The sequence below is a fragment of the Paenibacillus sp. FSL R5-0519 genome (genome assembly GCF_037974275.1).
GTDB lineage: Bacteria > Bacillota > Bacilli > Paenibacillales > Paenibacillaceae > Paenibacillus.
In genome coordinates this window covers 2132088-2189758 of sequence record NZ_CP150234.1, presented here as the reverse complement: position 1 = coordinate 2189758, position 57671 = coordinate 2132088, and the positions used below count along the sequence as shown (strand labels likewise).

General features: G+C 46.9%; 53 protein-coding genes (1 of these 53 only partly in view). 4 read left to right on the top strand and 49 right to left on the bottom strand.

Translation table 11 applies throughout. The annotated features are described in order from the left end of the window. Nucleotides 1–88: 88 nt before the first annotated feature. From spoIVB to spoIIIAA, 24 genes are all read right to left on the bottom strand, one after another. A complete protein-coding gene (gene spoIVB, locus MKY73_RS09995; RefSeq protein WP_339307197.1) occupies nt 89–1417 on the bottom strand; it encodes a SpoIVB peptidase in 1329 nt (442 codons plus the stop codon). Nucleotides 1418–1537: 120 nt separating this feature from the next. Then, entirely contained in the window at nt 1538–3256 is a 1719-nt protein-coding gene (gene recN / locus MKY73_RS09990; RefSeq protein ID WP_339307196.1) for a DNA repair protein RecN, read from the bottom strand. Between the two features lie 239 nt (nt 3257–3495). Then, nucleotides 3496–3945 (bottom strand): transcriptional regulator ArgR, encoded by a 450-nt coding sequence (gene argR, locus MKY73_RS09985; RefSeq protein ID WP_017687604.1) that lies wholly within the window; start codon nt 3943–3945, stop codon nt 3496–3498. 84 nt (nt 3946–4029) lie between these two features. Further along, on the bottom strand, nt 4030–4515 hold the full coding sequence (locus tag MKY73_RS09980; protein ID WP_339235455.1) for a hypothetical protein: 486 nt from the start codon (nt 4513–4515) through the stop codon (nt 4030–4032). Nucleotides 4516–4599: 84 nt separating this feature from the next. Further along, the gene (locus tag MKY73_RS09975) at nt 4600–5445 is read right to left on the bottom strand and encodes a TlyA family RNA methyltransferase (RefSeq protein WP_339307195.1); all 846 of its coding nucleotides are present in this window, start codon (nt 5443–5445) and stop codon (nt 4600–4602) included. Nucleotides 5446–5467: 22 nt separating this feature from the next. Continuing rightward, complete coding sequence (gene dxs, locus MKY73_RS09970; protein ID WP_339307194.1) at nt 5468–7375, bottom strand: 1-deoxy-D-xylulose-5-phosphate synthase; 1908 nt, start codon at nt 7373–7375, stop codon at nt 5468–5470. Nucleotides 7376–7658: 283 nt separating this feature from the next. Continuing rightward, nucleotides 7659–8582: a polyprenyl synthetase family protein gene (locus MKY73_RS09965; protein ID WP_339307193.1), complete on the bottom strand. Its 924-nt coding sequence runs from the start codon at nt 8580–8582 to the stop codon at nt 7659–7661. Continuing rightward, nucleotides 8557–8814, bottom strand: coding sequence for an exodeoxyribonuclease VII small subunit (gene xseB / locus MKY73_RS09960; protein WP_017687599.1), 258 nt, complete (start codon nt 8812–8814; stop codon nt 8557–8559). The genes MKY73_RS09965 and xseB overlap by 26 nt, the downstream gene beginning before the upstream one ends. Beyond that, the gene (gene xseA / locus MKY73_RS09955) at nt 8804–10168 is read right to left on the bottom strand and encodes an exodeoxyribonuclease VII large subunit (protein WP_339307191.1); all 1365 of its coding nucleotides are present in this window, start codon (nt 10166–10168) and stop codon (nt 8804–8806) included. The genes xseB and xseA overlap by 11 nt, the downstream gene beginning before the upstream one ends. 10 nt (nt 10169–10178) lie before the next feature. Continuing rightward, a complete protein-coding gene (gene folD / locus MKY73_RS09950; protein WP_339235469.1) occupies nt 10179–11036 on the bottom strand; it encodes a bifunctional methylenetetrahydrofolate dehydrogenase/methenyltetrahydrofolate cyclohydrolase FolD in 858 nt (285 codons plus the stop codon). Between the two features lie 117 nt (nt 11037–11153). Then, a complete protein-coding gene (gene nusB, locus MKY73_RS09945) occupies nt 11154–11606 on the bottom strand; it encodes a transcription antitermination factor NusB (RefSeq protein ID WP_339307189.1) in 453 nt (150 codons plus the stop codon). 221 nt (nt 11607–11827) lie between these two features. After that, nucleotides 11828–12061 (bottom strand): DUF2273 domain-containing protein, encoded by a 234-nt coding sequence (locus MKY73_RS09940; RefSeq protein WP_339307188.1) that lies wholly within the window; start codon nt 12059–12061, stop codon nt 11828–11830. Between the two features lie 14 nt (nt 12062–12075). After that, on the bottom strand, nt 12076–12615 hold the full coding sequence (gene amaP, locus MKY73_RS09935; RefSeq protein WP_339235472.1) for an alkaline shock response membrane anchor protein AmaP: 540 nt from the start codon (nt 12613–12615) through the stop codon (nt 12076–12078). A 146-nt stretch (nt 12616–12761) separates the two neighbouring features. Continuing rightward, nucleotides 12762–13172, bottom strand: coding sequence for an Asp23/Gls24 family envelope stress response protein (locus MKY73_RS09930; protein WP_017687593.1), 411 nt, complete (start codon nt 13170–13172; stop codon nt 12762–12764). Between the two features lie 218 nt (nt 13173–13390). Beyond that, the gene (gene accC, locus MKY73_RS09925; protein ID WP_339307187.1) at nt 13391–14734 is read right to left on the bottom strand and encodes an acetyl-CoA carboxylase biotin carboxylase subunit; all 1344 of its coding nucleotides are present in this window, start codon (nt 14732–14734) and stop codon (nt 13391–13393) included. Between the two features lie 55 nt (nt 14735–14789). Next, nucleotides 14790–15254 (bottom strand): acetyl-CoA carboxylase biotin carboxyl carrier protein, encoded by a 465-nt coding sequence (accB, locus tag MKY73_RS09920; RefSeq protein WP_036614903.1) that lies wholly within the window; start codon nt 15252–15254, stop codon nt 14790–14792. 139 nt (nt 15255–15393) lie between these two features. Then, on the bottom strand, nt 15394–16212 hold the full coding sequence (locus MKY73_RS09915) for a SpoIIIAH-like family protein (RefSeq protein WP_339307185.1): 819 nt from the start codon (nt 16210–16212) through the stop codon (nt 15394–15396). 66 nt (nt 16213–16278) lie between these two features. Then, nucleotides 16279–16917, bottom strand: coding sequence for a stage III sporulation protein AG (spoIIIAG, locus tag MKY73_RS09910; protein ID WP_017687589.1), 639 nt, complete (start codon nt 16915–16917; stop codon nt 16279–16281). A 15-nt stretch (nt 16918–16932) separates the two neighbouring features. Continuing rightward, nucleotides 16933–17763 carry a stage III sporulation protein AF gene (gene spoIIIAF / locus MKY73_RS09905; protein ID WP_339307182.1) on the bottom strand — a complete coding sequence of 277 codons (831 nt, stop codon included), beginning with the start codon at nt 17761–17763 and terminating at the stop codon, nt 16933–16935. Between the two features lie 31 nt (nt 17764–17794). Then, the gene (spoIIIAE, locus tag MKY73_RS09900; protein WP_339307180.1) at nt 17795–18985 is read right to left on the bottom strand and encodes a stage III sporulation protein AE; all 1191 of its coding nucleotides are present in this window, start codon (nt 18983–18985) and stop codon (nt 17795–17797) included. 19 nt (nt 18986–19004) lie between these two features. Continuing rightward, nucleotides 19005–19394, bottom strand: a complete 390-nt coding sequence (spoIIIAD, locus tag MKY73_RS09895) for a stage III sporulation protein AD (protein WP_017687586.1) — start codon at nt 19392–19394, stop codon at nt 19005–19007. Between the two features lie 32 nt (nt 19395–19426). Next, on the bottom strand, nt 19427–19630 hold the full coding sequence (spoIIIAC, locus tag MKY73_RS09890; RefSeq protein WP_017687585.1) for a stage III sporulation protein AC: 204 nt from the start codon (nt 19628–19630) through the stop codon (nt 19427–19429). Between the two features lie 29 nt (nt 19631–19659). Continuing rightward, complete coding sequence (spoIIIAB, locus tag MKY73_RS09885) at nt 19660–20178, bottom strand: stage III sporulation protein SpoIIIAB (RefSeq protein WP_339256208.1); 519 nt, start codon at nt 20176–20178, stop codon at nt 19660–19662. Further along, nucleotides 20171–21175 (bottom strand): stage III sporulation protein AA, encoded by a 1005-nt coding sequence (gene spoIIIAA, locus MKY73_RS09880; protein WP_339307178.1) that lies wholly within the window; start codon nt 21173–21175, stop codon nt 20171–20173. The genes spoIIIAB and spoIIIAA overlap by 8 nt, the downstream gene beginning before the upstream one ends. 263 nt (nt 21176–21438) lie before the next feature. Between spoIIIAA and MKY73_RS09875 the strand changes: the two genes are divergently transcribed. Next, nucleotides 21439–22188 carry a 2-phosphosulfolactate phosphatase gene (locus tag MKY73_RS09875; RefSeq protein ID WP_339307176.1) on the top strand — a complete coding sequence of 250 codons (750 nt, stop codon included), beginning with the start codon at nt 21439–21441 and terminating at the stop codon, nt 22186–22188. Nucleotides 22189–22274: 86 nt separating this feature from the next. Here the strand turns inward: MKY73_RS09875 and MKY73_RS09870 are convergent, their stop codons facing one another. From MKY73_RS09870 to MKY73_RS09850, 5 genes are all read right to left on the bottom strand, one after another. Then, nucleotides 22275–23528, bottom strand: a complete 1254-nt coding sequence (locus MKY73_RS09870) for an aspartate kinase (protein ID WP_339235492.1) — start codon at nt 23526–23528, stop codon at nt 22275–22277. A 191-nt stretch (nt 23529–23719) separates the two neighbouring features. After that, complete coding sequence (gene efp / locus MKY73_RS09865; protein WP_017687580.1) at nt 23720–24277, bottom strand: elongation factor P; 558 nt, start codon at nt 24275–24277, stop codon at nt 23720–23722. Nucleotides 24278–24587: 310 nt separating this feature from the next. Next, nucleotides 24588–25661, bottom strand: coding sequence for a Xaa-Pro peptidase family protein (locus MKY73_RS09860; RefSeq protein WP_339307174.1), 1074 nt, complete (start codon nt 25659–25661; stop codon nt 24588–24590). Nucleotides 25662–25700: 39 nt separating this feature from the next. Continuing rightward, nucleotides 25701–26144, bottom strand: coding sequence for a type II 3-dehydroquinate dehydratase (gene aroQ, locus MKY73_RS09855; RefSeq protein ID WP_339235497.1), 444 nt, complete (start codon nt 26142–26144; stop codon nt 25701–25703). Between the two features lie 76 nt (nt 26145–26220). Continuing rightward, nucleotides 26221–26799 carry a YqhR family membrane protein gene (locus tag MKY73_RS09850; protein ID WP_339307172.1) on the bottom strand — a complete coding sequence of 193 codons (579 nt, stop codon included), beginning with the start codon at nt 26797–26799 and terminating at the stop codon, nt 26221–26223. A gap of 213 nt (nt 26800–27012) precedes the next feature. On the opposite strand from MKY73_RS09850, the gene MKY73_RS09845 reads away from it, so the two are divergent. Continuing rightward, complete coding sequence (locus MKY73_RS09845) at nt 27013–28005, top strand: DUF1385 domain-containing protein (RefSeq protein WP_062835280.1); 993 nt, start codon at nt 27013–27015, stop codon at nt 28003–28005. Nucleotides 28006–28010: 5 nt separating this feature from the next. Beyond that, nucleotides 28011–28343 (top strand): hypothetical protein, encoded by a 333-nt coding sequence (locus MKY73_RS09840; RefSeq protein ID WP_339307170.1) that lies wholly within the window; start codon nt 28011–28013, stop codon nt 28341–28343. A gap of 58 nt (nt 28344–28401) precedes the next feature. Here MKY73_RS09840 and MKY73_RS09835 read toward each other — a convergent pair whose 3' ends face one another. The 3 genes from MKY73_RS09835 to mntR all read right to left on the bottom strand — a co-directional run bounded on the left by MKY73_RS09835 (nt 28402) and on the right by mntR (nt 31742). Next, a complete protein-coding gene (locus MKY73_RS09835) occupies nt 28402–29403 on the bottom strand; it encodes a patatin-like phospholipase family protein (protein WP_339307168.1) in 1002 nt (333 codons plus the stop codon). 89 nt (nt 29404–29492) lie between these two features. Further along, a complete protein-coding gene (locus MKY73_RS09830) occupies nt 29493–31103 on the bottom strand; it encodes a family 10 glycosylhydrolase (RefSeq protein WP_339307166.1) in 1611 nt (536 codons plus the stop codon). 210 nt (nt 31104–31313) lie between these two features. Beyond that, the gene (gene mntR, locus MKY73_RS09825) at nt 31314–31742 is read right to left on the bottom strand and encodes a transcriptional regulator MntR (protein WP_062835284.1); all 429 of its coding nucleotides are present in this window, start codon (nt 31740–31742) and stop codon (nt 31314–31316) included. Between the two features lie 191 nt (nt 31743–31933). Between mntR and splB the strand changes: the two genes are divergently transcribed. Further along, the gene (gene splB / locus MKY73_RS09820; RefSeq protein ID WP_339235508.1) at nt 31934–33004 is read left to right on the top strand and encodes a spore photoproduct lyase; all 1071 of its coding nucleotides are present in this window, start codon (nt 31934–31936) and stop codon (nt 33002–33004) included. 154 nt (nt 33005–33158) lie between these two features. On the opposite strand, the gene MKY73_RS09815 is transcribed toward splB, so the two are convergent. The 17 genes from MKY73_RS09815 to adhE all read right to left on the bottom strand — a co-directional run. Continuing rightward, the gene (locus tag MKY73_RS09815) at nt 33159–33872 is read right to left on the bottom strand and encodes a cytochrome c biogenesis protein CcdA (RefSeq protein ID WP_339307164.1); all 714 of its coding nucleotides are present in this window, start codon (nt 33870–33872) and stop codon (nt 33159–33161) included. A gap of 49 nt (nt 33873–33921) precedes the next feature. Further along, nucleotides 33922–34725, bottom strand: coding sequence for a metal ABC transporter permease (locus MKY73_RS09810; protein ID WP_017687569.1), 804 nt, complete (start codon nt 34723–34725; stop codon nt 33922–33924). A gap of 56 nt (nt 34726–34781) precedes the next feature. After that, nucleotides 34782–35540: a metal ABC transporter ATP-binding protein gene (locus MKY73_RS09805; protein ID WP_339235515.1), complete on the bottom strand. Its 759-nt coding sequence runs from the start codon at nt 35538–35540 to the stop codon at nt 34782–34784. 98 nt (nt 35541–35638) lie between these two features. Further along, nucleotides 35639–36619 carry a metal ABC transporter substrate-binding protein gene (locus MKY73_RS09800; protein WP_339308545.1) on the bottom strand — a complete coding sequence of 327 codons (981 nt, stop codon included), beginning with the start codon at nt 36617–36619 and terminating at the stop codon, nt 35639–35641. A 335-nt stretch (nt 36620–36954) separates the two neighbouring features. Continuing rightward, complete coding sequence (metG, locus tag MKY73_RS09795; protein ID WP_339307162.1) at nt 36955–39015, bottom strand: methionine--tRNA ligase; 2061 nt, start codon at nt 39013–39015, stop codon at nt 36955–36957. A 465-nt stretch (nt 39016–39480) separates the two neighbouring features. Continuing rightward, complete coding sequence (gene yidD / locus MKY73_RS09790; protein WP_091018158.1) at nt 39481–39732, bottom strand: membrane protein insertion efficiency factor YidD; 252 nt, start codon at nt 39730–39732, stop codon at nt 39481–39483. Beyond that, entirely contained in the window at nt 39729–40196 is a 468-nt protein-coding gene (locus tag MKY73_RS09785) for a Fur family transcriptional regulator (protein WP_339307160.1), read from the bottom strand. Before MKY73_RS09785 ends, yidD begins: the two co-directional genes overlap by 4 nt. 294 nt (nt 40197–40490) lie before the next feature. After that, entirely contained in the window at nt 40491–42743 is a 2253-nt protein-coding gene (locus MKY73_RS09780; RefSeq protein ID WP_339307158.1) for a stalk domain-containing protein, read from the bottom strand. A 275-nt stretch (nt 42744–43018) separates the two neighbouring features. Then, the gene (gene nagZ, locus MKY73_RS09775; RefSeq protein WP_339307156.1) at nt 43019–44674 is read right to left on the bottom strand and encodes a beta-N-acetylhexosaminidase; all 1656 of its coding nucleotides are present in this window, start codon (nt 44672–44674) and stop codon (nt 43019–43021) included. A gap of 28 nt (nt 44675–44702) precedes the next feature. Further along, nucleotides 44703–46334, bottom strand: coding sequence for a response regulator (locus MKY73_RS09770; protein ID WP_339307154.1), 1632 nt, complete (start codon nt 46332–46334; stop codon nt 44703–44705). Further along, the gene (locus MKY73_RS09765; protein ID WP_339307152.1) at nt 46331–48166 is read right to left on the bottom strand and encodes a sensor histidine kinase; all 1836 of its coding nucleotides are present in this window, start codon (nt 48164–48166) and stop codon (nt 46331–46333) included. The genes MKY73_RS09770 and MKY73_RS09765 overlap by 4 nt, the downstream gene beginning before the upstream one ends. A 32-nt stretch (nt 48167–48198) precedes the next feature. Further along, nucleotides 48199–49029: a carbohydrate ABC transporter permease gene (locus MKY73_RS09760; RefSeq protein WP_339307150.1), complete on the bottom strand. Its 831-nt coding sequence runs from the start codon at nt 49027–49029 to the stop codon at nt 48199–48201. After that, nucleotides 49029–49913, bottom strand: coding sequence for a sugar ABC transporter permease (locus MKY73_RS09755; protein ID WP_339307148.1), 885 nt, complete (start codon nt 49911–49913; stop codon nt 49029–49031). Before MKY73_RS09755 ends, MKY73_RS09760 begins: the two co-directional genes overlap by 1 nt. A gap of 51 nt (nt 49914–49964) precedes the next feature. Further along, nucleotides 49965–51332, bottom strand: a complete 1368-nt coding sequence (locus MKY73_RS09750; protein WP_339307146.1) for an extracellular solute-binding protein — start codon at nt 51330–51332, stop codon at nt 49965–49967. Between the two features lie 220 nt (nt 51333–51552). Beyond that, a complete protein-coding gene (gene pflA, locus MKY73_RS09745; protein ID WP_339307144.1) occupies nt 51553–52305 on the bottom strand; it encodes a pyruvate formate-lyase-activating protein in 753 nt (250 codons plus the stop codon). Nucleotides 52306–52394: 89 nt separating this feature from the next. After that, entirely contained in the window at nt 52395–54653 is a 2259-nt protein-coding gene (gene pflB / locus MKY73_RS09740) for a formate C-acetyltransferase (RefSeq protein ID WP_339235542.1), read from the bottom strand. A 695-nt stretch (nt 54654–55348) separates the two neighbouring features. Continuing rightward, a protein-coding gene (adhE, locus tag MKY73_RS09735) for a bifunctional acetaldehyde-CoA/alcohol dehydrogenase (protein ID WP_339307142.1) crosses the window boundary here: on the bottom strand, nt 55349–57671 show its 3' portion. Its footprint extends 290 nt past the window's final position; 2323 of the gene's 2613 nt are visible here — the last part of the coding sequence; its start codon lies beyond the right edge, outside the window; it ends in the stop codon at nt 55349–55351.

Here is a 57671-nt window from a genome sequence, read left to right as displayed (position 1 = left end):
TTTTTTTCTCGATCCTATATAATAAATAATTTATTTCATTATCCGATATATTATGTTTCCTTTCGACAAAAAAGAACCTCAGGGCTGTTTATTCAGCCTTGAGGTTCTTTGTGTTTTCCTTTTTCATCATCACACCAGCATCTTGTAACATCCATTCAATGAAGCAACCGTAACCCGATTTCGGATCATTCACGAATACATGAGTAACTGCACCGATCAACTTACCATTTTGTACGATGGGGCTGCCGCTCATACCTTGAACGATGCCTCCGGTCTTATCCAGCAGTTTCGGGTCCGTAATTCGTAGTACCAGACCTTTCGTTGCTGGCTCCGTTTGATCTGCCACATGCACAATGTCAATGGAGAAGCGTTCAACTTGTTGACCGTCAACCACGGTAAGTATTTCGGCCGGTCCTTCTTTGACTTCATGTGAGAAAGCGACGGGAATACCTTTTGAATACAAACTGTGCTCAGGATTTCCGGACATTTTACCAAAGATGCCAAAAGCCGTATTGCGTTCAATATTGCCCAAAATTTTGCTTTCCTTGAGGAAATGAGCACGTTTTTCACCCGGATCACCGGTCTCACTTTTCGAAATGGACGTCACATTGGACTGAACAATCTGACCACTACCCACAACAATAGATGTTTGTGTATTCATATCTGTAATGACATGGCCCAGTGCGCCGTATACGCCCTGATCGGGAGCATAGAAGGTAAGTGTGCCAACGCCGGCTGCAGAATCACGAATGTATAAACCAAGCCTCCACGCTTGATCCTCGGAGTCATAAGCCGGAGTCAATCGAGTCTTGACCGTTTCATTACCACGTTTCAACACAACATCAATACCTTTTTTACTTTTCCCTGCAAGCTCAACGGCTTCAGAGACACCTGCCACGCCATCCAGACGTTTACCATCCATATGCGTGATCAGATCTCCGAGCTTAATGCCTGCGTTTTCTCCTGGCGATACACGCTCATCCTGCCCGGAATGGACTAGATGATGGCCAACCACCAGAATGCCTGCCGATTTCACTTTGACGCCAATCGTTTGACCCCCGGGTACAACACGCAAATCCGGTATCACATTCACATGCACTGTTTTGACCGGAATTTTCCCCCACAACTTCAACGTTAATTTGGCATGTCCCGTCTGTTGTGGGTTAAGATGCAAAGGTTGTTGACTCGTAACATGCATCGCGGCCTGATCATCCAAGCCAACAATATCCGGACGATCTACAACGGCGCTTGAAGCAGCAGGTACAGCGAGCCGGACATCTGCTTGCCTGCCAGCAAACACCTGCAATTCATCCGGCAGTGAAGCATAACTTTGCACAGGCTGAATGGCCTGGCTAATCACACAAAGAAAGAAGGCAAATAAAAGACCTAGCAATTTCTTCCTGAGGGGGGAATTCAATGGCTGTCACACTCCCTTTGCTTCTTTCGCTTGACGAAAGGTGGTCGCCAATTGCGTACCTTTAAGATAACCTTGCCCCCAGGCTTTTATTACTGTCAATCATTACGCCAGCCGTTCGTTTCACCCTTTTTTGGCTTCCGCCAAATTCAGCATTTCCTGTGCGTGATGCAGTGTTTTTTCTGTAATTTCCACACCACCTAGCATACGTGCCAATTCCTTCACTCTGCCTTCGTCTGACAGCGATTCCACTTGCGTCATCGTCCGTCCATCGTAAACATGTTTCTCAATGAGATACTGATGATCTGCCATACAAGCCACTTGTGGCAAGTGAGTTATTGAGAAAACCTGACAAGTCGAAGAGAGACGGAACAATTTTTCAGCAATGGATTGAGCCGCTCTACCGCTAACTCCAGTATCAACTTCATCAAAAATCAACACAGGTATCCGGTCATGTCGTGCAAAGATACTCTTCATCGCCAGCATCATTCGCGACAACTCGCCACCTGAAGCAATTTTGCCCAGTGGTCGTAATGGCTCGCCCGGATTCGGTGAGATCAGGAATTCAGCATTGTCAGCACCCTGACGATTCAGACGAATACGGCGTCCATTCCATTCTATACCCTTCGGATCTTCAAATGGGGTAATCTGAACACGCAGTGTTGTGCGTTCCATCTGCAGATCTTTGAGCTCACTTTCCACCTGTGCAGCAAGTTCTTCCGCGCATTGTTTGCGAACCTTGCTGAGTTCTTCAGCAGACTCCATCACAAGGTTAAGCATTTTGTCACGTTCAGCTCGCAATTTCTCCAGCCGTTCGTCCTTGTTCTCCAGTTGATCGGTTTCATGGCTAATCTGATCATAATAACTCAGAATAAGTTCAACACTGTCCCCGTATTTCCGTCTGAGGCCAGAAATCAGATTCAGCCGTTGCTCCACTTCTTCCAGTCTTGCCGGATTGAATTCAATCTTCTCCCGATAATCCCTTAACTGGAATGTCGCGTCTTCCAATTGATAAAATGCGGATTGCAGCTGCTCCACAATGGGTTGTAATCCTTTGCTGTCATATCCAGAAATGTCTTCAATTCTTGAAAGAGCAATGCTCACAGCTTCAAGCCCGCGTTGACCACTGAGCAGATCATATGCACCAGCGACACTGTCCATCATTTTCTCACTATGGGATAGTTTGACCCGTTCTTCCCCGAGTAATTCATCCTCGCCACGTGTAAGGCTTGCCGCTGCGATCTCCTCAAGCTGGAAGCGATACATGTCCAAGAGTTGATATGCCCGCTGACTCGACTCCTGAAGCGCACGAAGTTCTTTTTCCGCCGTGATAAACTTGCTGTAGCGCTCTTGGTACTTCGCTTTGACGGGTCCGATTACTTCCGAGCCATAGGTATCAAGAAGCCCCAGATGGCTCTCTGCACGCAGCAAACTCTGATGTTCATGTTGTCCATGGATATTGATTAACTTCTCGCCTACTTCACGCAGCATGGTCAGATTGACCAATTGTCCATTAATGCGGGACGTACTTTTCCCCTGAGAATTTAACTCACGTCGAATAACCAAATGCTCTTCCGGCTCACAATGGATACCAAGCTTCTCTAATGTCTGCCATACCGGATGACTTTGTTCCATCTCAAACAGAGCTTCCATCTCTGCCTTCTCGCATCCGTACCTAATCAAATCAGCCGAACTGCGTCCACCTGCAATTAAGCCAAGAGCATCTATAATGATCGACTTCCCTGCACCCGTTTCCCCTGAAAGTACATGGAATCCCGGATGGAATACAACGTCCACTTCTTCCACCACAGCCAGATTGCGAATCGATAACGTAACTAACATCTGCAAAAACACCTCCGGATGACTAACTCAGAAATTATGTTTTTGAACCATTAATTTAAGAGGTTGTTCAAAAAGTCCGCTTTTGATTACGAAGGATGCCTGATGGCATCATCAGCATCGAATATGGAATTTAGCCGAAATGTCCGTTGCTCACGTAGTTTTCCCTACGCTCCGCTACTCCATTTCTATCTGCATCCCATCTTCTCGGTACTGAAAACCGATCTTTTTGAACACGCACTTTAAGCAATATAACCCATGATCCGCTCAATAACGGTCACGCTGTTTCCTTCAGTCCTGCAAATAATCAGGATAGTGTCATCTCCACAGATCGTGCCCATGACTTCATTCCACTCAATATTATCAAGCAGCGCTGCAATGGAGTTGGCTGTTCCTGGCAGACATTTCATCACAACCAGGTTGTTCGTGTGATCAATGTGCAGGAAGTTGTCAACAAGTGCTCGCTTCAATTTTTGAATCGGATTATACCGTTGATCTGTCGGCAAAGAATATTTATACCGTCCGTCATCCATCGGGATCTTGATTAACAGTAGTTCCTTGATATCCCGGGATACCGTCGCTTGAGTCACCTGAAAACCTGATTTCCGCAGTGCTTCAACCAAATCATCCTGAGTCTCGATTTCATTTTGACTAATGATTTCACGAATCTTGATGTGCCTTTGTCCTTTCATACATGCCTCCAGTTAAATGTATTGCAATAAAGCAGCAATTGTAACCCGCCGCAGACTTTGCCCTGCAATGTTTATTCTTTTATATTAGTCCAGATCATCCCCATCATAAACATCTTCCTGATAGTCCATGAGCCTGATTAACTTAATATCGGAATCCTCCAAGTCAACATACAGCAATCCTTCACAGCCAGGATATAACAACAGATAATTGAGAAAGCGATCCCTGAGCGCAGGGCCGGTCATTTCAAGTGGCTGTCTGCGACGTGATGTTTTCACCAGGTATCTGAGATCCTCACGTTCTGCAACATAATCGATAAATAATCTGCTGTAATAAACGGATTCATTGGCTTCAAAAGCCAGAGGGACTTTCATTTTGCCACCGATAACTTCGTAACCCTGTGCTTCAAGCAAATCCAATGCAGGAGAATCCTGAATCTTCACGTTCAGTTGCATTCCAGACAAGCTTACCGGTATCGGTCGGTTTACCCAATTACGCAAGCCGAAGAACAACCACAAGATCAAACAGACAGCAAGTACACCTATAACGATTGTGTCATATTGACCATCCATTATCGCTCACCTCGAAGACATATTCGAGGTTCATTCTCGATTTCCCTTTACACCAATCATCTTTCCAGCGAAAAGAAACCCATCTTATGATGAGTTTCCCGTAAATGTATGAGCTGCTTCCTTGGCAACTTGCTCCGCAAGTGCATCAAGTGAAGCTGGATCGTTCTCTGGTTGTGATGCATCTGGTTCTTCCAGACGCCAATGTGCGAGAAATTCTATGTTCCCTTCTCCACCGGTTATCGGGGAAAAAGTTAAACTCTTCAGATGCAAACCAAGTTGACTGGCAAAATGAAGCATCGTCTGCAATACATCCTTGTGCACCTTCGTATCACGTACCACCCCGGACTTGCCTACTTTTTCACGCCCTGCCTCAAATTGAGGTTTGATCAATGCAACGATATCTGCAGGTTGTCTCAGCAGAGCCAGAAGTGGCGGTAATATGATTCGCAGTGAAATGAACGACACATCAATGCTCGCAAAGTTCGGCACTGGTCCCGTCAGATCTTCAGGAGTGACATAGCGAAAGTTGGTTCGTTCCATAACCGTCACCCGCTCATCATTACGCAAAGACCAGTCAAGCTGATTATAACCCACATCAATAGCGTAAACGTGAGACGCACCATGCTGTAGTGCACAATCCGTAAATCCACCGGTGGATGAACCAATGTCGAGCATGACAAGTCCATTCATATCAAGGCCGAAATGACGGATCGCTTTTTCCAGCTTCAATCCGCCTCTGCCGACATAGGGATGTACCGAGCCTTTAACTTTCAGCTCGGCTTCCCTTGGAATTTTCATGCCCGCCTTTTCGATCGGCTCATTATTGGCATACACCAGTCCAGCCATGATGGCAGCTTTTGCCTTCTCACGGCTTTCATAATAGCCCTGCTCAACCAGCAGAACATCAATTCGTTCTTTCGGGAGTGACATGTATTTCTCCTATCATGTAGATTTACGAAGGAAAACGTGTTTTGGGGATGCCGTAGGATGATTGAACGGCCATCTTGCGCAGCTCAGCACATACATTCTCCACGGTAAGACCCACTTCCTCACGTTGTTCCTTAATACTGCCATGCTCAATGAAGCGATCCGGAATCCCCATTAATTGAACATGAACATCATGCAGTCCCTGTTCTGCATAGAACTCCAGCACTGCACTACCCATGCTACCTGCTTGGGATGCTTCTTCAAGTACAATCAATTTGGTTCCGCGAACAGCCAGATCACGCAGCATCTGCTCGTCAAGAGGTTTGAGGAAGCGTGCGTTGATTACGCCTGCTGTGATACCTTCCCGCTTCACCATCTCCGCTGCTTCTTCAGCAAGCTGTACCATCGATCCGGAAGCGATGACAGCATATCCCTCCGATGGACGCAGTTGCTCCCATGATCCGATTGGAATCGGAACAAGTACATCATCCAGAGGTACACCGACCACATTGTTTCGTGGATAACGGTATGCGATTGGACCTTCATTATAATCAAGCGCTGTTTTCATCATATGGCGCAATTCATTTTCGTCTTTTGGCATCATAAGCACAATATTCGGAATATGACGCATGAATGCCACATCGTATACCCCTTGATGTGTTTCCCCATCCGGTCCAACAAATCCGGCACGGTCAATGGCAAACATCACGTTAGCGTTATGTCGGCATATATCATGTACAATCTGATCATACGCACGTTGCATAAATGTGGAATAGACCGCGAAGACGGGCTTCAAACCTTCCATAGCGAGTGCAGCACACATGGTCGCCGCATGCTGTTCTGCGATCCCTACGTCAATCATGCGATCAGGGAATTCCTTACTAAAAGGAATGAGACCAGATCCCGTAGGCATTGCCGGAGTTACTGCTACAATCCGCTTATCCTGCTTCGCAAGATCAATCAGCGTTTGACCGAATACTTCTGTGTACATCGGTTTTCCGACTGCTTTCAGCACTTGTCCCGATTCAATTTTGTACGGAGAAATCCCGTGCCACTTGTGCGAATCGGCTTCTGCTGGCTGATAACCCTTACCTTTGGTTGTAAGTACATGGACCATGACTGGACCATCCACATTATCCGCCTGTTTAAAGGTTTCAATCAATTTTGGAATATCGTGCCCATCAATTGGTCCCAAATATGTGAAGCCCAGTTCTTCAAAAAGAACACCTGGTACCATCATATATTTGACACTGTCTTTGATCCAGCTTGCCGATTTGGCCAAACGATCTCCAATAGCAGGAATTTTTTTAAGCATCCCCTCGACATCATCTTTTGCTTTCAGATAATGACGATCCGAACGAATTTTGCTCAAATATTTATGCATGGCCCCAACGTTTGGAGCAATGGACATTTCATTATCATTTAGAATAACCATCAGTTTTCTCTGCTCATGACCGATATGATTGAGAGCCTCAAAAGCCATACCACCTGTAAGCGCTCCATCACCAATCATCGCGATAACTTGGTTGTCCTCACCCTTCAGATCACGTGCAAGCGCCATCCCCATCGCAGCAGACAAGGACGTACTGCTGTGCCCGGCTTCCCATACATCATGTTCACTTTCGTTGCGTTTGACAAACCCGCACAGTCCGTTATGTTGACGCAATGTATCAAAGCGGTCCATACGTCCTGTCAGAACTTTGTGCACATAAGCCTGATGCCCTACATCAAAAATCATTTTGTCTGCCGGACTGTTATAGCAGTAATGCAGGGCTACCGTGAGCTCAACCACGCCTAAGTTAGGTGCGAGATGCCCCCCTGTAACGGACAGCTTCTCAATCAGAAACTGCCGGATCTCTGCCGACAAAAGGGCAAGATCATCCTGAGACATCGACTTTAGATCACTGGGTTGTTTAATTTGTGGAAGCAGCACGAGAATCTCCCCGCTTTCCTAGATTGTTTAGTTTATTGTTGTAAATCGATATATACATTATGAATCAAATGACATTAAATCATTATAACATAAAAGAATAAGAATCATAATTTCCTGCACTATACTCCCGATAACGAGCATTCTCGCCAGCAAGTTATTTAGAATTCTTCTCCATATGTATTCCCGCATCCACTCGGGACAGACTTATTCCCTCCACTCGGAAAAAGGACATTACATTTATTACACGGTTATACAGGGTTTGAAACAGCGCATTTGTCAGAATCTAATGGTCTCGACTCATCAAATAATCTGCAATCTCCAGCAATCTCGATGCATCAGGTAACTTGGCTCTTTCAAGTGCATCTTTAGCAGATTGGGTAAGGGATTTTACTTCGTCTACAGAAGCCTCCATACCAATAAAATAAGGGTACGTTACCTTCTGCTGATTCACATCGCTTTGTGTTTTCTTGCCCATCTTCTGCTCGTCGCCCGTCAGGTCGAGAATATCATCCTGAATCTGGAACGCCAGGCCAAGATCACGGCCAAATACACGCAAGGCTTCCAATTGTCCTTCCGTTGCTCCACCAATACGTGCTCCGGCAATGAGGGCAAAAACAATCAGATCACCCGTTTTGTGCAGATGAATATATTGAAGCTGTGCAAGATCAGTCATGCCTTGTTCGCCTTCCATATCCGCAACCTGGCCGCCGACCATGCCTCTTGCTCCAGCGAGTTCGGCCATGTCCTCCACGATAGACAGCAACGCATCTGCTGCCACACCACTACGGCGTCCAGCTTGAACAATGCTATAAAAAGCATGAGTCAGCAGTGCATCGCCTGCCAATATGGCTGTTGCTTCACCATAAACCTTATGATTCGTTAATTTTCCCCTGCGGTAATCATCATTATCCATAGCGGGCAGGTCGTCGTGGATCAGTGAATAGGTATGAACCATCTCCACGGCGCAGGCTACCGGCATTGCAGCTGTACGCTGTGCACCGAAGGCTTCCGCCGCAGCAACGACCAGAAGAGGACGAAGGCGTTTGCCTCCGGCCATAAGTGAATACTGCATCGCATCAGTCAGCGATTGGGGTACATCCCAGTGATCAGGAAGCGTCTGTTTCAACGCTTCTGTCACCTCAGCTGTGACCTCTTCGAGGTATGCTGGAAAAGAAGGACGATTACTCATGGACTTCACCGCTCTCATCGTCAGCAGTTCCGAAAGGCTTCTTGCGAAGCTCTCCATCTTCTTCTACGATCATCTCGATCTTACGTTCCACTTGTTCCAGCTTCAGACCGCAAAGTTGCGAAAGTTTCATCCCGCGCTGAAACAGATCGATGGCCTGCTCCAACGGAACATCACCATGTTCAAGCTGACCTACGATGTCTTCCAATGCCGCCATTGCTTCTTCAAAATTCAATTCCGGTTCATTCGCCATGGGTATTGTCGTCCTCCTTCATTCCCCAAACCTGACAGTCCAGCTGTCCGTCTGTTAATTTAATCTTAATTGAATCTCCAGGCTGTACATCCTTCGTCGACTTGATCAACTGCTCTTCCTGCTCGTCATAGACAAGGCTATATCCTCTAGACATGACTTTAAGCGGGCTAAGCGCATCGAGATGCCGCACAGATGATTTCCATTGTTGCTGCTTTGATCTGGTTATGGATCTGATCGCAAGTTCCAGCTGTCTGCGTGCTGCCACATTCTCACGGCGTGCTGCATTGACCTGATCACGAGGATTGAATCGTTGCAGTGCCGCCCGAAGACGCTCCTGCTTCTCTCCAGTCCATTTCATACGCGTATCCACTGTTCTCAACAGCCGTTGATGCATCATATCCAGTCGTTCCGTGTGCTGCATCAAGGTACGTCTTGGATGAACAAGCACCGGCGAACGCTGTAATCTTGCGAGCCGTTCACGATTGTGGATAGCACGCTGACGCAAGCTGTGTTGTAACTGGCGCTGACGTTGTGCAATCTGATCCAGCAACTCAGCTCGATTAGGTACAGCCAGCTCCGCAGCAGCTGTTGGCGTCGCCGCACGCAGATCAGCCGCAAAATCCGCAATCGTAAAGTCCGTTTCGTGCCCAACTGCAGAAATAACAGGTATATCCGAAGCGACGATTGCTCTTGCCACTATCTCCTCGTTAAAAGCCCACAATTCCTCCAGTGAGCCGCCTCCACGTCCAACGATGAGTACGTCGGCTTCTCCCATCCGGTTCAAGTTGCCAATCGCCTTAACAATGGAAGGCGCAGCACCTTTGCCTTGAACCAGCACAGGATATAAAACCACTTTGGCAGATGGATACCTGCGCTGAAGTGTAATCATGATGTCCCGTACCGCTGCTCCCGTCGGTGAAGTAACAACACCAATGGTCTGTGGATAACGTGGGATCTCTCTTTTGCGCGAAGGTGAAAATAAGCCTTCATCCTCCAGCTTTTTCTTCAGCTGTTCGTAAGCCAGATACAGACTGCCGATCCCGTCCGGCTGCATGTGAGTAGCGTAGAATTGATACTGCCCATCCCGTTCATACACCGAGACATTACCACGGGCAATAACCCTTGCACCCTCCTTCGGTACAAAGGGTAATCGCTGGTTATGGGAGGCAAACATAATCGACTTAATCCGGCTGTCCTTGTCCTTCAATGTAAAATACATATGGCCGCTGGAGTGATGTGTGAAATTGGATATCTCTCCGCGTAACCAAACGTCCGACAGGACCTGATCCGATTCCAGTTTCATCCGAATGTATCGGTTCAGGTCTTTGATGGAGTAGATCTTTTGTTCTGCCACAGACAGAGCCCTAGGCCAATCCGTGAGCGCGCTTGGCAGCGATCAGTGTATTTTGCATCAGCATTGTGATTGTCATTGGACCAACACCACCAGGAACCGGTGTAATTGGACCAGATACTGCCTTCACGCTCTCAAAGTCTACATCTCCTGCCAGTTTGCCGTTCTCCAAACGGTTCATGCCGACATCGATAACCACAGCACCCGGTTTAACAAAATCAGCATCCACAAAGTTAGCACGACCGATAGCTACCACCAAAATATCAGCCTGACGCGTGATTTCTTTCATGTTGGCTGTACGGGAGTGACACATGGTTACCGTTGCATTCTCGCGTTGGAGCAACAGCGATACCGGTTTACCAACGATGTTGCTTCTTCCGATAACCACTGCATGTTTACCAGACATTTCGAGTCCAGTACGCTTGATCAGTTCAATGACACCTGCTGGGGTACATGGAAGCAGACTATCGTCTCCAATCACGAGATTACCAACATTAACTGGATGGAATCCATCTACGTCTTTATCCACAGCAATCGCATCAATGACCGCTTTCTCTTCGATATGTTTCGGCAGTGGGAGTTGAACCAAAATTCCGTTAATGGATTGTTGATTGTTCAGCTTGTCCACCAGCGCGAGCAGATCTTCTTGGGATGTGTCTGCATCCAAACGATGCACTTCGGAGTAGAATCCGAGGTCATGGCATGCTTTTTCTTTATTACGCACATATACTTGGGATGCCGGATCTTCCCCGACGAGCACAACAGCCAGACCAGGTACTACCCCCTGTTCGCTAAGCTGTTTTACTTCTGCTGTCATGCTTGCGCGGATCTCCTGGGATACTTCTTTACCGTTAATAATAGATGCTGTCATTGTACTCTCTCTCCCTTATGTGAATATAAAATTAGAGGTTGTTCAAAAAAACCGCTTTTGATTACGAGGAGCACTGAAAACCGGTCCTTTTGAACACGCACTATGGTTAATCATAACTTAAGACAATTTTGCTTTAATGGCATCAACTTCCTGAATCATGCGTCCAAGCACGCCATTGACAAACTTGCCGGATTCTTCTGTACCAAAATATTTGGACAGTTCAATCGCTTCATTGACAGATACCTTTGCCGGAATGTCATCACGGAACACCATTTCATACGTAGACAGTCGTAAAATCTGGCGATCTACACGCGAAAGACGGCTAATCTGCCAACCTTTCAAATAATCCACGAGCAATCCGTCGATGGCTTCCTTATTGTTCCAAGCTCCTTGTACAATCTCAGTAACATAAGCACGCATTACATCTGCATCGCGAATAACCACTTCGGTTTCATTATCTTCAGCAGCTTCATTGATCAACATGTTTACAGCTTCTGCTGCACCCACCTCATTCATTTCCATCTGATACAGACTTTGCACTGCAATTTCCCTTGCCAAACGTCTTTTCATGTCCTGCCTCCTGCAGCGCTCCTTCTGGAGCGTCATCATGCTTATTTTATAATCCATGCAACCATCTCATCAAGTCCTCAAGGGATTAGTCGATGGCTTCCACGGTATTGTTATTGTTATCTCTTTTCACAAAAAAACCTGCAATACGTCTCCTCCAAAAAACGGGCAACCTAAACTACAGCTCTATTTTCGGAAGAAACATATTGCAGGGTTCAGGTAGGTCATTTAAACGGACGCCAGCGATCGCCCAGCCATTGTCCCCACTCCCTCCAGGGAATGGACGAACCCAGCTTCGAATCGCTTCGTCTGCCTAACGTATAACCGATGAACACCAAGAGTGCAAAGAACAACATATCCCAAAAACCGATCCATACATAAAGAAATCCAAAAAAGATGCCGCCGATAATTCCGGTAATTCGGCCTTTATGACTATCCCAAATCTCTTTCCACAGCATCAGTGAAACTCACCTCATTCCACTCGACTCTTGTAGTTAGGCGACTGGGTTACATTCGCGATATACACCGTGACAAAAGAAACCGGGATGCCCGTGATCTCTTGTACATGATCATGTATCGCCTTTTGCAGATCAGAAGTCAGCGCAGGAATAGGTGTCTCACCATCCACTACCGCACGAATCATAATCTCCAGTCCTGACTCAACCACGCGTATGCGTGCCTTGACATCACGTACTCCCCGGAAACGGGAGGTTGCCTTCAAACAGAGATTCTCAATCGTCTCCATCGAAATCTGTACATCACCAAACTCCGTACGTTGATCTACAGACGGCAACGATGCACGCTCACGCCGAACCGAGATGTAGAAAAACCGCAAACTCAGGACAAACAAAATGGCTGCTGCAATAACCGATGCAACAATAACGTTTTGTTCCTGCTGATAATTCAATTCGTAAGGCAGCACACCACTTATCAAAAGAATGACGGCTGCCGATATTGCTCCAACGCTTATGCTGTATATAAACAACAGAAGCCGATCCAGTATTTTAGCCACGAACTGCACAGCCTCCCTTGCTCACTAACATGACTTAACCTGTTCACTAGCAAAAATGAGATCGTCATCTAGCTTTCACTATCATGAAGACCTGTCCAAGACGGGGATAACCCCCGGCAGAATATGCCGGGGGAATCTGTCTTCTTTTATTTTACGCGCTGACTGTTCAGGTCGATCTCTTCCACTTTCTCGGTGCTCTTGAACTGAACGTCATGAATGTGCACATTCACTTCATTCACATTCAATCCTGTCATGTTCTCAATGGAACGTTTCACGTTCTGTTGAATCTCCGTAGCTACCTGTGGCAGACGGTATCCGTACTCGATAATTACGGAAACATCAACTGCAGCTTCACGTTGACCCACTTCAACTTTAACACCTTTGGAAAGATTTTTGCGGCCAAGCAATTCAGCAAATCCGCCAGCGAATCCGCCACTCATGCCTGCAACACCCTTTACTTCAAGGGTTGCCAATCCAGCAATCACTTCAATAACTTCAGGTGCGATTTGGATTTCACCGATATCCGTTCGTTCAAATTCAGTCGGTAGTGTACTCATAACTGTTCAACACACCTTTCGCGAGATAAGTTTGCGGCCATCCGTCAGGGCGCTGGACTCAGGTTAGATAACCTTCAGAACCCTTCCGGTCCGGCTTTACCGGAACTCCTGCAAACATCCGCGAGGTGCGGGCTTATCCTTTGCAGGAGACATGCGCTCTTATTATTACATACTATATCATTTGGGCTACATTATGACAAACAAGCCCAATATACCTATTAAATCTCGTTTTCCTCAAGAAATTTGATATCAAAGTCACCACGAATGAACGTTGGGTGCTCCAGCAATTTCTGATGGAAAGGAATGGTTGTAGATATGCCCTCAATCGCAAATTCCCCAAGTGCACGCTTCATCTTGGCAATCGCCTCTTCACGATTCGCTCCCCACACAATCAATTTTGCGATCATGGAGTCGTAGAAAGGTGAAATGGTATAACCAGGATACGCAGCACTATCTACACGAACGCCAGGTCCTCCCGGTGCAAGGTAGAATCCGATTTTGCCTGGTGATGGCATAAAGTTACGTTCCGGATCTTCTGCATTGATACGACATTCGATGGACCAGCCATTGATAACCACGTCTTCCTGACGGAATGAAAGTGGGTTGCCTTCCGCTACAGAGATCATCTCACGGATCAGATCCACGCCAGTAACCATCTCAGTTACCGGGTGCTCTACCTGAATACGCGTATTCATCTCCATGAAATAGAACTCGCCATTCGGGCTGAGCAGAAACTCCAATGTACCTGCTCCAGAGTAATCCACAGCAAGGGCAGCCCGTACCGCAGCTTCGCCCATAAGTGTACGCACATCTTCGGAGAGAATCGGACATGGAGCTTCTTCTACCAATTTCTGGCGGCGACGCTGAACCGAGCAATCACGCTCTCCCAAATGTGCTGCATTTCCGTGTTTATCAGCAATAATCTGAATTTCCACGTGTTTCATGCCTGTCAGGAATTTCTCCAGATACACACCTGCATTACCAAATGCCTTTTGTGCTTCCTGCTGAGCAGCCGTAATCTGCTTAATCAGCGTCTCTTCATCTTCGGCAATACGAATCCCCTTACCTCCGCCACCGGCAGTAGCTTTGATAATGATAGGATATCCGATATCTCTAGCAATCATGATGGCTTCTTCCATACTTTCAACGAGACCGTCTGATCCAGGAATAACAGGTACTCCTGCATCTTTCATCGTCTGTTTGGCAACAGCCTTGTCCCCCATTTTGGTAATGGCTTCGGGTGAAGGGCCGATGAATGTAATGTTGCAGGAACCACAGATTTCTGCAAAGTCAGCATTCTCCGCCAAAAAACCATAACCAGGGTGGATTGCATCACATTCCGTCAGGGTTGCTACACTCATCAGGTTGGTGAAGTTCAGATAACTGTCCTTAGACAGTGTCGGTCCGATACAGTAAGCCTCATCTGCAAGACGAACATGCAGAGAATCCTTGTCCGCTTCCGAATAGACGGCTACCGTTGAGATGCCGATTTCGCGGCAGGCACGAATAATACGTACCGCAATCTCTCCACGGTTCGCAATCAATATTTTTTGAAATTTCATTTCGTTTTGTCCTCCTTCGAAGCTCATGCGGTTAGCTGTTAACCAGCTATAACGGTTATTCCGGTTTCACCAGGAAAAGGGGCTGCCCATACTCGACCAGCTGTCCGTTCTCAACCAGCACTTCAACGATTTCTCCCTTGATGTCCGCATCAAGCTCGTTCATCAGCTTCATGGCTTCGATGATACATACCGTTGTTTTCTCAACAACTTTATCACCTGCGCTCACAAAAGGACCCGCTTCCGGCGAGGAAGCTCTGTAAAAAGTACCTACCATCGGAGATACAATTTTATGTAAATGACTTGTAGTATCGACCTGCGGTGCAGCTTCACTTACCACTGCGGCCGGCTGTACTTGCGGAGCAGCAATCATTTGCGGTTGCACAGCAGCTGCTTGAACATACTCCGTTTTGCCCGGTTTGCGGATCGATAACCGTGATCCTTCATTTTCAATTTCCAACTCTTGAACGGAACTTTCATCTACCAGTTTGATCAGTTCTTTAATCTCACTCAATTTAAACATTTCCATTATTCACTCCTTCGGCATCATGCCAGTCTCACTAGGACGGTCATATGGCTTTATGTATTATATCATAATCATTAAAAATGGAAAGAGCCCGAGAGTGGAACCAGCTCCCGGGACTGCTCTTCCATGATTTGGATTACTGTTCTGTGACGTATTGCACGCTGATTTTGTTCTGTGAAACCGCCAATTCTTTCATCACCAGATCCACAATGGATACCGCCTGTTTTACATCCAGTTTGTCACTGAGGACCACCACTTTATACTTGTCGGAATCTTCTTGAACAATTGCATTGGCGAACTGTTGGGAGAGGGTCTCCTCAATGCCTGTGATTTTGGCTTCTTTTTCTTCCAAGGTACGGAGCTGCTCCGTTGCCTTCGCATTCTCTTCTGGTGTTTTACTCAAGTCGCCTGCCACAGTCATCAGTTCTTCATACTTGCGATTGTTGCTCTCTTCACGCTGCCATTGATAGTTCTGGAACTGGCTACTCGCAGATGCTGCCGTATTCTGCTCTTCCATTTCCTTGAGGACTTCCTCATCAGTCTTGGTTGCAGTGCCCCCCGCCTGACCGTCTGTCTCCGGTGTAGTTGTTGCCCCTTTATCGGTCTCTTTGCCCGCTTCACCATTATTCTCTCCCGGTTCGGCAGCAGGTGTTTTCTCTGTATTTCCAGCTTCTTTACCTTCCGTAGCCGCCGGTTCTTGCACAGCGCCAGCCGCACTTGGATCACTTTCAACTTCGCCGCTACTTACTACCTCATTCACAACCAATCCTTCTGTAGGATCAAGAATGCCTGCCGTCTCCTTCGCTTCCCCTTGCTTGATTCCATCGACTTGCTGACTGTCAGCCACCGGCGCGTTGATTGGACCGGAATCTTCAGTGAACAGATAATACGCGGACAAAATGACCATCAGACTCAGCATGGAAACGAGCCATACCGTTTGACGTTTGTTATTCATTAGAACTTCCTCCTCAAATTGGCTTCAATCTTATGAGAATTGAATCTTGTGATTCAACAAACCAAATTAGTCTTGTTTGCGCGGTACAACCGAGATTCGGTAGGCTGCCACATTCAGTCCTTTTTCTACAGCATCGGTTATCAGGTCCTTCACAACCTTATTCTCTGCACCCCTCGCAACCACAAGCACACCACGGATCTGCGGTTTGAGCTTTTTGGTCACTATGGGTGTCTGATCCCCTGATATTTCGTACGTAATAATCTCACCATCACGGGTGTATTGCGTCATATGTCGTTTGCCCCCGCTGGCATCCGTTTCTTCGGTAAGTTGCTGAGAATCCTTAACGTTCCGCTGAACGACCAGTTCTTCTGTGGAGTCCACGGTAACCATCACATCAACCGTCCCCACACCAACGATGTTTTCCAACACACCTTTGATTTTGTCTTCAAATGCAATTTCGATCGCCTGAAAAGGATTCTGTTCCGACGGATCACTCTGTATGGATGCCATGGATGTTGCCGGGTCCGGTGGTTCCCGACCGATATTTTCGGAATCAATTTTTTTGACATTGACGAAAGAATTGAACAGCATGATTCCCACGCCGATCAAACCAAGGATAATCAGCCAGCGGAAGGTTTGACTCCGCCTTGCCCCACCCTCTCCGCCACCCATCCAGGTTTCCATCTTTTTGAACCATTGTTTCATCGGATACCCTCCTTCTCAGAGCACTTCAGCACTTTTCGGTTCTTTCACTTGAACTTTATTTGCATCAACATCCCACTTTTCAGTCAACAAGGTAATAATCTGCACTGCATGTTCAGACCTTGTGGATGTCTCACCTTGCTGCTTCGTTTCATCTGCTTGATCACGTATAACAGGCTCGGAAGACGTTCCATTTCCATCACGCTGCCCTTTACTCACATCAATCTGTACCTCAGGCACTTCAATCTGACTGATCTGGATGGGCTGCTGCATTTGAGATGACTCATCCTTGTCGGTTGCAGTGTCTGTACCGAATATGGGTTGTGTATTTACAGCGACTTCTTGCTGCGTAGCTTTCACTTCACTTCCTGCGTCCTCTCCTGCCATCTCAACCAACACACGCTGGATCACAGGCAGTTCGACGGATGAGGCAGCTTCCATCTCGGTTTCATATTTACTCATGGCCAGCTGTACCTCTACGGATCGAACCCTCGCTCCTGTGGTTTCTTCAATCTGGCCTTTCATGACATTAGCCAGTTCTTTTGCTGTCCATTGCAGGGATTGTTCCTGTTCACCCGCTTGCAGCCGTTTTCCCTGAGCCAAAATCTGTTCAAGTGTTGCATTCCCATCCGATGGAGCATCCATTGCCGACATTGCCCGTTTCAGTTCGCCAACCGGATCACTTTTGAGCAGCTTGGTTATGGGTGATAAAAGGGTCAGCAGGATGAGAAGGCTCAGCACAAGCTTGACGTAACGTTCCATGGACCGATTCGGCAATAGCATATCCACGAAGGTCGCCAGCAGAACGATCATAATCAATTCCTGGAGCCAGTTGCTCAGCCACCCCATCCTTTCCATCCCCTTTCTTGCCAACATACATTCAGCGCATCATGACAGTCAGATTGCCCGCGGTCAGCAGGATGGTAATTGCCAGGAAAAACATCAGTCCGACGGCTGCGAGCGCCGCAAATACATAAATCATGCTCTTGCCGATGGCCTGCAGGCATCCTACAATCGGGGTGTCTCCTAGCGGTTGCATGATGGCTCCCGTTACGTTGTATATCAAGGCAAGAGCCAGGATCTTGAGTGCCGGAAAGGCACATAGAAACAAAATGATGATCACCCCGGTGAGCCCAATTGCATTTTTCACCAGTAGAGAAGCTGTAATGACCGTATCCGTCGCATCCGCAAATGTTCTGCCCACAACAGGGACAAAGTTGCCTGCGATGTACTTGGCGGCCTTCAGGCTGACTCCATCCGCTACGGAGCCCGATGCCCCCTGAACCGAGATTACGCCCAAAAACATGGTCAACAGGATACCCAGCAATGCAACACTAATATTGCGCAGGAGGTCTGCCAGCTGTGTCAGCTTGTACTTGTCAGACAATGAACTGACGAGATGCAGAACAGCTGAGAAGAAAAGTAACGGGAATACCAGCAAGTGAATCAATGTACTCACCAGATGAATCATGAAAATGATGAGTGGATGGGTCACGGAGACGGTGATGACATTCCCCATGGACGCGAGCAGTGTGAATAACAAGGGAACCATGGCCATCATGAAGTTGATCATGCCGGTAATGGCATCCTTGGCGTATCCAATCGCCACACTGAAGCTGTTGATTGCAATGATGATGATGACCATATAACAGATGGAATAGGCGATTTTGCTAATATTATTTTTCTCAAATGCGGTCTGAAGGGTCTCCAGAATCATGCTGAGTACGCTTAACATCACAATCGTGACCAGAAGCTTGCCATTATATAAAATTTCATGCAGCATGAAGGTGCCTATGGCTACAAACACCGATTTCAGGCTGAACCCTTCATTGCCGGGGATTAACATATCCATGAAGGAAGGGGTCTTCCCATCCGGGAAGAAACCACCGTATTGTTGCATCAGTTGGTCCCAGTATTTCTCCACCTGATCCTTGGGAAGCTGATCCGCCTGTTGCTCCATCCACTCACCGGAAGGTGCACTTGCAGTCACTTGTCCCAGGACTCCGAACAGAAAACAGAGCACCAGCACAACCGTAAGGCGCCACTGCGGCTTATGATGCATTAATTTCATATAAGTCCGCACGCCCCTTCTACACCGGCATCAGCTTCATGACGGTTTCGATAATAATGCTGATGATCGGTATAGCAAGTACAAGGATCAATACCTTACCAGCCAGTTCAATCTTAGACGCAATGCTCTCCTGACCTGCATCCCTGACAATCTGCGCGCCAAATTCAGCAATGTACGCTATGCCAATAATTTTCAGCACCGTTTTCAGATAAATACTTTCCATGCCTGAATTCTCGGCAAGCCGCTTCAACACTTCGATGACTGCACCGATTTTGCCAATCAACAACATGAAGATGACAATGCCAGTCGCGGCTGCAATCAGAAAGGCAAACATCGGTTTCTGTTCCTTAATGACCAGAATGAGTACTGTTGCGATGAGCGCCAAACCTACAACTTGTATAATTTCCACAGGTCACCACCATCCGGCTTTATGACCGTTTTTCATTGAAAAAGAAATATCGATTTGATCTCTTGCAGCAGGCTGTCCAACATACGGACCACCATGAACAATACAACGACAAATCCGATTACGGTCACCCAGTGAGCCATATCTTCCTTTCCCATTTGTTTCAGTACCGTGTGAATCATGGCAATGATGATTCCGATACCCGCAATTTGAAAGATTGCGTTCACTTCTAGATTCATGACCTTGGCACCTCACTATCCCGGCTATTTCAGAAGATCAGAATGACGATTAACGCTCCGACAAGCATCCCGAGGCTTCGGCTCATTCGTTCATATTTCATTTGATCCGCCTGAGCACGGGATTCCTCATGCATTAGTTGTTGAATGGCTAACGATATATGTTTGGTCTGATCCTGACGGTCACTTGTGCCAAGGCTGAAGCTTAATTGCATCATGACCTCACGCTCGTCAGCCTTCATGGCCGATCTTCCCCATGCCACATCCACGCCTGACTGCAGACTTTCGCGGGCGGTGAGTCCATGGGGAGGTTCCATCTGTGTGGCTGCATGAAGGAACAGCGTCTTAACAGGTTCTTTGGTCTGGGCTCCCATCTTGCTCATGGCATCGGGAAGTGGAGTGAGCCCATAGTTAATCTCCGTCATTAGTCGCTGGAGGGCCGCAATGAGTTCTCGCAACTGTCTCGGTCTTAATGCATACTGTCTGGCCTTGTAAAAACCGGCGAGGGTGCTGGCTAATAGAATGATTACCGCACCAAGCATGTTAACCAAATCCTTCACCTCCTGCCCCGCTCTGCTGCAACCCACGCATTTTGCCATCAGCCAGCCGAAAGGTCATGCCCCGGCTCGTCCGTTGCAGCTGGACATAACGTTGAAACATCTGCTCTGTAATTAAGGTTCTGAGGGCGGGTCTGGCCGACAGCTCCGACAGGTCACGGCCATGAGCAGTCGCGATCACAGAGACTCCTGCATGCAGGGCTTCCATCACCGCCTCAGCATCCTCCGGGCGACCGATCTCGTCCACAATCAGGACATCGGGCGACATGGAGCGAAGCATCATCATCATGCCCTCAGCCTTCGGACAACCGTCCATCACATCTGTTCGGGGACCTACGTCGAAACCAGGTACTCCTTTGTAGCTACCAGCGATTTCGGACCTTTCATCCACAATGCCTACTTTCAGACGTGGACGAATGCCTTGAACCCGTTCATTGCCCCCTGTAAGCTTTGTACCACTGCTAATTTGTCTCGCCAGATCTCGCAGCAACGTCGTTTTACCTTGTTGTGGTGGTGACAGGATTAACGTGTGCAGGACCTGTCCGCTCTTCATGTCGAGAAGGTAAGGAAGGATACGATCAGCCACTCCATGTACCTCACGGGCTATCCGAACGTTAAACCCGTTGATGTCGCGCAAGTATTCAACACGCCCATTACTTAGTACCGTCCGGCCAGCAAGTCCGATTCGATGTCCGCCAGGTATGGTGATGAACCCTTTGCGCAGCTCCTCTTCCAATGTATAAAGTGAATGATTACTGATCAGATCCAGCAACCTGTGGGTCACTTCTTTCTGAGGGACATACGCTTCATCAGGATTCCCGGTCGGACAACCTTGAGGTGTAAGGAAGTGGTATGTGTTGTCTGCATTAATCTCCAGGGGTCTGCCTTCACGAATACGTACTTCCTCCACTTGTTCCAATAGAGCGGGTGGCATCCTTCCGAGAATGGTTCGGATCGGTTCCGGAAAAAGTTCCTTCCAGTTCACCTTCATGAGTAGGCTCCTCCAACCTTGAGATCATTTGGTTCACGCTTCTGGCGCTTGTTCATATCTCAAGTTTATGCCTGTACATTTAATTTATGACGCTGAAATCTATCAATTCTTCAGAATACGGTTGAGAGTTGAAAGCATAGATCCACCTTCTGTTCTAGGCACCCGTCTAGATGCGCATGCATACAGTAATGGCAGATAGGTAAGTTCCATTCGGGTTCAAAACAGAACTACCGATCCCCAGATACAGAAAGGAGCTGTGGGGAGTGCGAGTCGATGTCGTTGGCAATGTGAATGAAGTACGTACCATTGATATTGCAGGGCGAAGTGCAGTTGTCATTGATGTATTGTGTACGACCAGTACAATTGTTACGGCTCTGGCGTATGACGCTTCGGCTGTGATTGCCGTAGAGACGGTTCCACAAGCCAAACAAATGGAAGTGAAAGATTGCATTCGAGGCGGAGAGCGTTTTGACAAAAAAATCACCGGATTTGAGGTAGGGAATTCCCCCTATGAATATATGACCGCAGGCATTGCAGATAAAACCATTATTCTAACCACAACCGATGGAACCCGAGCTTTGATCAAGGCTTCCAAGGGGAAACATGTATTCGCTGGTTCATTCCTCAATGTGCAGGCTGTTGCAGCAGTACTATGTGAACTTCAACGAGATGTATTGCTGTTATGTGCGGGGAACCAGGATGAATTTGCACTGGAGGACGCTTTATGTGCCGGATGTATCATCGATGAACTGCACCGTCAATCCTGTTCTCCCCTCCAACTAAACGATCTCGGCACAGTGCTTCATCAAGCGGTATCCCAAAAACAGGAGAGTATCCCGGATCTGGTGCAAAGATCGGTTAGCGGACGGAGGCTTGAAAAGTTAGGCAGAGTTCATGATATATCGTATTGTTCTCAATTAAACCTGCTGGATTGCGTTCCCGAGATGGGGGAGGGGAACCGCATGCAACCTTATAGAGGCATACGTGGGGGGAAGATGTTCAAGTTAATGTGAGAATGGCGATGAGTAAAACAAAAAAAGGTGTACTCCTGCCCGTTGGCAGCAGTACACCTTTGCTAATTTACATACACAGAAACAACTTATCTGCGATCTTGTGGTCCACCGATAACGGCTTGCTCGGCAGTGTCGAGATCATATGCTGTATGCAATGCCTTAATGACGTCATGCAGCTTATCTCCATCAATAACACAAGATACTTTGATCTCCGAAGTACTCACCATTTTGATGCTCACGCCTTCAGCGGAGATGACTTTGAACATCTTCGCAGCTACACCTGGGTGACTGACCATGCCTGCGCCAACAATGGAGATTTTAACGAGGTTCTCCTCTGATGTGACTTCACGGTAAGGCAAACGGCTGTGAAGGCCTTCAATGACACGCAATGCGTTCTCACGATCAGACAGCGCCACAGAGAACGAGAAGTCCGCTTTGCCATCCATCACTCCGCTCTGAACGATGATGTCCACATCCAGCTGATTTGCCGCAAGTGCACCAAATACTTCGGCCAGAACTCCTGGTACATCCGGCACACCCAAAATACTGATGCGAGCCACATTTTTGTCATAGGCAATTCCACTCACCACTACGCCTTGTTCCATTGCTGCTTCCTCCTTCACAACCGTTCCTTCATTATGGTTAAAGCTGGATCTTACAATCAAAGGTACACCGGAATGCTTCGCGTACTCTACAGCACGCGGATGCAGCACCGCTGCCCCCAAATTAGCGAGCTCCAGCATTTCGTCGTACGATATTTCCTTCAACTTGCGTGCAACCTTAACGATCCGCGGGTCCGTAGAATATATTCCGTCAACATCCGTATAGATCTCACACGCATCAGCCTTAATGGCTGCGGCCAGCGCTACCGCTGTTGTATCCGAACCACCACGACCCAATGTTGTGATCTCGCCGTCTTCCGTCATGCCCTGGAAGCCTGCAACAATAACGATGTTGCCTTCAGCAAGTGCTGCATTCACACGGTCTGGATGAATATCATGAATACGTGCTTTTCCATGAACCGGCTCTGTGCGGAAACCCGCTTGCCAGCCTGTAAACGATACTGCCTTGCGCCCAAGCGCTTGAATAGCCATGGATAACAGAGAGATCGAAATCTGTTCTCCTGTGGTTAAGAGCATATCCATCTCACGAGCAGGCAGCTCACTATTCAGTTGTTTTGCCTGATCAATTAAATCATCTGTTGTATCCCCCATGGCCGAAACCACGACTACACACCGATGTCCTTCATCCGCTTTTTCTACAACACGTCCGGCTACACGCTTCATGCGTTCCGTATCTCCGACCGAGCTGCCCCCAAATTTCATGACGTACAATGACAACGCAAATCCACTCCCTACCTTGTGCAGTATGCATAATTGATGTCCATCGTCATTATTCTCTACGAGAAATGACTTTAACCCAGTATATTACGAAAGCGCCTGATAGGCTAATCTTTTTTCGAAAAAAACCCTCTGCCAAAGGAATGGCAAAGGGTTGTTAATACCGTTTATTAGCTTACAGCTTGTGAAAGTTACGCACGGGAAGAGTATTTGCCTTCACGTGTGTCAATCAGGAGAACGTCACCTTCGTTAATGAACAAAGGAACCTGTACGTTCAAGCCTGTTTCCACTTTTGCATTTTTGGTAGCGCCTTGTGCAGTGTTACCTTTAACACTTGGCTCAGTCTCGATGACTTTCAACTCAACGCTTGTTGGCAAGTCGATTCCGAGGATTTCACCTTGGTAGCTAACGATTTTAACGACCATGTTTTCTTTCAGGAAGTTCAATTCCCATTCCAGTTGATCACTAGTCAATGTGAACTGATCATAAGTTTCGTTATCCATGAACGTGTGCTCTGTACCACTCGCATACAGATAGGATACGCCGCGGTTTTCGATGATGGCGCGACCAATCGTTTCGCCGGCACGGAATGTTTTTTCAACGGTGTTACCATTACGCAGGTTTTTCAATTTGGAACGTACGAAAGCAGCGCCTTTACCTGGTTTAACGTGTTGGAAATCAAGCACGGTATAGATATCGTTGTCTACTTGCACGGTCAAGCCTGTTTTAAAATCGTTTACTGAAATCACAAAAAATCCCTCCTGATATGGTTGAAAAGTAGGTGATATAAGACGATGGGTTAATGTAAAGGTGGGTTTATCTACCTGGTGACTCTGTGCGCCATGACCGTTTCGGGTTCGGATCGTTCTTCCGATCGCTGTTGTCTCCCCATTTTCATGACTGAACTGTACCAAGGTTGAAAATGGGGAGACAAAGGCGAGCGCTTCGCTTCTTCAGAATCGATTCCGTCCCCTTCACTGCGTCTGCACTTGCATAGAATCAATCGTAGAGATACATACCTCAATATTAAAAACCGTCTTATATCCCTGTGGCTGTAATTTAGCCGATTACGGTGAACTTCTTGTCCGACTTCGTGAGAATATGAATACCCGTCTCGGTAATCACTACGTCATCCTCGATACGCACGCCGCCAAGCCCATCAATATATATACCCGGTTCAACGGTAACAACCATACCCGGTTTCAATACATCGTCGCTAAGCTTGGACAAGCGAGGAGCTTCGTGAACTTCCATACCCAGACCGTGGCCTGTGCTGTGTCCGAATTGATCTCCGTATCCGTGACCTGCAATGATATCACGAGCCAATGCATCTGCTTCCCGTCCGGTCATGCCCGGTTTCAGGTTCTCCAGCGTATGTAACTGAGCTTCCAGTACAATGTCATAAATTTTACGCAGTTCAGGTACAGGTGTACCTGTTGCAATGGTACGTGTCAGATCTGAACAGTATCCGTCCAAAAGTGCACCAAAGTCAAATGTAATTAACTCATTTTGCCCGATGACCTTGCTGCTCGCTACACCGTGAGGCATAGCAGAACGTTCACCCGATGCTACAATGGTGTCAAACGAAGAGGACGTTGCTCCATGTTTGCGCATGAAAAACTCCATCTCCAGATCCACTTCTCGCTCCGTCATGCCTGGTTTTGCAAACTGCAAAACGTGGCTGAATGTGGCATCTGCCAGATCTGCCGCTCTCTGCATGACCGCGATCTCGTCTTCATCCTTGAACATGCGAAGTTGTTCCACGATCCCGGATACAGCTTTCAGTTCAATAGATTGAAGCGCTTCAGCATAAGCAGAGTGCGTGCCGAATGTAACACTATCCTGCTCGAAGCCTACTTCTTTGATATTCGCGGACGCAAGCAATTCGCGCACCGTATCCATCGGCTTAGCTCCGTGCTCCACAACAGTGAATCCTTTGGCTTGCTGAGGCGCTTGAGCCATGTAACGGAAATCAGTCAACAAGAAAGCATCCTGTTCCGTAATCAGCACATATCCCGCCGAGCCTGTAAAACCCGTCATATAACGACGGTTAATCGGGTTTGTAATCAGCATTGCTCTGAGTTCACGCTCACGCATGGCTTCACGCAATTTATTAACTCGTTTGTTTTCCATCGGTAACCCTTCTTTCTCTCACATTCCCGGGTTCCCGGCTCAGGTTTGTTTGTCCAGATGACGCACAAGAGCCAGCAATCCCAGTTCATAGCTTACTTCGCCAAATCCGGCAATCTGCCCGATTGTTTCCGCTGCAATCACTGAATGATGTCTGAACGCTTCGCGTGCATGAATGTTGGATAGATGTACTTCCACTGTAGGGACTTTTACAGCATTGATTGCATCACGTATAGCATAGCTATAATGAGTAAATGCTCCGGCATTCAATATCATTCCGTCTGCTTCGCCCATCGCTGCATGAATACGATCAATGATATCCCCTTCATGGTTCGATTGATAAAAAGCGATGGAGACGCCAAGTTCATCAGCCTGTCTGCGAATTTTGTCCTCAATATCCTTCAGACTAAGCGTTCCATAGATGCCTGGTTCGCGTACGCCAAGCATGTTCAGGTTCGGACCATTGATCACAATAATTCGTTTCATCGCTGCTCCACCCTCTCTGCAAATAACCATCTGCTATTTTAACACAGGCATTGCCGGATTGAGAAGCTTTTTTGCGCTATGCCCCTGCTTGCTCTGGCTCGCGTTTGCGTTCATCCGTGTACTCCATGGCTACCGTGTATCCAATGAACAGCCCCCATAGCAAAAAGAAGCAGATTTCCGTGATGATGGAATCCCATGTTAAACCCTTCAAAGGCTTCATCATTCCCAGTTTTGGTCCGACCAGTACAAAGAGAATCAGCCACCAGACAAGTCCATACACCATGCCGGGTAACGGCCCTTTTAATTTTCTAATCGTAAACGTGTAGAGCAAGGAAGCCAAGACCGAAAAGACAATAAAAAACAGCCACCCTGTCAAATGCCCTGCTGCGGTATATATATATTGATGTTTGAAAAAAGGCTCTGCGAGAAATCCTACAGGCACAATCGTAAAGTGCAACAGGTAGAATAGCCAGTGTAGCCCTCCCCAGATTAGACCTGCAAAGAAACCAAGCTCCAAAGCAAAGGAAAATGGCTTGGTATAGTAGTGCGCTTGACCCTGTCTCTGGGTAGGGCGCCTGCCCCTGTCTTTTTGCTGTCGTTCTCTCGGTCGTTGACCTTCAAGATGTGATGTATCTTCATGCGTACGTTCTGTCATCGATATTCTCCTTCATTCACTTGATAATCCCGCGTTATGCCCCGAATTTCCTGTCTGATTCTACGAGGTAGTATGTTCAAAACAGGACAATCTTAACAACATCCTTCAAGCTTTGACTCACAAACTAGAAATTGGTCTTAAAATTCGATACAATAGGGTTATTAAACTGCCTTTGATTGCGAAGGCCAAGAACAGAATAGGAAGGTGAATAATTTGCCTCAACAATCCAAGCCTGTCAGCTATGGGGGGCAAGCTGTCATTGAAGGCGTAATGTTTGGTGGGAAACATGTCAACGTTACAGCTGTTCGTAGAAAAGACGGCGAAATTACGTATCTGGAAGTTCCCAAGCAAGACAAGTCCTGGGTCACGAAATTGCGGCGGATTCCTTTATTACGCGGAATTGTCAGCATTATAGATTCAAGTGTCAAAGGTAGCAGACATCTCAATTATTCTGCTGACGCCTATGCTGATGATGAACTGGAACCGGAAGAGAAAGCCAAGCAAAAAGAGAAAGAAGGTTCGGGGTGGAGCCTTAGCATGATCATTGGTGTGACCGCCGTAGCCATCCTCTCATTCCTTTTTGGTAAAGTTGTGCTCACATTGCTTCCTGTGGTTATCGAGAATTTTCTATTCAAAAATGCATTCGACAATCAGTTTTTGCATAATTTACTGGAAGGCGGCATTAAGCTGATCCTGTTACTGGCCTATCTGTGGTTAATCTCACAGACGCCGATGATTAAACGTCTCTTCCAGTATCATGGAGCGGAACACAAAGTCATTAGCGCACATGAAGCTGGTGAAGAACTGACACCGGAGAATGTGCAAAAGTACAGCCGTCTGCACTACCGCTGCGGAAGCAGCTTCATCATGTTGACTGTCATTATTGGCGTGTTTCTATACTCCCTCTTCACGTATGACAACCTCTGGGAACGTATGGGTCAGCGTCTGTTGTTATTGCCAGTTGTGCTGGGCATTTCTTTTGAACTGTTAAAGCTAACGAATTCGGTACGCGATATTCCTGTACTGCGTTATCTCGGCTATCCGGGATTGTGGCTGCAATTGCTGACAACAAAAGAACCGACCAACGAACAGGTAGAAGTATCCATTGCTTCGTTTAACCGTATGCGTGAATTGGATGCCAAGCTTGCCAATGTCTCTGCTACATCAGAAGTACCTGTTGCAACACTCGATCCTGTGAAAGGGTGAATGATATGAACAAGCAGGCAATCTTATTTTGGACGTTCATCGCACTAGCTGCTGTTGGAGTCTTGACTTGGCTGGGAAATGCTAGTCCATCCAGGATCATTATTCCTCTGGTCGTGTTCGGAGCCGTATTCCTGCTGTACAGATATCCGCCTCGTCGCTGGGCAAGCAAAACCAAATCACCGAAGATTAAGCCATCCGCACGAACCATGGCGAAAGTCAATGCACAGTCCAGTGCCAGAAAGAGCGGCAGTTCTTCAAAGAAACGCAAGGATTATCCTTTCCAGGTGATTCAGGGACAAAAGGGTAAAAGCGATGAAGATATACCGAAATATCACTAAAAGTTACTGAATATACAAAAAGCAATTCTCCCCATGCGGAGAATTGCTTTTTTCACGTTTATACAGGAATCAGCGGTGGAGCTTCTGCTTGTTTCTTGCGCAATTCTTTTCTTTGTTTGTCTAGCTGTTCATCATACATTTTCGTATTCCACCCGTTGAAAAATTCGCTTCCAGCGGTAACACCTGAACGGTATAAAGCCGTGCTGTCCTGTAACGATAAATGAAATTGTGTTGGTTTAATGCCAAGCGTTGGTATCTTCACGGTACGAAACCGGTTAATCTGTTCGATGTAGCGTTCATCATGTGCTGTGAGCATCGTCTCCACAAGGGCTTGAAGCATGCTTAACGGTCCTTTAATCCGGGCAGGTTCCACCTCCGTCTTGCCCACCATTTTGAAACCGACGACCGGAATAACATCTCCCCCCTGTCCCGTACGATCACCATCGAAGAGCCACAACGGAAAATTGCTAAGCAACCCACCATCCACTACGTACACGAACTGATCTTGAAAAGGAAGTCCTTTGGAGAATACTGGCGATTTGCGTATGACAACCGGATCGAAAAAATACGGAATACTGCAACTCATACGTACCGCTTTTGCCACATCCAGCTTGGCAGGATCAATGCCGAACCGCCGAATATCGTCCGGCAGCACCAAGATGGTCCCATTGGATATGTCCGATGCGGTTATAAGCAACTTGCCTTGCGGCAAGTCAGCGAATGTGCGAATCCCTTTTTGCTCCAGCATCTTGCGAATCCATGATTCCAGCGCTTCTCCCGAATACAGTCCTTTCTTCAAGAACAGCCTTGCTGCGGGTCCGATCCATCGGGTATTAAAAATGGGGGAACGACGCAGCAATGAAATAAAGGGTGTATTCTCAATAATGTCTTTCATCTCTTCGGCCCGATAACCGGCAGCCAGCAGCGCAGCTACAATGGAGCCGGATGACGTGCCAGCTACCCGATTAAACTGAATGCCACAATCTTGAGCACCCTGAACAGCACCTGCAAGCGATATTCCCTTGACGCCTCCACCTTCAAATACCGCGTTAATTAACATCACAAAAAACCCCCGTTCTCCAGGCAGCACATTTCTACTGCCACTCTATGAGAACAAGGGTTTGTCTTATCACATGTTGTTAAAATGTTTTATAGACCATAGTAGGCTTTCAATTTGGCAATCAACCCAAGAGGGTTCTTCGTCAGGTACTGTGAGCTAAAGAAAATGTCTCCTTTGACCGAGCCATACTTTTTGTTGTAGTTCAGCTGATCGATGATCTCCTGTGATGTCTGCCAGCCAATTTCCGGCGTGCCCAGCTTATAAGGAGCGTGACCAATATACAATTTTACATTTGTGTTAGCCACTTCATTCGCCCACCAGTCCACAACTTTGTCGTATCGAGCTGCGCTTAGTGTCATACTCCAATACACCTGCGGAGCGACATAGTCGATCCACTCCTGATTGATCCATGTCCGCACATCTGCATTCATGCTGTCATACGCGGTTACTCCTGCTTTGGTATCAGAGCCGGTCAGATCAACAGATTTATTACGCCATACACCGAATGGACTAATTCCATATTCAACGTTAGCTTTTACCCTATGAATGCTCTGTCCGAGCTGCTTGACGAACTGATTAATATTGTCCCGACGCCATTCAGCACGGTCTTTCGTATTCAATGTGTTATAGGTTTTGAAGGTTGCATCATCATTAAACGTCACATTGGAAGGATAGAAATAATCATCCAGATGCACACCATCAATATCATATTGATTGACCACTTCCATGATTGTATCGATAATATGCTGTCTGGCTTCCGGGATCCCCGGGTTAATGTACAATTTGCCAGATGCGTTCACAATCCAGTCTGGATGAAGCTTGGAGATGTGATTTGCAGCCAGATTGGATGTACTCGCCGAATTCGTTGCTCTAAATGGATTGAACCAGGCGTGGAACTCCAGGCCCCGCTTGTGAGCTTCCTCAATCATGAAGGCGAGGGGATCATAACCTGGATCTTTACCCTGTGTCCCTGTCAGCACACTGTTCCAAGGTACCAGACCTGAAGGATAGATGGCATCCCCGTTGGCTCTGACTTGGACAAATACGGCGTTAATACCCATGCCTTGTAATGTATCAAGCTGTTTCGTATATTCTTGCTTTTGCTTCTCTACATTTCCCTTCGCCCCGGATGAAGGCCAGTCTCCATTCACAGTGGAGATCCATGCTCCCCGCATCTCTTCAGATGCCGGTACAGTGCCTGTGCCTCCAGGCTCTGCCGGGATTGCCGGAGTTGGTTCAGGTGTTGGTGTTGAAACGTCTCCTGTGTACAAATCAATGGTCTGGGCTGATTGGTTCCAATTCACCCGAATGCCAAGGTTCTCACTGACAAATCGAATAGGTACCATAACCCGACCCTGTTTCAATTCTACCGATGCATCCAGACCAACTACAGCGTTATCCACGTTCGCCTGCTGGCGTCCACTCGTCATCGTGATGACGGAATCGGACTTCTGGATGGTCACGGTACGAGTAGCCTGAGACCATAGTACAGATGCACCCAGTCCTTCGCTAATGACACGCAGAGGTACCATCGTTACATTGACCTTGGGCAGGATGTATGGTGATACATCCGACTCCAAGCGGTTGCCGTCCAGAAAAATAGCAATCTCCTTCTGTCCGGCTGCTTGTGCCGTCATGCCTGCTGTCTGTAATCCAAGTACAAAAATGAGCAGCAGGATCAATCCTTTACGAACATTCATTAGTGCAGTCCTCCAAAATCATTATAAATTTGCGGTAAATTCTACTAGTTTAATAGACGCTCCTACCGTTCGTTTAGTTGCGAAAAATCACCAAATTATGGTGTCAAATCAAACAAAAAAATGCTTCCTGCCATTAAAACGGCAAGAAGCATCCTTTGTTCACAGGATACAATTCATTGTATATTACTTTGTTTAATGTACTGCTGGAACTCAAGACTCCGTATTACTCATGACGTCCTGAAGATTTTTGAGGTCACGTAACCGACTCTCATCCTGACGGAAGTATTCAACCAAGGACTCAATACATGTAATGGAGTCCCAACTCAGGTGATGTTCAATGCCTTCCACATCATTGTAGATATTTTCTTCCTGAACACCAATCGTTGTCAAAAATTGTTCAAGCAGATGATGGCGTTCCATCAAACGTTTGCCCATCTTTTTGCCTTTTGGCGTAAGCACCAGTCCGCGGTACTTCTCATAGATCAGGTACTCGTCTTTGTCCAGCTTTTGGATCATCTTCGTCACCGATGAAGGATGCACTTCCAGTCCTTCAGCTATATCAGACACACGAGCATAGCCCTTTTCATCAATTAATTTGTATATACGCTCCAAATAATCTTCCATACTGGGCGTTGGCATCTGCTTCCCTCTTTTCTCTCTGACCGGCCCCTAATCGTGCCTGGTCCCTATCTTATAATGATACATGTTATCAATACGCATTGGCAAGTCCTGCACATTTCGCAGCGCACGGTACACAAGTAATTGGCAGGCGTGACTTTTCACCGAACGAGGCAAACTAAGCTAAGTTCCGCATCGAAAGGAGTGATTTCGTGAGTACAAGTGTTGCTCAACCGCCAGTTCGCAAAGCAAAAGGTACTAAACCCTTTATTCCCGATTTGGTGTACTTTGAACCCGGTGCGCTGGAATATGATAAAGGTAAACGTATTATGGAGTGGGTGACTTCCAAAGACATCCCTTATCAGATGACCACATCGCATAACCGGATCACGAATCTACCAGGTGAAACCGAACAAGAAAAGTACCGGATGGCGAAGCGTACTCTGGTCGTTGGTGTGCGCAAAACACTCAAGTTCGACCAGTCGAAACCTTCAGCGGAATATGCCATTCCCATCTCTACAGGCTGTATGGGACACTGCCATTATTGTTATCTTCAAACTACCCTTGGTGCCAAGCCTTATGTCAGGGTTTACGTCAATACCGAGGAGATCATTCAGGCTGCCAAAGGGTATATCGAAGAGCGCGCGCCAGAAATCACTCGATTTGAAGCCGCCTGTACGTCTGATCCCGTAGGACTCGAGCATATCACGGAGAATTTAAGTGACTTGATCCGTTTTATGGCGGAAGAAGAATATGGACGCTTGCGCTTCGTAACCAAATATCATCACGTTGATCCGTTGCTGAACATTAAGCATAACGGCCACACCCGTATCCGGTTTAGTGTCAATTCGGATTATGTCATCAAAAACTTTGAACCGGCTACCTCCAGATTTGAGGAACGCATAGAAGCTGCTGGCAAAATTGCACACGCAGGTTACCCTCTTGGCTTCATTATCGCTCCGATTATGTGGTATGAGGGCTGGGAAGAAGGATATTCCGAGCTGTTGCAGAAGCTGGCAGATACACTTCCAGAGGAAGCAACCAAGGACCTTACGTTTGAGATGATCCAGCACCGTTTTACCAAAACGGCCAAAGCGACCATTGAAAAGCGTTATCCTAAGACCAAACTGGAGATGGATATCGAGAAACGCAAGATGAAATGGGGCCGCTGGGGCCAGTACAAGTATGTGTATAAAGATGATCAGCAAGATGCGCTGCGCGAATTCATTACGGAACGGATCTTTGAACATTTTCCACTAGCCAATATTGATTACTTCACCTAAACGAAAAAACGGGACTGCCCTGCACGAATAGTGATGCTGGTATAAACATTCACACCAAACGATTAAAAAGCAGGTTACATGACCCAGAGTGACTCTGGTTAACATGTAGCCTGCTTTATCATGCATGATAAAAATCTAATTTCAGTTCATCCGTTTAAATAATCATCCAGTCTGGTGTAATCTGCTGCAACCAGATCGTAATCTTCGTCATCTGGTCTGTAAAAAGCAATATTCCAAGGAATAGCATCAATGCTCCCCCGATTTTCATCATGACATTGGAATACCGTAAGATCCAGCGTGTCGAACCAATAAAAAACGCCAAAATGAAGAACGGGATGGCAAACCCTGCAGTATAACCTGTAATCAGCGCCAGCCAGGTGGTGGGTTCACTCGCAGCCATTGCAATAATCGCTGTTAGAATAGGCCCAATACAAGGCGACCATCCTGCTGAGAAACCGATACCAAATATGAAAGAACCCAGATAGCCTGCTGGTTTCAACTTCATATCCAGCTTTCGTTCCTTCATTAGAAACTGCGGTTTGAACACACCAAGCAAAAATAACCCCATAAGCATAATCAAAATCGCAGACAATTGCCGAATCAGTTCCCGGTTATCATTGAAAAATTGGCCAAACAGTCCGGCACCCAAGCCAAGCGAATAAAACACAGCCGAAAAACCCAGAATAAACGCCAGCGTGTGCGTCATGGTCTTAAAGCGGACTTCTCGCTGATTGCGGTCATCCTTCAATTGTTGCACCGTCATCCCTGTAATGTAAGAGAGATATGACGGATACAACGGAAGACAGCATGGTGATATAAATGAGACCAAACCTGCTACAAAAGCCATCCATACATTAACATCAGGCATGAAGCGGATGTCTCCCTTCCCCGGGCTCTCGTGCTCGCTCGTTCCGTCGTCAGGCTCGGAACCCTTTTTTTCCTATCATCGTCAGAATCAGCATCATGATCAGCAATAATACGATCGTTGCTCCAGGTGCGAGGTTCCAGATGCCTGCAACAACCAATCCAAGGACTACAGCAATTTCACCGATCACCACGGACAGAATTATCGCGGATTTGAAACTTCGAGCCATTAACAGGCTGACCGCTACCGGAATGGTCAATAGCGCTGACACCAGTAGTGCGCCGACAATCTTGATCGCCGTACTAATAACGAGTGCTGTCATTACAGTGATTAACATGTTCAGAATTCTTACAGGCAATCCTGTAACCGCTGCTGCATCTTCCTCAAAGCTGAGCAGGAAAAATTCCTTATGTAACAATGCCACTACAATCACCACGATCAGCGTAACCACACCTACCAGCTTCAGATCCGTAGCGTCTAAGGTATATATACTGCCGAACAAATAACTCATGACATCTGCATTATATCCTTTGCCCAGCGTGAAGAACAAGGAAGCAAGAGCGACGCCACCGGACATGATAATGGCAATCGATAATTCGGCGTAACTCTTGTACGCTTTGCGTAATTTCTCAATCGCAAATGAAGCAAGGACGGCAAATATCAAACCTACCGCAATGGGATACACTTCAATCAGGAAGCCAAGTGCAACGCCGGCAATGGTCACATGAGACAAGGTGTCTCCGATCATGGATAACCGCCGTAACACCAGGAACAGTCCGATCAACGGCGCGGTGATGCCAATTAACAACCCACCCGCCAGCGCCCGCTGAAAAAAATCACTCATTAATATTTCCAAAACAAACACGACTCCTTCGGCCTAACTTACTCTAATCTAATGGGCCATACATACGGCTAGCGTACCTGTGCAGTGGTATGTTGCAGATTGGTTTCTGCACAATCCTGTACCTCATGCGAATGACGAACATGGAAATTAATTTTGCCATTCGTTACGGCAGCTTCAGAACCCAGATAACTCTCCATCCGATCCATATCATGAGACACCATCAGAAAAGTCATGCGGTGATGTTCATGCATATGGGTAATCAATTCAAAGAAACTGGCCTGTGATTCGGCATCAATACCTACTGTGGGTTCATCCAAAATCAACAAATCCGGGTGATTGATAAGCGCTCGTGCCAGAAATACACGCTGCTGCTGTCCACCGGACAATTGACCAATTCGTTTATTCGCCAGATCTTCAATCCGCATAACCTGCATCGCATCTGTGCACTGTTGCTGACATTTGCGAGACATCCGACGGAACATGTTTTTGTTATTGTACAAACCGGACATAACCACTTCACGAACAGTTGCAGGGAATAACGGATTAAACGCATTCTTTTGAGGTACATACCCGATTCGTTCCCAGTCCTTGAACCTGCGGATCGACTCTCCGAATAGCTTGATATCTCCCTGCGCAGGAGGAAGAAGTCCTACCAGCATACGCAGCAATGTCGTTTTTCCCGCCCCATTGGAACCGATAATCCCGACAAAGTCCCGTTCCTGGGCCATAAAATTGAGATTCTCAATCACTCGCTGGTCCCCATAGGAAAATGATAGTTTCTCGATCTCTATAATCGGATCATGACATAATGGCATGATTTGCTGCATGGCAAAGCCGCCTTTCATTATATGTGAGGATCTCATAGCGTCTAAGAGCCTTCACCGCGAACGGTAAAGACTCTTATGTCTGATTCCTTCATTCTATCTTATTTTAATGCGATCAGCAGATTTTGCAAATTTTTCTCCATCAGGGTGAAATAATCATCCCCGTTGGTTTCCTGCTCCTTGGTCAATCCTTCAACCGGATTAAGGACCATGGTCTCCACTCCTGCTTCACTTGCCAGTGTTTTCGCCAATTTGTCAGATACCAGCTCTTCGAAGAAAATGTACTTAATGCCTTCATCTTTAACCAGTTTCGCAAGTTTCACAATATCCTGCCCTGTCGGTTCAGCATCCGGGGAAAGTCCCATAATGGCATGCTGAGTTAGTCCATAATCACGTGCAAGGTAGCCGAACGCCTGGTGCGAGACAACAATTTCCTTGTTTGGCACTTTAGCCAATTCATCTGTAAAATGCTGATCCAGCGTCTCAAGCTTGGTACGAAGCTCTTCATAACGTTGTTCGTAACCTGCTGTGTGATCAGGATCTGCCTCAACCAGACTGTTTTTGATGTTTTCAGCCATGATCATGGCAGATTTCGGACTAACCCACGTATGTGGATCAATATGATGATCAGCGACATCTTCTTCACTGGTAGCCTCATCTGCATGTTCGTCTTCATGCTCTTCGCCGTGACCGTGCCCATCGTCACCCTCTGCGGTCAACAGCTTCACGCCTTCGCTGACGGCAACAGACTTCACCTTTGTATCGCTATTCAACGACTTTAGGAAATTCGGCACCCATCCTTCCAGTCCAGCTCCATTATAGAAAAACAACTGTGCCTTGGACGTATTAACAATATCCTGACTCTTTGGAGTCCAGTCATGTGGTTCTACTCCTGTTGGCAGCAGGTTAATAACATTGGCATCTTCACCACCAATTGCAGCCGTAAAAGCATACACAGGATAAAATGTCGTCACCACGTTTACCTTACCTTCTACAATCGTCGCACTCTTGGAGTTATCCTGCCCACATGCAGACAACACCAGTAAACTGAGAATAAGGAAACCAGTCCACAGTAACTTCATATTGCCTCTTTTGCTTGTCTTCCCTGTCCGGTTATCCGGAACTTGATGTTGCACTTTATAAAATGTCATTATGATTCACTCCGTATCTCTTAATCGTAAACATTACTGAAAGAATTATAGGTAACATGAACCCGCTTGTCAAGCTATACCTTCCTATTCATTCTTTCCTTAAGTACGGAGTTATAACAGTATATGCTTGTTCTCTACCCGTCAGATACGAAATTATATCAATAAAAAAAGGGACCCGAATTATATCGGGCCACCTTGAGTCATAGTTACGACAATATTTGAATCAATTTCATAACTCATAAAAAAGGATTATGATTTGATTCTTTTTATTTTACTTGTGCGCCATTAGGCATGTTGTCGGGTACTGTAGCAAGTGTAAGCTGGTCGCCATGGGACGCTGCAAGGATCATACCTTGAGACAGTTCACCACGAAGTTTCACCGGTTTGAGGTTAGTTACACAGATCACTTTGCGTCCAACCATCTCTTCTGGTGAATAGAACTTCGCGATTCCAGAGACGACTTGGCGCTGTTCATAACCCAGATCGAGCTGCAATTTCAGCAATTTATCCGCTTTTTTGACAGGTTCGCAGGAGATGACTTGAGCCACACGCAGTTCAACTTTGGCAAAATCGTCAATCCCGATCTCTTCCGTACCTTCAGGTGCAGTTACCGGTTCAACAGCTGCCGAAGCTCCAGCCTCTGCTTGACCTGCTTCAGGCTGTGCCGCTTTTTGGCCGCCAGTCATCGCTTCTGAGATATAGGCAATTTCCTGTTCGGAATCCAAACGCGGGAAGATTGGATCACCTTTTTGCAAAGCGTTTCCAGCCGGAACCAGCCCCCATTGCTTGGCTGTATCCCAGGCCGTAAGTTCACCTTCCTGAATGCCGAGCTGTGCCCAGATTTTATGCGGAGCACGTGTCAGGAACGGTTGCAACAGAATGGATGCAATGCGCAAGCTTTCGATCAGGTGAGCCATAACGGATGCCAATTCATCGCGTTTTGCTTCATCACGAGCCAGCGCCCATGGCTGCGTCTCATCAATGTATTTATTGGTGCGGCTGACAAATTGGCTGATCGCTGTCAGTGCTACGGAAAACTGCAGGTTTTCCATCGCCTGTTCCACTTTTTCCACCGTGGCATGACCTGCTTCTTCCAGTGAAGCATCAAATTCAGTTACGTTGGAAGCAAATGCAGGGGCTTTGCCTTCGAAATATTTATCTACCATGGCAACTGTACGGTTCAACAGGTTACCCAGATCGTTCGCAAGGTCGGAGTTTACACGTTCTACGAAGCTCTCCGGTGTAAACGTACCATCGGAACCAAACGGTACTTCACGCAGCAGGTAATAACGCAGTGCATCGAGACCATAGCGGTCAATCAGAGTCACCGGATCAACCACATTGCCTTTGGATTTGGACATCTTGCCGTCCTTCATCAACAACCAGCCATGTGCAAATACTTTCTTCGGCAAAGGCAGATCCAATGCCATCAACATAATTGGCCAATAGATCGTATGGAAACGAACAATTTCTTTACCTACCAGATGCACATCCGCAGGCCAGAACTTGTCATACAGGGATGCATCGGATGAACCGTAACCCAGTGCTGTAATATAGTTGGACAATGCATCAATCCATACGTAGACCACGTGTTTTGGATCGCCTTTAACCTTGACGCCCCATTCAAATGTAGTACGTGATACAGCCAAATCTTCAAGACCTGGCTTGATAAAGTTGTTGATCATCTCGTTCTTACGGGATTCCGGCTGAATAAAGCCCGGGTTCTCTTCATAATATTTCAACAAACGATCTGCATATTTGCTCATACGGAAGAAGTAGGATTCTTCTTTGACCAATTCAACGGGGTGTCCGCTATCCGGGCTCTTGGCTGAGATAATCTCGCCCTTCTCATTCTTCTCTACATCCACCAGTTGAGTCTCCGTGTAATACGTCTCATCCGGAATGCTGTACCAGCCTTCATATTCACCTTTGTAGATATCTCCCTGTTTCAGCAAACGGTCAAAGATATCCTGAACGACGGTTTTGTGACGCTCTTCAGTTGTACGGATAAAGTCGTCATTGGAAATGTCCAGCTTGTTCCACAGTTCCTTGATTCCCACAACGATATCATCGATAAAAGCTTGCGGAGTCTGTCCTTTCTCCTGGGCCTTACGCTCAATCTTCTGGCCATGTTCATCGGTTCCTGTCAGATAGTGAGCATCATAACCACGCAGACGCTTGTAACGAACCATCGCATCTCCCGCCACAGTTGTATACGCGTGCCCAATATGCAATTTGTCACTCGGATAATAAATCGGGGTTGTCAGATAAAATGTTTTTTGGTCAGCCATGAATGACTTCTCCTCCTTCAAATGGTCCTGCTTCATGTGATCCTTTCGTCCAAAACAACTAAAAAAGAACACAAAAAACTCCCGCCCCTATGGGACGAGAGTTGCTCTCACGTGTTACCACCCAAATTTCCCATGTTTTTCGCAAAACACAGGCTCTGTCGGTCCTTCGACCGCCCATTAACGCTGGATCACGCCTCAGCCTTACGACAGCAGCTCTGAAATCGCTGTCTGCACGCTCGAAAGAGGTTCCTCCGGGACCATGTTCCATCCTCCTCCCAGACCGGTTCTCAGCTCATCCGGCTCTCTGCACTGGGGGTGTGTCTGTACTTATCCCTTCACTGGAAATCATATAGAAGTTCTTCAAAAAGTAAAACCAGACTTTTTGAACTCGCATATATAGGAAAAATATACTGAAATGCGGGCCCCTTTGTCAAGTGGGCAGCAGCCTCGAGTTCAATTCCAGTTTGCTTCACGGCCACCCGAATACTTCAGGTTATAACGTTACTCGGATACCAGAGTAGACTTCTCCGCCTTTGGTGGCACCAGATCTACACCACCTGGATGAAACGGATGACATTTGGCAATACGTTTCGCTGTTAACAACGAGCCTTTGAGCGCACCGTGCACTTCAATCGCCTCCATGGCATAAGCCGAACAGCTCGGATAGAACCGACATGTTGGCGGCGTTAATGGAGAGATATAGTTGCGGTACACCCGAATGGGTGCCTGAGCGATTCTGCGCGATAACTTCATCGCCAGTGCTTCCCGTGAGCGTGATGTCCCGACGCCGCTTTGGCAGGAGCATGCTCAGCACAGTCCTTGCAATAGCCAAACACCTCAAACTTGTGGTCCACAACCTGAAATTGTTCAGGCGCATCCGCAAGCTGCATCGGGCAAAAAATAATAGGATACGTCTTCTGACACTTCAGACAGATCATATGATGGTGATGATGATCTTCACTACAGTGTGCTTTGAATTTAACGCCATCTTCGAAGATGACCTGTTCCAGTACACCCAGTTCCTGCATCACCCGCAGATTCCGATATACTGTGTCAAAACTCAGTCCGCTGTAAGTCTTACCCATATATTCATAGACGTCCTTGGGTGTAAGATACCCGGGGGACTCGGCAAATAACCGGGCCAGTGTTTTCCGCTGATCAGTAATGCGGAGCCCCTGTGAGGACATAGTCGAAATAATCTGTTCTGTCGACAGCATGATCTAAAGCACCTCCTGTCTTACGAGCATTTTGCCTCTTCTGTATACATCTAATAATGCATCAAATTACGATTAGAGTCAACGAAGACACCGGGTTAGGTCATTATAACAACACATAAAAAGGACTCCATACACATGCATTGCCATTACGTTTAGCTTTGAGCTAATGACATTACATATTAATGGAGTCCCTTCCTGACGGTTCAGATGATCAATCGTTCGGGCGACTTTTGGGGTGAACGGGTATATATGATATAAGCTTTCACTCCAAACCGTCCGTGCATGTTCATGATATTACTTTTCAGCCGGAAGCGGCGTGAACAGCAGGTTTACAGGCAAGTTACTTCCTGGTGCCGCCGAGAAGAGAATCGTTACACTCTCGCCGTATGAACCTGTGCGATACATTACGCTTTGCTCATTAGGTGCAGTTACAGATTTACCTGTGGAAATCTGAACAACTTGTCCGTTCACGAGTGCCACACCTGAGTATCTGCCTCCACGAGGGTTAAATGAAATCAACGTGCGCGGAGCAACATTATTCAATGTAATTTTGTACAATACACCGAAGTTACCTGCGTTGGAAGCTTCTGTGTAAGCCATCGGGTCCGTTCCTACAAGGTTCGGATCACTTGCATTGTCTCCAAGTGGAAGACGTGCAGGCTTCGATCCTATTTCTTGATCATACGTGATGATCCGTGTTGCATTCGGGTACGTTCCACGGTTGTGAACACCATCACGATCCAGAACCGGCAGGCTCGACAACACTTCCATCGGGTCCTTGTTTTCTTCGATCATGATAATGTTGTAATCCAGTTCATAGTCACTGAATACATCCGAATACAAGGAGATGACTTGTCCCTGTTTCATCGGGAGAACACTCAGATCATTAAGAATCAGCTTGCTTTCTCCTGGCTGGATATACACTTTCTTTTGTCCGGTACCATTCTGCATGGACTGGAACCAACGATCAATGGACAACTTTCCAGCTACCGTTGCAAAAGGAGATGGTCCTGCAAAGCCCATGTTTTGTTGTTCAATGGACGCCGTGTATGCATTGTTGTTTGTCGCTACAACATACATTTTCACGTTTTTGCCCGTGTTGTTCACATGGTGAATCATGAATCGTGTCTGTCCGAAGGAAGATTCCTTGTACACAATGCCTTCTGTATTCACGGTTTCCGGGCTGTTACTGCGGATCAGCAGACTGGGTTCATCATAATAAGTGAAAGGTACTTTCTCCAATGCGGGTACTCCACCACCGTCAAAAGTGAACTTCTCACCAACTGGTGTGAACAATTGATTGAAGTCGGACAAACTATACAGCGTTTCGCCCGTAATGTTGATCATCTTGGTGTAGCTATCACTAGCACCATGTTTATCGGTGACTGTAATCGTTACGGTCTTCGGTCCTGGAACAAAGAATGCAAGTGCATTGTTATCCCATTCGGTTTTAACAATTGCGTTCTCATCATCTGTGCTTTGATCAATATAAGTGATTTTCTCACCCATTTTGTATTCTTCTTTATCTGTCGTAAACATTGCGACAGGTGGCAGATTCGGTCTTTCAACCTTAATCGTAACCGAATACGGATCGCTCCATTGACCACTTGAATCCTGAACCGCATAGGTTACTGTGTATACACCTGGTTGGTCGAATGAATCCTGACGACCTGTCCAACGCTCATCTACAATGCTGAGTCCCTTTGGAGAGCTGGATCTGGTTGTATAGGTCACCTGGTCTCCGGCAAAGACCTCTTTTTGTACCGTGAAGCTCGCCACCGGTTTGGTACTCAGATTCAATACAACCGTTTTGGCAGATTGATTTACTTTATACGTAATGTCCAGAGCCTGTGTAATTGAAGTCAACGGCACCATGAACGTATTTTTTTGTTGATAAGCCGCGCCCTTCATCGTTCTGGACACACCATTAACGGTATAGATCTTGCTGTTGGTTTTGAAACGCAGCTCATCTTCACCACTAATAATGATCGTTTCTTTGGTTGTGTTATCGTATTTGACATCATAGCCAACCCGATCAACGAGAGCACGAATAGCTACATAGGATACACCATTTTTAACAGCCATTGGCTGCCCGGCAAGATATGTTTTGCCATCTTGCATCATTTTATTACTGTTCATATAAAGAGTAAGGTCTCCACCTCCGCCTCCAGCAACAGATGAACTCCCCGTAGACGGTTGCTCTACTTCTACTGGTGCAGGTGCTGGTGTTTCCTCAGCTGTACCTTCTTCGTCCGTCGGTTCCTCTACCGGATCAACTGGAGTAACATCTGTTCCTGTAGGAACATTGGTTTCCGGATTCACTTCTTCAGTTGTTTCATTATTTGATGTTGGCGTGTTTGTTTCGGATTTCACTTCGGATTCCGCGATGGTTTGTTCTTTCTTCACAACCTCCACGGATTTAACTTTGGCTGTATTCACTGGTGTAGTATCGCTCTGATCTGCTGATTGTGCATTGGCAGGAATAACTGCAAACGCCTGAAAAACAGCAAAAGCGGTAAGTATGGACAATTTCTTCTTCAAATTCATTCTTTGTCTTTGGCTCCTTCTGCTCCCATTTTATAAATATCCCCCTCAAAAAGTCATATTATTAGACGCTTGGAACCGGGAAAAGTTGCTAAAAAGTTAAGAGGAGAATTGTAAACTTTTAATAGAAGGAAAATACTATGAAAATAGTTATCTATCCATTATCTTTTTGGCATCAGATCCCAAAATTCCCCAATAGCAACTTTCCAACAAAAAAATCTCTCTGCAATATGGCCAATCAGCACCATGTCGCAGAGAGATTTAAGGTTTGAATAGGTCTAGCACAAACGGACAGGCAGACTTCCCGTTGGCTGCAGTCCACCGGTTAACACATGGGATAATGCCTTGACAACTGTAGATGTATTCTCATACGTACACACATAACTTCCTGGCCTCGGAATCTCCAGCAGATCATAGGGATTGCGCAGAGCAATTACAATCAGCGAATGATTCTCACTGAGCTTTTCAACCAAATACTGTTGCCCTTTCGGAAGATGACCTGCCGATGTATACGTACATACGATAACCTGCTCACTCTCCGACACTTCCGCCAATATCCGATCTGCTTCATCAGAAGTGGGCTGAGTTGTAATGTTGTGTTCACGAACGCTGCCTCGCAGCTGCGATAGCGCTATACCAAGTGATTCTGTATGGGACCATGGTTCATCCACCTCTGTCCGTTGCACAACCTCAGGCCAGATGACATACACGTCCTTCTCCGGGTCCAACGGCAGCAGCCCATCATTATGAACGATAGTAATACTGCTTGAAGCAATCTTGAACAGCGTCGATTCGTTTAATTCCCTGGTTTCAGTAGAGTCAGTGGGTTGAGTGAATTCACTGTTTTTAACAGGTTCAACATCTGCTGCTTCAAACAGTTCACTCGCTTTCGGCGAAACAAAATGATCATTCTGCTGCCCACAGCGCTTTTTTTTCCATGTCATAATGCGTTCCAACGCCTGATGAATAACCTCTTCCGATACCCGACCCGTTCGAACTGCTTCTACAATGGCTTCCAGCGCAGCAACCTGATCTTGCAAGGTATGACTCACCAGAATCAGATCTGCTCCTGCCTCCACAGCACGAATGGCAGCTTCAGCTACCCCATATGGCTTGGATATGGCATGCATTTCAAGACAATCTGTAATAATAATGCCTTCAAAACCCATTTCCTCACGTAGCAGGCCAGTTAACACCTTATGCGACAATGTTGCCGGAATGGGTTCGGGCTCAATCGAAGGGAACATCACATGAGCTGTCATAATCGCATCGACCCCGGCCTCAATCGCCCGGCGGAACGGCAGCAGCTCCATCTGTTCAAGCCTGCTTCGATCATGAGGTACCTTAACCATACCCAGATGAGAATCTACGGCGGTATCTCCGTGTCCCGGAAAATGTTTGGCAGTAGCAGCTATGCCCTGTAGTTGATATCCGGTGATGGCTGCTACACCATGAGCGGCCACACTTTCAGCATGTTCACCATATGAACGTACACCGATGACCGGGTTCAGCGGGTTGTTATTCACGTCGACCACTGGTGCAAGGTTCATATCAATACCGATGCTCTTTAACTCACGTCCCAAAATTTGGGCACACGCCAGGGTATATTCCGGGTTGCCTGTCGCACCAAGTGCCATATTCCCCGGTACTTGGGTTATTCCTTCTTTGTCAATCCGTGCAACCATGCCGCCTTCCTGGTCTACCGAAATCATAAGGGGTAATGCCTCCGCTTCGGCAGCCAGATCTTGCAGTTCGGCGGACAGCCTTGTTAATTGATCCACACTTTCGACATTGCGCCGGAAATAGATGACGCCCCCAACGTGATAGTCACGGATTAAGCGAGTAATCTGTTCATCTGCATACTGACCGTGAAATCCACACATCAACAATTGGCCTACCTTTTGCTCCAACGTCAGATCATTCAAGGGTTTCATTCGATCTCTCCTCTCGTTTCCATTGCCACTACGAACCCAATCGTTTACTCTGCCTGTACTCGGAGGGTTTCATGTGGAAGTGTTTATGAAACACCTTGGAGAAGTAGCGACGCTCCTTGAACCCTGTTGCTTCCCCAATCGCTGTAATGCTCCATTCGGTTGTACTCAACAATAAAGCGGCACTTTCCATCCGTTTCTGCGTCATGTATTCCACAAAAGTAACACCCATCTGGGTTTTAAATAGCTGGCAGAAGTAGCCCGGGCTGATTCCGAGCCAATCGGAGACTTCATCTATGCCCAGGTCCTGTTGCAGTCGTGCGTCCATATACTCACATGCAGACAGGATCAGCTCCGATACGGAAGGACGTGGCTGCGTTTGTTTGCCCTGACAGGCATGGATAACGACCTCTGCAAGTTCAAGGAGTTCCCTCATGAAGACGGCCCCTTGCAGTGCATTCCAATAATTCACTTCGTGCTCTTCAGCGATGGCCTGTACTTCGCGCAGTTCCCGAAGCATATGTACAAGCATAAACCGAAGATTGGTTTCATCTATCTTGTTGAAGGATTCTTCCGAATTCCCCATTCGCTGTTTAAGCCGATCCAATACATCGCGTAATCCCTGCTTGTTCCCTTGTCGAATCCACCGAGTAACAAGCTCCAGATCTTCTCTTGTAATCCATGAGTTTGCCCCTTTGGAGGCCGCATGTTCATACGATAAGGTGGTTTCGGGACAACTCACCTTCAGCACCCTGTCCTCACTCTCCGCATGGGACATCAATATTTTTTGACAATGCCGGTATCGATCCAGAATTTGACTTTCCAGGTTCACGGGCACAATATCCTGAACAACCCTGACCTTCACACTTGAATCCAGGGATAATATCACATTCAATTCGAGACACAGTTGATGGGCGAGTTCCTCTGAGCGACGTTTCCATTCACCCGATGCCTCCAGCAAGATGCACCACTCCCCTTTGCGGGTCGAAAGAATCTGACAGTCCCCCTCAATTCTCTCTGCTACTTCCCTAAGTCTGGAACTTAAGGTCTCATGCCATCGTTGATGCTGAAGCTCGGACCAACCGATCGAATGGCGAAAATAACCGACCGCATCCACCAGCAGCAACGTATACGGTGCAGCAGTTGTTATGAATTCAGGAACAGAGGCAGGATAGGCAACCTTCAACGGTGCTTCTCCTCGTAACAGGTCAATCAACTGTTTGTGTCTGATCCAGCTTTCCATCTCTTGGCTGCGATAACGTTGCGATTCGTTTTCCTGACGTCTCTTCTGGATCTGTCCGGCAAGTTCACGCAGTTTATGTTCCAGATTCAAATAATCAATTGGCTTACATATGTATTCATGTACGTTATACTTGATAGCGGTTCGAGCATATTCAAACTGCTGATAACCGGTCAGCAAAATAATCTCACATGTTTCACCCTGCTCTCGCAGCAAACGAATAAGTTCCAATCCATCCATAGACGGCATCCGAATATCACACAAGAGAATGTCTGGATGACTTTCTGTAACTTTCCCCAGCGCTTCTGCCCCGCTTCTCGCTGTACCTGTGATTTCAATCCCCATCTCTTCCCAGGGTAAAATGTAGTTCAGATTCTCCAGAATCGGCAGCTCATCGTCAACCAGCATTGCAGTGAGATTCATCCGGCTTCCTCCTGCTCATATAATGGAATGATGCATCGAATAACTGTGCCATACCCCGGTGCTGAACATATAAATATGCCATACCCGGCCCCGTATTGAATACGAATTCGATCTGCTACACTTCGTAATCCCAGTCCCCGGCGTTCCGTTATGGACGATAATGATTCCGCCCCTTTCGCCAGCATATCTTCCGGCGGGTCTGCTGCCATATACTCAAATCGTGCGAGCATTTCCTGGGGAATACCGATCCCATTGTCCTCAACACTTAACACCAGATGATCCCGTTTCGCATATGCGCTTATCCGCAGTACACCTGGATAGGTGATCCCCTCAAACCCATGTTGAATGCTATTTTCCACCAGAGGCTGGAGGGTCAGCTTGAGCAAGATTGAACTGTATAGATGGGATGGAATGTCAATCTCATAGGTGAACAAATCACTGAACCTGTACTGTTGAATCTCCAGATAACTCTGCAAATGCCTTATTTCCTCACCCAGCGGAATCTCCTCCTGATCCTGAATGCTGATACGAAGCATATTGCCAAGTCTGGTCACCATCTCGCTTACTTTGCGGCCTTCTCCGCGCAATGCCAAGCCATTAATCGATTCCAATGTGTTGAACAGAAAATGGGGTTTGATCTGGGCTTGTAGTACACGTAATTCCGCTTGGGCCTTCTGCTCCTGCTCTGCCCGAACACGACGGAATAATCCCCCAATACGATCCAATAGTTCATTGAACCCTTGCGCAAGCAGCTGCATTTCATCGAATCCTTTTCCTTCCACCCTCGCATTAAAATCACCATCATCCACACGACGCATAAACCTTACAAGTACAGCAATGTTGCCTGTAATACGATTCATGAAAAAAAGGTTAAAGATCATCGCTGCAAGCAGGCATAACAGAATAATGATGACAGACCAGCCTGCAAAGGCATTGGTTTCCGCAGACAAGGCTTCCCATGAAGTCACACTGACGAGACTCCAGTTATAGTTCTTCAGATGATATTGCGAAATGATGCTCTCCTTGCCGTCAAAGACCGTTCTGACACTGCTAAAGCCAGGACCGTAACTGTCGGATTCAGCACCAAGGTTTTGCATATTCTCACCGTTATAACGACCTGCAGGATCATAGACGATCAGCCCTTCTTCATTAATTAAAAGGAATGATGTATCCTGTGCCGAATCGCTGATTTGCAGGTGACGGAAGATCCGGTCAATCTCTCCTTTTTTGATCTGAACAACAAGCACGCCGATATTTTGAAAATAACTGAGTTCTTTGACCAGTCTGATCTGGGTGAAGACAGGTTCTACCCCGGTTAATTCGGGATATTCCAAAGGTGCAAGCCATTTGGGCACGCCATTAAGTTGCTGAATTTCATTGAATAAGGGATGTACTTTGAATTGCTGAAAAGGAAGGGCTTGAAAATTTTCTTTGGTGAAAATGGAGACAATCTGATTGTTCACGGACGAACGCAAATCATATAAAAAGGCATAACTGATGAACGGATAATTATATAGAAGGGAACGGAAATTGCGCTGGCTGGCATTGAGGGATAACTGATTACCGGTTCCCAGATCCTGCTTGGTTGGATCTTTGGCGTTCAACGCCATTTGAAAAACTGATGTCGCTATCCCGTTGTCGGTCACATTATTAATCTGCTGAAATACATTCTCGATATTGTAACTAATGGCCTGAAGCGCATATTCGGCCTGTTGATTGTATTTTTTCTCAATCGTATGTGATGTGACCAGAAACATGCCAATGCCCAGCGCACACATCGGTACAATGATCAGCAGCAGAAATGCCAAGGCCAGCTTCATTCGCAAGTTCATATCCCGTTCTCCCTATCCACTGGTTCATGGTATTAACCTTTGACACCACCTGCAGTTACGCCTTCAATAATCTTCTCCTGGAGTATAGCGTAGATCACAAGTACAGGTACAACACTGTATACAATACCTGCCGACATCTGGGCATAGTTCATCTGATATTGATCCCGAAACTGGACCATGCCCACTGGCAGCGTACGCAACTTATCGGTGGATAAGAAATAGTTGGCGAGTAAAAATTCATTCCAGTTGCCGAGGAAATTAACGATAAAAACGGTAACAATAGCCGGAACCGTAAGAGGTATCACTATTTTAGCAAAGATACCCGGAGCCCTCAAGCCATCCATAACCGCCGCTTCCTCAATTTCACCAGGCAGAGATCGCATAAAAGCCGCCAGTATAATAATGGTAAAGGGGATCGCATTCGCCACATAGGGAACGATCAATGCCAGATGTGTATCCAATATGCCCATTCTGCGTACAAGCAGATAGATCGGCAGCATGAGTGCATTGTTGGGAATAAGCATGCCCGCCAGAATCAAGCTGTACAGAAATAGACTCCATTTCCGGTGTCTCATCCGGGTTACGGCAAAAGCAAACATCGCACCTAGTGCAATTGTACATGCCGAAGACAGAATTGAGATGTATAGGCTGTTCCAGAAATACGTGCCAATCTTCGCATTCACCCAGGCCTCCACATAATTGTTAAACTCCCATGTTGTCGGCAGACCGAATGGATTCAAGGCAATTTCATTGTTATCCTGCTTGAAGGACGAGAAAATCACAAATAAAAAGGGAAACAAAATCGCGATTAAATACAACATTAACAACACATGAGGTATACTACTTTTTATGTTTTTCGCCATCAATATTCCACCTTCTCGCTCTTTCTCGCCACCAGCAGTTGATACACCGCAGTAAGCACAAGCGTCAGAGCAAAGATCAGTACCGCAATGGTATTGCCATAACCATATTTGAAATTGGTAATCGCATATTTGATCATGTATGTCGCCAGAACCTCGGTGGACCCAGCGGGCCCACCTTTGGTCATGACAATCACGATGTCAGCTGCTTTCATAGCTCCTGCAATGGACAACATGATAACGACGGAAATGATCGGGCGAATCAGCGGCAGTGTTATCCGCATTGCACGTTGTACCGCCGTTGCACCATCAATTGCAGCTGCTTCATCCAAATCACGGGGAATCGCCAGGATGGCCGCCAGTACCATGACAATGTAAAATCCTGTCCACTGCCAGGCATTGGTCACCAAAATGGACAACATGGCAAATCGGTTATCCGACAACCAGTAGATTGGATCGATGCCCAGCACATGAAGTATTTTGTTTAATAATCCGATATTGGGCTCATAGATGAAGCCCCATAAGATCCCGATCACGGCTGTCGACATGATGGATGGTAAAAAAACAGCTGTTTTATACAGGCCTTTTAGCTTTTTCACATTGGCAATCAAAAGCGAAAACAGGATAATCAGGGGTACCTGAATCAGTACCGAAAATCCGATGAAAAAGCCATTATTCCGTGTGGAAATCCAAAATCGTTCATCGGTCAGTGCCTTCACATAGTTGGATAAGCCCACAAAACGCGGCTCAGCCGATACCCCATTCCAACTCGTCAGACTGTAATATAAGGAGCTGCCGATAGGATAAAGAAAGAACATGATAAACAGAATCAGGGCTGGCATTACAAACAGCGTATAGATTAACGGGCTGCGGAGTGAAGTATTCATGGTCAGCCTCCTTCAGTCACTTCAACGATCGCAGTTTCAACTTGGATTGATTTATTCCACGGAAGCGTTTGCTTCCTCCTGCACCTTTTGCAGTTCTTCTGCCATTTTCTCTGGCGTAGTCTGCCCACCGATCAACTTCTGAATCTGCAGATTACTGATCTCTGTCGTCACATCAGCCTGAACGAGTGCATCAAATGCCGGGAACGACGTCTTGGACGCATTAAGCACGGCCACAATTTCTTTCATCAGATCATCGGTAATGCTATCGGTTAACACTTTTTCATCCAGCTTCATGGCAGGCAATACACCATCTTCCACAAGGCCGCGAACCTGCATATCTTCATTGTAGAAATTTTTGATAAAAGCTTTCACGGCTTCCAGCTTCTGCGGGTCATCCGCCACTGCTGCCGAGAATCCATATCCATTGTTCACATCCCGCATCAAGGACGTCTGATCACCTGCTCCGTTCTCTACCGGAGGCATATTGAAGAATCCAACCTTGCCAATGAGCGATTCCCCGCTCTGGCCTTCCTTGAATACAGATGATTTCCATGTTCCGTCATACATTAATACCGCTTCTCCGCTGGTAAATTGCGTGGTGTATTCAGCATATTCGAAGCCCAGCTCACCTTTTTTGAAATATCCTTTATCCACCCACTCCTTGTGTTTGGCAAAACCTTGTACCACACCCGAGTCGGTCCACTTCGCTTCACCTGTTGCAAACTTGGCAGTAATCTCCGGCCCGGCATAGCGGGACCACAGGTGGTTGGTTAACATAAGCGGAACCCAGCCTGCCTTGGATGCAGAAGCAAGCGGCACTTTGCCATCAGCCTTAATCTCGGCCAACATGTTGTCCAGTTCAGCCATGGTCGTCGGAGCTTTCCATCCTTTTTGTTCAAAGTACTCTTTATTATAGAAAAAACCTTCGCCCGAACCGCCAATCGGCAGTCCATACACTTTGTCTTCATACGTAAATGGCTCAAGGGATGTAAACTGGTCCTGGATGCCCAGCTCTTGAAGGATCGGAGTCAGATCAAGCAGCATACCTTCCTTGGCATACACTTTGGAATCCGGACTGCCGAACAGTTCAAATATATCCGGCGGGTTACCTGCCGCCATCTCCCCGCGAAGCTTCTCCTTGCGATTCACATCGGATTCGACACCATCCAGCGTAAAGGTCAGATTGGGTATCTCACCCTCCACTTTGTCCACAACGTCCTGCAGAATGGCCAATCGTTTCTGTTTGTCAGCCCCCACCTGCGTGTGGCGAAGAAGCATCTCAACCGGTTCCTTACTTGTCTCCTCCACAGGTGTATTGCCTGCGCCTTGCTGTGGCTCGTTACTTGAGCTTGCACATCCCGCCAAAGTCCATGAAGTGATAAGCAATAATGAGAGCAGCAATGTCATTCTTTTTTTCATCGGGTTGACCCTCCTCAAGATATTGAGCATTTGGCTTTACACTCTGATTATAAAAAGCCGGAGCTTACATCGTAAGGATGACAATTCATCAATGGAGGGATAAAATCCTTCACTGGACCAACAAACTTGCATTTACAATGGATATCAGCAAAAAAACAGCCCCTGCGAAGTAGGATCGCAAGGACTGCTTGGTTGATTGTTTTACCATCTATAACTGTAGTTACTTACCGGAACAAGCGACGCCAGCCGTTTCCTGGCGACCTTGTTCGATCAGGCGATACGCCCGCTCCACTTCTTCTTCAGTTGGTGAAGGAACTCCATCCAGTGGATATACTTTGCCGAGCGCTTCCCATTTGTAAATCCCCATCTGATGGTATGGAAGAATTTCGAACTTCTCGACGCCATTTAATGTTCCAATAAACCGTCCGAGGTTAAGCAAATCCTCTTCCTCGTTATGAATACCAGGCACATACACGTGACGTATCCACATTTTCCGGCCTTGCTCCGACAACCACTTGGCCGTTTTCAACGTTCTCTCGTTGGATTTGCCTGTCAGCTTGATATGTTTCTCGTCATCAATATGCTTGAGATCCAGCAGAACCAGGTCCGTGTGATCCAACAGATCGTGAATCCGTTCCGGTTCGTTAAATCCGTTGCTGTCCAGTGTTGTATGCAATCCCCAGCGGCGCTTCACTTCTTTGAAGATCTCCCCTACAAAGTGAGCCTGTAACGTTGGTTCTCCGCCAGATATCGTGAGCCCGCCTCCGGAACTGCGGTAGTAGGATAGATATGGCTCAATTTCAGCCAATACCTCCTCAAGTGTCATTTCTTTTCCACCATCGAGCGCCCATGTATCCGGGTTATGGCAGTACTGACATTTGAGTAGACATCCTTGCATAAAAAGCACGAAGCGGATGCCTGGGCCGTCAACCGTCCCGAAAGTTTCGAGTGAATGAATATGTCCATTAACCATGCTGCCTCTTCCTTTCTGTATCCGCATCCGCTGTGCGTTTAATAAGAGTTGGAATGTCTTGCTCTAGCGGTCTTCTACTTGCACATTACTTACATCGAGCCATGGAACGTACGGTTGATGACATCCAACTGTTGTTCACGAGTCAGTTTAATGAAGTTAACCGCATAGCCGGATACCCGTACAGTCAGTTGCGGATAGTTTTCTGGGTGATCCATCGCATCAATCAGTTGCTGACGATCAAATACGTTAACGTTCAGATGATGAGCGTTTTGACCAAAGTAGCCATCCATCATCGCAGTCAGATTGGATTTACGTGTAGTCTCCTCTTTACCCAATGCTTTTGGCACGATGGAGAAGGTATTGGAAATCCCGTCAAGACTGTGTTCATAAGGCAATTTGGCTACAGAGCCAAGGGAAGCCAGGGCACCTTTTTTGTCACGACCATGCATTGGGTTCGCACCTGGAGCAAATGGTTCACCTGCTTTACGACCGTCCGGTGTAGTCCCTGTTTTCTTACCATATACCACGTTGGAAGTGATCGTCAGAACGGATTGTGTTGGTATAGCGTTACGGTATGCTTTGTGCTTGCGAATCATGCCCATGAAGCTCTCAACCAGTTCAACAGCAATGCTGTCCACGCTATCTTCATTGTTACCGTAACAAGGGAAGTCTCCTTCGATTTCGAAATCAACCGCGATGCCTTGTTCGTTACGGATTGGTTTTACTTTGGCATATTTGATGGCACTCAGTGAGTCTGCTGTAACAGAGAGACCCGCGATACCACAAGCCATCGTACGTACAATGTCACGGTCATGTAATGCCATTTCGATACGCTCATAGCTGTATTTATCGTGCATGTAGTGAATGACGTTGAGGGTGTTCATATACAGCTTCGCGAGCCACTCCATCATTGGTTTGAAGCGTTTCATAACCTCATTGTAATCCAGCACTTCGCTTGTAATGGCAGGATACTCCGGTCCAACCTGTGCTCCGGATTTCTCGTCACGGCCACCGTTGATCGCATACAGGAGAGCTTTGGCCAGGTTGGCACGAGCACCGAAGAATTGCATTTGTTTACCGATCTTCATCGCCGATACACAGCAAGCAATACCATAATCGTCTCCATAGATTGGACGCATCAGATCATCATTTTCGTACTGGATTGAACTGGTTTCAATGGATACTTTGCTGCAATAATCTTTGAAAGCTTCTGGAAGCTTCGTGGACCAGAGTACAGTCAGGTTCGGCTCTGGTGCAGGTCCCAGGTTGTGCAGGGTATGCAGGAAACGGAAGCTGTTTTTGGTTACACGTGTTTCACCATTTACAGACATACCACCGATGGACTCCGTCACCCATGTTGGGTCTCCACTGAACAATTCGTTGTAATCCGGTGTACGCAGGAATTTGACGATCCGCAGTTTCATTACGAAATGGTCAACGAGTTCCTGAGCCTGTTCTTCGGACAAGATGCCTTCTTGCAGATCACGCTCAATGTAGATATCCAGGAACGAAGATACACGTCCCAGAGACATCGCAGCACCGTTCTGCTCTTTGATGGCAGCGAGATAACCGAAGTACAACCATTGGAATGCTTCTTTTGCTGTTGTCGCTGGCAAGGAAATATCGAACCCGTGCATATCACCCAATTGCTTCAATTCTTGCAATGCACGAATCTGCTCAGACAATTCTTCCCGCAGACGAATGACATCTTCATCAATGACATCAACTTCGAGTGCGTTCAATTCGCCTTTTTTGTTACGGATCAGGAAGTCTACCCCGTACAAAGCTACACGACGATAGTCACCGATGATCCGGCCACGGCCATACGCATCTGGCAGTCCTGTAATAATCCCTGCTTTACGCGCTGCACGCATATCGGAAGTATAAGCATCGAATACACCTTGGTTATGTGTTTTGCGAATATTCGTAAATATATCAATGACGCCTTGAGGCAATTCGAAGCCATATGCTTCACATGCATCAATCATCATCCGGATTCCGCCTGTTGGTTGAATGGAACGTCTGAATGGAGCATCGGTCTGAACACCGACAATCTGCTCTTTGGACTGATCCAGATAACCTGGTTGGTGAGAAACAATTGTCGCTGGTGTGTTCACATCAACGTCAAGGACACCGCCGTTATCCCGTTCTTTTTTGGTCAGATCGGATACGATCTCCCACAATTCTTTGGTATTCTGGGTTGCACCCGCTAGAAATGCTTCATCACCGTAATACGGAGTCAAGTTGTGTGCCAGAAAATCATTCACATCTACGGATTTGGTCCATGTTCCTTTGGTAAAGTTTCTCCAGCCTGTTTGTTGTTTGACATCTTTTTCAATCACCGACATCTTAATCCCTCCACTAATTTGGATTTCTGGACACATAACATCTTGCTTCATTCGTAGCATTGTGTGCCCAGAGCCGCGATTAATGTGAATTGTTTCACATAAACCGGATCATGTTCTCTCTACTTGGGAACCGGAACCGCGGGATGAATGTTTTTCTTACATTTTCAGTATACGTCTTGGGGCTTTCATCATCTGTGATTTTTGTCACAAAGTCAGTGAACTAACTCACTCCACCTGCGCTGTGTCCCATTGAACACCTGTGGTAATTCACACTTGGTCACTCCGTGGAGAGAATAACCTTCCGATCACTGTTATCCCTGGATTTTTTTGATTCACCTTTTCGAAGGTGAAAATCCAGTGATAAAGGCGAGCGCTTCGCTTCTTCAGGTTTTTTCTCTCCCCTCCGTTATCGTGTGAATATCTGGTTCAAACAGCCACATCACGGATTCCGTGCCACCTCTTTTAGAACCTTTTGCTCCGTTGTACTTGGAGCAAAACAAATCTTCAAATCTTTTCTCGAAAAACGGACGCTACGCCTTCTCCGTTTTTCTGCCCACTTTCCCGTTTGCTCACTTACTTGTTTATCACCTCCTTTCCTCATTGTGTATTATTTCTGCGAATATACGGCAATCGGGGCTCCCCTCTCGGGGAACCCTGATCTTCTTGCCGTAAGGCACTCTCTTCATTCTGATGTGTTATTCAAACTTTCCGTAGAAAGCGTTGCGGTATACATCAGCCAGTTCAGTTACCAGCGGCAACTTCGGATTGGCGGTTGTACATTGGTCTTCGAAAGCACGGTCTGCCAGATAATCCACATGTGCTTCAAAGTCTTTGGCATCGAATCCGATTTCCTGGAACGATTCTTCAATGCCCAATGTTTTGTTCAGTTTGCGAATGGCATTGATGAGACTGGTTACGCCTTCTTCTGTCGTACGTGCAGGCAATCCCAGAATCCGGGCAATCTCGGCATACCGCTCATCCGCTACAAAGTGCGAATATTTCGGGAACGATGCAAATTTGGTCGGTTTTTTCGCGTTGTAACGAATAACGTGCGGCATCAGGATTGCATTGGTGCGTCCGTGTGCGGTGTGATACTGACCGCCCCATTTGTGCGCCAAGCTGTGGTTAATGCCCAGGAATGCATTGGCAAACGCCATACCGGCAATGGTGGAAGCATTATGCATTTTCTCACGCGCCAGTTTGTCACCTTGCAGTGCCGATTTCTCCAAGTATTGGAACACCAGTTGAATGGCTTTGATCGCGAGTCCATCCGTGTAATCATTCGCCATAACAGATACATAAGCTTCAATTGCGTGAGTCAGTACGTCCATACCTGTATCCGCAACGGCTGTTCTAGGCAGGGAGTATACGAACTCCGGATCGACAATGGCTACATCTGGTGTCAGCTCATAGTCGGCCAATGGATATTTGGTATTCCCTTGATTTTTATCTGTGATAACCGCGAACGATGTTACTTCAGAACCTGTACCGGATGTCGTTGGAATCGCTACAAATTTCGCTTTTACGCCGAGACGTGGATATTTGTAGATCCGTTTGCGGATATCCATGAATTTTTGTTTCAGATCGTTAAAGTCCGTGTCCGGATATTCATAGAACAACCACATCGCTTTCGCAGCATCCATCGGTGATCCACCGCCGAGTGCAATAATGCAGTCTGGTTGGAAGCGGCGCATCATTTCGGTTCCGCGATCTACCGTTGTTGTGGATGGGTCTGGCTCTACATCGGAGAATACTTCGATCGCTACTGGCATTTGACGTTGACGCAGATAGTGTTCAACCTTTTCCACATATCCCAGTTTCACCATCATGGCATCCGTGATTATTGCGACACGTGTGATGTCAGGCATTTTGGCAAGATACTGCGTTGCCCCTTTTTCGAAGTAGACTTTGTTCGGCACTTTGAACCATTGCATATTCACGGTACGGCGAGCCACCCTTTTCACATTGATTAAGTTCACAGCGGTTACGTTGGAAGAAGTCGAGTTACGTCCGTATGATCCGCATCCCAGTGTCAACGATGGCATGTTTGTGTTGTAGATATCCCCGATGGCACCGTGTGTGGATGGTGAGTTCACAATAATCCGTCCGGTTTGCAGACGATCTGCGAATTTGCCGATCACTTCTTCATTTGTTGAGTGGATAACCGAGGAGTGTCCCATGCCGCCAAAAGCAACCACTTCTGCTGCACGCTCAATGCCCTCTGCTGCCGTTTTAACTTTGTAACAGGCCAGTACCGGACTTAATTTCTCAGCCGACAATGGGAATTTGGTACCTACACCTTCAATCTCGGCCACAAGAATTTTGGTGCCTGCCGGAACTTCAATCCCGCACAACTTCGCAATGCTTACCGCAGATTGACCAACAATCGCAGGGTTCACCGCACATTTCTCAGCATTAATTGCACCTGCCGTCAATTTTGCTGCTTCATCTTTGTTAACAAAGTAACAGCCATTGGCGATCATTTTTTTCTTCACTTGATCAAAGATTGGTTCTTCAATGATGACTGCTTGCTCGGAAGCACAGATCATACCGTTGTCGAAGGACTTGGACAGGATCAAATCCGTCACTGCCTGATTAATATCCGCGCTTTTCTCGATAAAGCAAGGAACGTTACCCGGTCCTACGCCCAGTGCGGGTTTACCGCAGCTGTACGCTGCACGTACCATGCCTGATCCGCCTGTTGCCAGAATGAGAGCCACATCATTGTGATTCATCAGTTCGTTTGTACGATCCATGGAAGGATCATCAATCCATTGGATACAATCCGCTGGAGCACCATGCTTCACCGCTGCATCGCGAAGGATTTTGGCAGCTTCGCGGCTACAATTCTGTGCAGATGGGTGGAAACCAAAGATAATCGGGTTACGCGTCTTGATGGAGATCAGTGCTTTAAACATCGTTGTTGATGTTGGGTTCGTTACTGGGGTGATCCCCATGATGATCCCAACCGGCTCCGCAATTTTCTGGAAGCTTTCGTACTCATTATCTTCAATTACA

Excerpts from the sequence above, each read along its gene's own strand:
- recN (WP_339307196.1), bottom strand. The coding sequence starts at position 3,256 with ATGTTAGTTACGTTATCGATTCGCAATCTGGCTGTGGTGGAAGAAGTG.
- argR (WP_017687604.1), bottom strand. The coding sequence starts at position 3,945 with ATGAAAGGACAAAGGCACATCAAGATTCGTGAAATCATTAGTCAAAAT.
- MKY73_RS09980 (WP_339235455.1), bottom strand. The coding sequence starts at position 4,515 with ATGGATGGTCAATATGACACAATCGTTATAGGTGTACTTGCTGTCTGT.
- MKY73_RS09975 (WP_339307195.1), bottom strand. The coding sequence starts at position 5,445 with ATGTCACTCCCGAAAGAACGAATTGATGTTCTGCTGGTTGAGCAGGGC.
- MKY73_RS09965 (WP_339307193.1), bottom strand. The coding sequence starts at position 8,582 with ATGAGAGCGGTGAAGTCCATGAGTAATCGTCCTTCTTTTCCAGCATAC.
- xseB (WP_017687599.1), bottom strand. The coding sequence starts at position 8,814 with ATGGCGAATGAACCGGAATTGAATTTTGAAGAAGCAATGGCGGCATTG.
- folD (WP_339235469.1), bottom strand. The coding sequence starts at position 11,036 with ATGACAGCATCTATTATTAACGGTAAAGAAGTATCCCAGGAGATCCGC.
- nusB (WP_339307189.1), bottom strand. The coding sequence starts at position 11,606 with ATGAAAAGACGTTTGGCAAGGGAAATTGCAGTGCAAAGTCTGTATCAG.
- MKY73_RS09940 (WP_339307188.1), bottom strand. The coding sequence starts at position 12,061 with ATGCTGTGGAAAGAGATTTGGGATAGTCATAAAGGCCGAATTACCGGA.
- MKY73_RS09930 (WP_017687593.1), bottom strand. The coding sequence starts at position 13,172 with ATGAGTACACTACCGACTGAATTTGAACGAACGGATATCGGTGAAATC.
- accC (WP_339307187.1), bottom strand. The coding sequence starts at position 14,734 with ATGAAATTTCAAAAAATATTGATTGCGAACCGTGGAGAGATTGCGGTA.
- accB (WP_036614903.1), bottom strand. The coding sequence starts at position 15,254 with ATGTTTAAATTGAGTGAGATTAAAGAACTGATCAAACTGGTAGATGAA.
- MKY73_RS09915 (WP_339307185.1), bottom strand. The coding sequence starts at position 16,212 with ATGAATAACAAACGTCAAACGGTATGGCTCGTTTCCATGCTGAGTCTG.
- spoIIIAG (WP_017687589.1), bottom strand. The coding sequence starts at position 16,917 with ATGAAACAATGGTTCAAAAAGATGGAAACCTGGATGGGTGGCGGAGAG.
- spoIIIAF (WP_339307182.1), bottom strand. The coding sequence starts at position 17,763 with ATGGGGTGGCTGAGCAACTGGCTCCAGGAATTGATTATGATCGTTCTG.
- spoIIIAE (WP_339307180.1), bottom strand. The coding sequence starts at position 18,985 with ATGAAATTAATGCATCATAAGCCGCAGTGGCGCCTTACGGTTGTGCTG.
- spoIIIAC (WP_017687585.1), bottom strand. The coding sequence starts at position 19,630 with ATGAATCTAGAAGTGAACGCAATCTTTCAAATTGCGGGTATCGGAATC.
- spoIIIAA (WP_339307178.1), bottom strand. The coding sequence starts at position 21,175 with ATGAAGGTGAACTGGAAGGAACTTTTTCCGGAACCGATCCGAACCATT.
- MKY73_RS09860 (WP_339307174.1), bottom strand. The coding sequence starts at position 25,661 with ATGGAAAACAAACGAGTTAATAAATTGCGTGAAGCCATGCGTGAGCGT.
- aroQ (WP_339235497.1), bottom strand. The coding sequence starts at position 26,144 with ATGAAACGAATTATTGTGATCAATGGTCCGAACCTGAACATGCTTGGC.
- MKY73_RS09850 (WP_339307172.1), bottom strand. The coding sequence starts at position 26,799 with ATGACAGAACGTACGCATGAAGATACATCACATCTTGAAGGTCAACGA.
- MKY73_RS09840 (WP_339307170.1), top strand. The coding sequence starts at position 28,011 with ATGAACAAGCAGGCAATCTTATTTTGGACGTTCATCGCACTAGCTGCT.
- MKY73_RS09835 (WP_339307168.1), bottom strand. The coding sequence starts at position 29,403 with ATGTTAATTAACGCGGTATTTGAAGGTGGAGGCGTCAAGGGAATATCG.
- MKY73_RS09830 (WP_339307166.1), bottom strand. The coding sequence starts at position 31,103 with ATGAATGTTCGTAAAGGATTGATCCTGCTGCTCATTTTTGTACTTGGA.
- mntR (WP_062835284.1), bottom strand. The coding sequence starts at position 31,742 with ATGCCAACGCCCAGTATGGAAGATTATTTGGAGCGTATATACAAATTA.
- MKY73_RS09815 (WP_339307164.1), bottom strand. The coding sequence starts at position 33,872 with ATGCCTGATGTTAATGTATGGATGGCTTTTGTAGCAGGTTTGGTCTCA.
- MKY73_RS09805 (WP_339235515.1), bottom strand. The coding sequence starts at position 35,540 with ATGCAGCAAATCATGCCATTATGTCATGATCCGATTATAGAGATCGAG.
- MKY73_RS09800 (WP_339308545.1), bottom strand. The coding sequence starts at position 36,619 with ATGAAGTTACTGTGGACTGGTTTCCTTATTCTCAGTTTACTGGTGTTG.
- metG (WP_339307162.1), bottom strand. The coding sequence starts at position 39,015 with ATGAAGCAGGACCATTTGAAGGAGGAGAAGTCATTCATGGCTGACCAA.
- yidD (WP_091018158.1), bottom strand. The coding sequence starts at position 39,732 with ATGAAGTTATCGCGCAGAATCGCTCAGGCACCCATTCGGGTGTACCGC.
- MKY73_RS09785 (WP_339307160.1), bottom strand. The coding sequence starts at position 40,196 with ATGCTGTCGACAGAACAGATTATTTCGACTATGTCCTCACAGGGGCTC.
- MKY73_RS09780 (WP_339307158.1), bottom strand. The coding sequence starts at position 42,743 with ATGAATTTGAAGAAGAAATTGTCCATACTTACCGCTTTTGCTGTTTTT.
- nagZ (WP_339307156.1), bottom strand. The coding sequence starts at position 44,674 with ATGAAACCCTTGAATGATCTGACGTTGGAGCAAAAGGTAGGCCAATTG.
- MKY73_RS09770 (WP_339307154.1), bottom strand. The coding sequence starts at position 46,334 with ATGAATCTCACTGCAATGCTGGTTGACGATGAGCTGCCGATTCTGGAG.
- MKY73_RS09765 (WP_339307152.1), bottom strand. The coding sequence starts at position 48,166 with ATGAACTTGCGAATGAAGCTGGCCTTGGCATTTCTGCTGCTGATCATT.
- MKY73_RS09760 (WP_339307150.1), bottom strand. The coding sequence starts at position 49,029 with ATGGCGAAAAACATAAAAAGTAGTATACCTCATGTGTTGTTAATGTTG.
- MKY73_RS09755 (WP_339307148.1), bottom strand. The coding sequence starts at position 49,913 with ATGAATACTTCACTCCGCAGCCCGTTAATCTATACGCTGTTTGTAATG.
- MKY73_RS09750 (WP_339307146.1), bottom strand. The coding sequence starts at position 51,332 with ATGAAAAAAAGAATGACATTGCTGCTCTCATTATTGCTTATCACTTCA.
- pflA (WP_339307144.1), bottom strand. The coding sequence starts at position 52,305 with ATGGTTAATGGACATATTCATTCACTCGAAACTTTCGGGACGGTTGAC.
- pflB (WP_339235542.1), bottom strand. The coding sequence starts at position 54,653 with ATGTCGGTGATTGAAAAAGATGTCAAACAACAAACAGGCTGGAGAAAC.